This is a genomic window from Streptomyces sp. NPDC093598 (assembly GCF_044764825.1).
Lineage (GTDB): Bacteria > Actinomycetota > Actinomycetes > Streptomycetales > Streptomycetaceae > Streptomyces.
The window spans coordinates 1,182,406-1,238,271 of sequence record NZ_JBIWIV010000002.1 but is presented as its reverse complement, the minus strand read 5'-3'; the positions used below and the strand labels follow the sequence as shown (position 1 = coordinate 1,238,271).

General features: G+C 71.9%; 53 protein-coding genes, 1 pseudogene and 1 riboswitch (2 of these 55 cut by a window edge). Of the genes and pseudogenes, 25 read left to right on the top strand and 29 right to left on the bottom strand.

The genetic code is table 11. From position 1 onward, the window contains the following. Positions 1-532, bottom strand: the 5' end (the start) of a protein-coding gene (locus ACIRDU_RS11650; RefSeq protein WP_403577225.1) for an extracellular solute-binding protein. It extends 791 nt beyond the left edge of the window; 532 of the gene's 1,323 nt are visible here — the first part of the coding sequence; its start codon is at positions 530-532; its stop codon lies off the left edge, out of view. Positions 533-806: 274 nt separating this feature from the next. After that, on the bottom strand, positions 807-1,940 hold the full coding sequence (locus tag ACIRDU_RS11645) for an ROK family protein (protein ID WP_403577222.1): 1,134 nt from the start codon (positions 1,938-1,940) through the stop codon (positions 807-809). 263 nt (positions 1,941-2,203) lie between these two features. Here ACIRDU_RS11645 and ACIRDU_RS11640 point away from each other — a divergent pair, with 263 nt between their 5' ends. The 3 genes from ACIRDU_RS11640 (at position 2,204) to ACIRDU_RS11630 (ending at position 6,861) form a co-directional block, all read left to right on the top strand. After that, positions 2,204-3,103 (top strand): BadF/BadG/BcrA/BcrD ATPase family protein, encoded by a 900-nt coding sequence (locus ACIRDU_RS11640; RefSeq protein WP_403577220.1) that lies wholly within the window; start codon positions 2,204-2,206, stop codon positions 3,101-3,103. Between the two features lie 140 nt (positions 3,104-3,243). After that, on the top strand, positions 3,244-5,157 hold the full coding sequence (locus tag ACIRDU_RS11635; protein ID WP_403577217.1) for a phosphatase PAP2 family protein: 1,914 nt from the start codon (positions 3,244-3,246) through the stop codon (positions 5,155-5,157). A gap of 36 nt (positions 5,158-5,193) precedes the next feature. Further along, complete coding sequence (locus ACIRDU_RS11630; RefSeq protein WP_403577214.1) at positions 5,194-6,861, top strand: phospholipid carrier-dependent glycosyltransferase; 1,668 nt, start codon at positions 5,194-5,196, stop codon at positions 6,859-6,861. Between the two features lie 20 nt (positions 6,862-6,881). On the opposite strand, the gene ACIRDU_RS11625 is transcribed toward ACIRDU_RS11630, so the two are convergent. After that, the gene (locus ACIRDU_RS11625; protein WP_403577211.1) at positions 6,882-7,283 is read right to left on the bottom strand and encodes a DUF3662 domain-containing protein; all 402 of its coding nucleotides are present in this window, start codon (positions 7,281-7,283) and stop codon (positions 6,882-6,884) included. Between the two features lie 57 nt (positions 7,284-7,340). Next, complete coding sequence (locus tag ACIRDU_RS11620; protein WP_403577209.1) at positions 7,341-7,502, bottom strand: hypothetical protein; 162 nt, start codon at positions 7,500-7,502, stop codon at positions 7,341-7,343. Positions 7,503-7,657: 155 nt separating this feature from the next. Between ACIRDU_RS11620 and ACIRDU_RS11615 the strand changes: the two genes are divergently transcribed. The 4 genes from ACIRDU_RS11615 to ACIRDU_RS11600 all read left to right on the top strand — a co-directional run bounded on the left by ACIRDU_RS11615 (position 7,658) and on the right by ACIRDU_RS11600 (position 12,329). Next, complete coding sequence (locus ACIRDU_RS11615) at positions 7,658-8,575, top strand: MurR/RpiR family transcriptional regulator (RefSeq protein WP_403577207.1); 918 nt, start codon at positions 7,658-7,660, stop codon at positions 8,573-8,575. A 260-nt stretch (positions 8,576-8,835) separates the two neighbouring features. Continuing rightward, positions 8,836-9,216 carry a hypothetical protein gene (locus ACIRDU_RS11610; protein ID WP_031133768.1) on the top strand — a complete coding sequence of 127 codons (381 nt, stop codon included), beginning with the start codon at positions 8,836-8,838 and terminating at the stop codon, positions 9,214-9,216. A gap of 132 nt (positions 9,217-9,348) precedes the next feature. Beyond that, entirely contained in the window at positions 9,349-9,828 is a 480-nt protein-coding gene (locus ACIRDU_RS11605) for an antibiotic biosynthesis monooxygenase (RefSeq protein WP_403577205.1), read from the top strand. 104 nt (positions 9,829-9,932) lie between these two features. Further along, a complete protein-coding gene (locus ACIRDU_RS11600) occupies positions 9,933-12,329 on the top strand; it encodes a SpoIIE family protein phosphatase (RefSeq protein WP_403577202.1) in 2,397 nt (798 codons plus the stop codon). Positions 12,330-12,576: 247 nt separating this feature from the next. Here the strand turns inward: ACIRDU_RS11600 and ACIRDU_RS11595 are convergent, their stop codons facing one another. Both ACIRDU_RS11595 and ACIRDU_RS11590 read right to left on the bottom strand, forming a co-directional pair. Next, the gene (locus ACIRDU_RS11595; protein WP_403577200.1) at positions 12,577-13,065 is read right to left on the bottom strand and encodes a flavin reductase family protein; all 489 of its coding nucleotides are present in this window, start codon (positions 13,063-13,065) and stop codon (positions 12,577-12,579) included. A gap of 9 nt (positions 13,066-13,074) precedes the next feature. Further along, entirely contained in the window at positions 13,075-13,770 is a 696-nt protein-coding gene (locus ACIRDU_RS11590) for a peptidoglycan-binding protein (RefSeq protein WP_403577198.1), read from the bottom strand. 221 nt (positions 13,771-13,991) lie between these two features. Between ACIRDU_RS11590 and ACIRDU_RS11585 the strand changes: the two genes are divergently transcribed. After that, the gene (locus tag ACIRDU_RS11585) at positions 13,992-14,660 is read left to right on the top strand and encodes a TetR family transcriptional regulator (RefSeq protein WP_403577407.1); all 669 of its coding nucleotides are present in this window, start codon (positions 13,992-13,994) and stop codon (positions 14,658-14,660) included. 151 nt (positions 14,661-14,811) lie between these two features. Beyond that, positions 14,812-15,222 (top strand): Zn-ribbon domain-containing OB-fold protein, encoded by a 411-nt coding sequence (locus ACIRDU_RS11580; RefSeq protein ID WP_403577196.1) that lies wholly within the window; start codon positions 14,812-14,814, stop codon positions 15,220-15,222. 7 nt (positions 15,223-15,229) lie between these two features. Here the strand turns inward: ACIRDU_RS11580 and ACIRDU_RS11575 are convergent, their stop codons facing one another. From ACIRDU_RS11575 to ACIRDU_RS11565, 3 genes are all read right to left on the bottom strand, one after another. Then, the gene (locus tag ACIRDU_RS11575; protein ID WP_403577193.1) at positions 15,230-16,567 is read right to left on the bottom strand and encodes a Gfo/Idh/MocA family protein; all 1,338 of its coding nucleotides are present in this window, start codon (positions 16,565-16,567) and stop codon (positions 15,230-15,232) included. Positions 16,568-16,631: 64 nt separating this feature from the next. Next, positions 16,632-17,012 (bottom strand): PPOX class F420-dependent oxidoreductase, encoded by a 381-nt coding sequence (locus ACIRDU_RS11570; RefSeq protein ID WP_403577190.1) that lies wholly within the window; start codon positions 17,010-17,012, stop codon positions 16,632-16,634. 30 nt (positions 17,013-17,042) lie between these two features. Further along, positions 17,043-18,221 carry a MalY/PatB family protein gene (locus tag ACIRDU_RS11565; RefSeq protein WP_403577187.1) on the bottom strand — a complete coding sequence of 393 codons (1,179 nt, stop codon included), beginning with the start codon at positions 18,219-18,221 and terminating at the stop codon, positions 17,043-17,045. A gap of 24 nt (positions 18,222-18,245) precedes the next feature. On the opposite strand from ACIRDU_RS11565, the gene ACIRDU_RS11560 reads away from it, so the two are divergent. Both ACIRDU_RS11560 and ACIRDU_RS11555 read left to right on the top strand, forming a co-directional pair. Continuing rightward, positions 18,246-19,235 (top strand): hypothetical protein, encoded by a 990-nt coding sequence (locus ACIRDU_RS11560; protein WP_403577184.1) that lies wholly within the window; start codon positions 18,246-18,248, stop codon positions 19,233-19,235. A gap of 120 nt (positions 19,236-19,355) precedes the next feature. Beyond that, positions 19,356-20,702, top strand: a complete 1,347-nt coding sequence (locus ACIRDU_RS11555) for a S1 family peptidase (protein WP_403577182.1) — start codon at positions 19,356-19,358, stop codon at positions 20,700-20,702. Positions 20,703-20,734: 32 nt separating this feature from the next. Here the strand turns inward: ACIRDU_RS11555 and ACIRDU_RS11550 are convergent, their stop codons facing one another. The 3 genes from ACIRDU_RS11550 to ACIRDU_RS11540 all read right to left on the bottom strand — a co-directional run bounded on the left by ACIRDU_RS11550 (position 20,735) and on the right by ACIRDU_RS11540 (position 23,061). Beyond that, complete coding sequence (locus tag ACIRDU_RS11550) at positions 20,735-21,559, bottom strand: EamA family transporter (protein ID WP_403577180.1); 825 nt, start codon at positions 21,557-21,559, stop codon at positions 20,735-20,737. Positions 21,560-21,629: 70 nt separating this feature from the next. Beyond that, positions 21,630-21,788 (bottom strand): hypothetical protein, encoded by a 159-nt coding sequence (locus tag ACIRDU_RS11545; protein WP_162494364.1) that lies wholly within the window; start codon positions 21,786-21,788, stop codon positions 21,630-21,632. Positions 21,789-21,900: 112 nt separating this feature from the next. Then, a complete protein-coding gene (locus ACIRDU_RS11540) occupies positions 21,901-23,061 on the bottom strand; it encodes an ROK family protein (protein WP_403577177.1) in 1,161 nt (386 codons plus the stop codon). A 171-nt stretch (positions 23,062-23,232) separates the two neighbouring features. Between ACIRDU_RS11540 and ACIRDU_RS11535 the strand changes: the two genes are divergently transcribed. The 4 genes from ACIRDU_RS11535 to ACIRDU_RS11520 are packed head-to-tail and all read left to right on the top strand — an operon-like array spanning position 23,233 to position 27,714. Beyond that, positions 23,233-24,198 (top strand): carbohydrate ABC transporter permease, encoded by a 966-nt coding sequence (locus ACIRDU_RS11535; protein WP_403577173.1) that lies wholly within the window; start codon positions 23,233-23,235, stop codon positions 24,196-24,198. An 18-nt stretch (positions 24,199-24,216) separates the two neighbouring features. Further along, the gene (locus tag ACIRDU_RS11530) at positions 24,217-25,140 is read left to right on the top strand and encodes a carbohydrate ABC transporter permease (protein ID WP_403577171.1); all 924 of its coding nucleotides are present in this window, start codon (positions 24,217-24,219) and stop codon (positions 25,138-25,140) included. Between the two features lie 10 nt (positions 25,141-25,150). After that, the gene (locus ACIRDU_RS11525; protein ID WP_403577168.1) at positions 25,151-26,500 is read left to right on the top strand and encodes an ABC transporter substrate-binding protein; all 1,350 of its coding nucleotides are present in this window, start codon (positions 25,151-25,153) and stop codon (positions 26,498-26,500) included. A 14-nt stretch (positions 26,501-26,514) separates the two neighbouring features. After that, a complete protein-coding gene (locus ACIRDU_RS11520; RefSeq protein ID WP_403577405.1) occupies positions 26,515-27,714 on the top strand; it encodes a Gfo/Idh/MocA family protein in 1,200 nt (399 codons plus the stop codon). A 31-nt stretch (positions 27,715-27,745) separates the two neighbouring features. Here ACIRDU_RS11520 and ACIRDU_RS11515 read toward each other — a convergent pair whose 3' ends face one another. The 4 genes from ACIRDU_RS11515 to ACIRDU_RS11500 form a co-directional block, all read right to left on the bottom strand. Further along, positions 27,746-28,441 carry a L,D-transpeptidase family protein gene (locus tag ACIRDU_RS11515; RefSeq protein WP_403577165.1) on the bottom strand — a complete coding sequence of 232 codons (696 nt, stop codon included), beginning with the start codon at positions 28,439-28,441 and terminating at the stop codon, positions 27,746-27,748. 181 nt (positions 28,442-28,622) lie between these two features. Further along, a complete protein-coding gene (locus ACIRDU_RS11510; protein ID WP_403577162.1) occupies positions 28,623-29,537 on the bottom strand; it encodes an SDR family oxidoreductase in 915 nt (304 codons plus the stop codon). A gap of 90 nt (positions 29,538-29,627) precedes the next feature. Further along, positions 29,628-30,257, bottom strand: coding sequence for an MBL fold metallo-hydrolase (locus ACIRDU_RS11505; RefSeq protein ID WP_403577159.1), 630 nt, complete (start codon positions 30,255-30,257; stop codon positions 29,628-29,630). Further along, the gene (locus ACIRDU_RS11500; protein WP_403577157.1) at positions 30,257-31,345 is read right to left on the bottom strand and encodes an S-(hydroxymethyl)mycothiol dehydrogenase; all 1,089 of its coding nucleotides are present in this window, start codon (positions 31,343-31,345) and stop codon (positions 30,257-30,259) included. The genes ACIRDU_RS11505 and ACIRDU_RS11500 overlap by 1 nt, the downstream gene beginning before the upstream one ends. A gap of 170 nt (positions 31,346-31,515) precedes the next feature. On the opposite strand from ACIRDU_RS11500, the gene ACIRDU_RS11495 reads away from it, so the two are divergent. From ACIRDU_RS11495 to ACIRDU_RS11485, 3 genes and pseudogenes are all read left to right on the top strand, one after another. Beyond that, entirely contained in the window at positions 31,516-33,270 is a 1,755-nt protein-coding gene (locus tag ACIRDU_RS11495; RefSeq protein WP_403577154.1) for an ABC transporter ATP-binding protein, read from the top strand. A 307-nt stretch (positions 33,271-33,577) separates the two neighbouring features. Next, positions 33,578-33,943, top strand: coding sequence for a nuclear transport factor 2 family protein (locus ACIRDU_RS11490; protein ID WP_403577151.1), 366 nt, complete (start codon positions 33,578-33,580; stop codon positions 33,941-33,943). A 29-nt stretch (positions 33,944-33,972) separates the two neighbouring features. Beyond that, positions 33,973-34,057, top strand: a riboswitch (ZMP/ZTP riboswitch). Between the two features lie 8 nt (positions 34,058-34,065). Beyond that, positions 34,066-34,278, top strand: a pseudogene (locus tag ACIRDU_RS11485) (bifunctional 5,10-methylene-tetrahydrofolate dehydrogenase/5,10-methylene-tetrahydrofolate cyclohydrolase); the annotation flags it as partial. Between the two features lie 60 nt (positions 34,279-34,338). Here the strand turns inward: ACIRDU_RS11485 and ACIRDU_RS11480 are convergent. After that, positions 34,339-34,998: a TetR/AcrR family transcriptional regulator gene (locus ACIRDU_RS11480; protein ID WP_403577148.1), complete on the bottom strand. Its 660-nt coding sequence runs from the start codon at positions 34,996-34,998 to the stop codon at positions 34,339-34,341. Between the two features lie 193 nt (positions 34,999-35,191). Between ACIRDU_RS11480 and ACIRDU_RS11475 the strand changes: the two genes are divergently transcribed. Then, a complete protein-coding gene (locus ACIRDU_RS11475) occupies positions 35,192-36,448 on the top strand; it encodes a YncE family protein (protein WP_403577145.1) in 1,257 nt (418 codons plus the stop codon). Here the strand turns inward: ACIRDU_RS11475 and ACIRDU_RS11470 are convergent. Continuing rightward, the gene (locus ACIRDU_RS11470) at positions 36,429-38,300 is read right to left on the bottom strand and encodes a cellulase family glycosylhydrolase (RefSeq protein WP_403577142.1); all 1,872 of its coding nucleotides are present in this window, start codon (positions 38,298-38,300) and stop codon (positions 36,429-36,431) included. The genes ACIRDU_RS11475 and ACIRDU_RS11470 overlap by 20 nt on opposite strands. Before the next feature lie 82 nt (positions 38,301-38,382). Then, positions 38,383-40,365 (bottom strand): GTP-binding protein, encoded by a 1,983-nt coding sequence (locus tag ACIRDU_RS11465; protein ID WP_403577139.1) that lies wholly within the window; start codon positions 40,363-40,365, stop codon positions 38,383-38,385. Positions 40,366-40,555: 190 nt separating this feature from the next. Here ACIRDU_RS11465 and ACIRDU_RS11460 point away from each other — a divergent pair, with 190 nt between their 5' ends. The 3 genes from ACIRDU_RS11460 (at position 40,556) to ACIRDU_RS11450 (ending at position 42,759) form a co-directional block, all read left to right on the top strand. Next, positions 40,556-41,662, top strand: coding sequence for an XdhC family protein (locus ACIRDU_RS11460; protein ID WP_403577137.1), 1,107 nt, complete (start codon positions 40,556-40,558; stop codon positions 41,660-41,662). 92 nt (positions 41,663-41,754) lie between these two features. After that, complete coding sequence (locus tag ACIRDU_RS11455) at positions 41,755-42,087, top strand: putative quinol monooxygenase (protein WP_403577135.1); 333 nt, start codon at positions 41,755-41,757, stop codon at positions 42,085-42,087. Positions 42,088-42,222: 135 nt separating this feature from the next. Next, the gene (locus ACIRDU_RS11450; RefSeq protein ID WP_403577132.1) at positions 42,223-42,759 is read left to right on the top strand and encodes a carboxymuconolactone decarboxylase family protein; all 537 of its coding nucleotides are present in this window, start codon (positions 42,223-42,225) and stop codon (positions 42,757-42,759) included. A 13-nt stretch (positions 42,760-42,772) separates the two neighbouring features. On the opposite strand, the gene ACIRDU_RS11445 is transcribed toward ACIRDU_RS11450, so the two are convergent. Together ACIRDU_RS11445 and ACIRDU_RS11440 are read right to left on the bottom strand one after the other, a co-directional pair. Further along, entirely contained in the window at positions 42,773-43,585 is an 813-nt protein-coding gene (locus ACIRDU_RS11445) for a methyltransferase domain-containing protein (protein WP_403577129.1), read from the bottom strand. 33 nt (positions 43,586-43,618) lie between these two features. Next, a complete protein-coding gene (locus tag ACIRDU_RS11440; RefSeq protein WP_403577127.1) occupies positions 43,619-44,128 on the bottom strand; it encodes a metallophosphoesterase family protein in 510 nt (169 codons plus the stop codon). 209 nt (positions 44,129-44,337) lie between these two features. Between ACIRDU_RS11440 and ACIRDU_RS11435 the strand changes: the two genes are divergently transcribed. Together ACIRDU_RS11435 and rfbC are read left to right on the top strand one after the other, a co-directional pair. Then, the gene (locus ACIRDU_RS11435; protein WP_403577124.1) at positions 44,338-46,281 is read left to right on the top strand and encodes a glycosyltransferase; all 1,944 of its coding nucleotides are present in this window, start codon (positions 44,338-44,340) and stop codon (positions 46,279-46,281) included. 3 nt (positions 46,282-46,284) lie between these two features. Then, positions 46,285-46,899, top strand: coding sequence for a dTDP-4-dehydrorhamnose 3,5-epimerase (gene rfbC / locus ACIRDU_RS11430; protein WP_403577122.1), 615 nt, complete (start codon positions 46,285-46,287; stop codon positions 46,897-46,899). A 229-nt stretch (positions 46,900-47,128) separates the two neighbouring features. On the opposite strand, the gene ACIRDU_RS11425 is transcribed toward rfbC, so the two are convergent. From ACIRDU_RS11425 to ACIRDU_RS11395, 7 genes are all read right to left on the bottom strand, one after another. Next, complete coding sequence (locus ACIRDU_RS11425; RefSeq protein ID WP_403577120.1) at positions 47,129-47,932, bottom strand: class I SAM-dependent methyltransferase; 804 nt, start codon at positions 47,930-47,932, stop codon at positions 47,129-47,131. Beyond that, positions 47,919-48,806, bottom strand: coding sequence for a dTDP-4-dehydrorhamnose reductase (gene rfbD / locus ACIRDU_RS11420; protein WP_403577117.1), 888 nt, complete (start codon positions 48,804-48,806; stop codon positions 47,919-47,921). Before rfbD ends, ACIRDU_RS11425 begins: the two co-directional genes overlap by 14 nt. After that, positions 48,803-49,783: a dTDP-glucose 4,6-dehydratase gene (gene rfbB, locus ACIRDU_RS11415; RefSeq protein WP_403577114.1), complete on the bottom strand. Its 981-nt coding sequence runs from the start codon at positions 49,781-49,783 to the stop codon at positions 48,803-48,805. Before rfbB ends, rfbD begins: the two co-directional genes overlap by 4 nt. Beyond that, on the bottom strand, positions 49,780-50,847 hold the full coding sequence (locus tag ACIRDU_RS11410) for a glucose-1-phosphate thymidylyltransferase (RefSeq protein WP_403577112.1): 1,068 nt from the start codon (positions 50,845-50,847) through the stop codon (positions 49,780-49,782). The genes rfbB and ACIRDU_RS11410 overlap by 4 nt, the downstream gene beginning before the upstream one ends. A 104-nt stretch (positions 50,848-50,951) precedes the next feature. Further along, complete coding sequence (locus tag ACIRDU_RS11405) at positions 50,952-51,134, bottom strand: hypothetical protein (RefSeq protein WP_184566024.1); 183 nt, start codon at positions 51,132-51,134, stop codon at positions 50,952-50,954. 182 nt (positions 51,135-51,316) lie between these two features. Further along, on the bottom strand, positions 51,317-51,736 hold the full coding sequence (locus ACIRDU_RS11400; RefSeq protein ID WP_403577109.1) for a CBS domain-containing protein: 420 nt from the start codon (positions 51,734-51,736) through the stop codon (positions 51,317-51,319). Between the two features lie 74 nt (positions 51,737-51,810). Next, positions 51,811-52,746 (bottom strand): LysR family transcriptional regulator, encoded by a 936-nt coding sequence (locus ACIRDU_RS11395; protein ID WP_403577106.1) that lies wholly within the window; start codon positions 52,744-52,746, stop codon positions 51,811-51,813. A 155-nt stretch (positions 52,747-52,901) separates the two neighbouring features. Here ACIRDU_RS11395 and ACIRDU_RS11390 point away from each other — a divergent pair, with 155 nt between their 5' ends. After that, on the top strand, positions 52,902-53,597 hold the full coding sequence (locus ACIRDU_RS11390; RefSeq protein ID WP_403577104.1) for a type 1 glutamine amidotransferase domain-containing protein: 696 nt from the start codon (positions 52,902-52,904) through the stop codon (positions 53,595-53,597). Between the two features lie 37 nt (positions 53,598-53,634). Here the strand turns inward: ACIRDU_RS11390 and ACIRDU_RS11385 are convergent, their stop codons facing one another. Then, positions 53,635-55,866: the 3' portion of a SpoIIE family protein phosphatase gene (locus tag ACIRDU_RS11385; RefSeq protein ID WP_403577102.1), read on the bottom strand. Its footprint extends 216 nt past the window's final position; the window shows 2,232 of its 2,448 coding nt (coding positions 217-2,448); its start codon lies beyond the right edge, outside the window; the stop codon is at positions 53,635-53,637.

Here is a 55,866-nt window from a genome sequence, read left to right as displayed (position 1 = left end):
TCTGGGGCGAGGCCGGGAAGGAGACGCCGGCCTTCTCGAACAGCGACTTGTTGATGAACAGGCCGGACGCGGTGACGTCCGAGGGGATGGACAGCACCTTCCCCGACGAGTCCTTGGCGACGAAGTTGCCGTTGATCTTGTTGCTCTTCTTGTTGGCGATGGAGCTGAGGTCGATCAGCTTGTTCGCCCAGATCGGGTCCAGCTTCGGCACCGCCGCCACGTCGGGCAGGGAGTTCGCCTGCGCGGCGTTGCGCAGCTTCGCGTCGTAGCCGTCGTAGGGAATGTTGACGAGCTTGACCGCGACGCCGGTTTCCTTCTTGTACTGCGCCACCATCTTCTTCCAGCCCGCGTCCTGCCCGGGAACCGTGGAGATCCAGAACGTCAGCGACTTGGAGGTCCCGCCCGAGCCGGAGTCCGACCCGCAGGCGGAGAGCAGAAGAGCACCTGCCGTGGCCACGGCAGCGAGGGGAACAACGCGGCGTATGCCACCGCGGCCGAGCCGGCGGGAGCGCCGCACACCCAGACTGGTCATCTTCAATCCCTTTTCCTCGTAGCGGAAGAAGCACGGCGCCAGCCGAGGCGGCACGGGTGCATTTTGCAGGAGATTCCGCTTTCCGGGGGCACGGCCTCGCCCGGCCGCGTCGCCTTGACGGGTGGGGTCCCCGGCCATGACGGCCGGCGTCGCACAAGCACGCCCTCGTGCGGCTGCCGTACTTCGCGTACGGGCGGGAGGCTCACCCGGAGTCGGCGTCCCGGCCGACTCAGAAAGCGCTTGTCCGGACATTGGCAGATCGAGTCGGAAGCCGTCAATCCTTCGTCCCCGCGGACTCGGTCACGGTTTGGACTCCTCGGGAGACCGCGAGCCGGGCGGCACCCACGACGGTGCCGAGATCGCCGACCGTGCTGCTGACGACTTCGGTGGGCCAGCTCAGCCGGGCGAGCTCGGCCCGGACACCGTGCAGGAGCTGGGGGTACGCGCCGGTGCTGCCCCCCAGCACGACCAGCCCCGGGTCCAGTACCGCGGTCACGGCGGCGGCCAGCCGGCCCACGTCCACGGCATGGCGGTCGACGGCGGCGCGGGCGGCGGCACGGCCCTGTCCGGCGAGGGCGAAGAGCTGCTCGACGGTGCCGGGGCACGGCCCGTCGGCGTCCGGCCAGGCCTCGGCCACGCGCCGCAGCAGGGAGCGTGCGCCGATGTACTCCTCCAGGGCCTCGTGGCGGGGTTCGCGGCCGTCGTCCCACGGGTAGGGCAGCCGGGCCAGCTCACCGGCGGCGCCGTTCGCTCCGCGCAGCACCTGGCCGCCGACGACGATGCCGAGGCCGATACCGACGCCGATGCGCAGGTAGCCGAAGGTGTTCCGGCCCCGGGCGGCACCTTCGTGCAGCTCGGCGAGGGCGGCACAGTTGACGTTGTTCTCGAGGTGGACGGGGACGCCCGGCGGCAGCGCGACGGCCACGGCGTCGAAGACGGGACCGGCCTTGGCGGTCGCCGGACGCATACCGGCGCCCTCCTTGTGCGGCGCCGTGACGTCACCGACGGCGACCACGATGGTCCGCAGCGGGGCGTCGGCAGGCAGCGCGTCGAGCGCCTCGCGCACGACGTCGGCGGCGCCCGCCCGGGAGCCGGTGGCCTCGGCGAGCAGCGTGCCGTCCAGGGCGCAGCCGCGGACCCGGGTGAGGGCGGGGCCGAGGTCGACGGCGAGCACGGCCCCTGCGGCCGGCCCGAGACGGTAGACGGCGGCGTTGCGTCCCGTGCCGCTGGAGGCCGTACCGGAGTGGGCGGCGAGCCGGACGCCCTCCAGTTCCGCGACGGCGGAGGACACGGTCGGCTTGGACAGGCCCGCGAGGCTCGCGAGCTGCGGCCGGGTCGCCCGGCCGGCCCCGGCCAGCACGGCGAACACCGCACCCGCGCTCTCGGTCAGGCGGGGGGCTCTTGCCACGTCAGGTTCCAACAGTTCCCCCACACGGGTGACGGGCCGCGCTCTGGGGTCGATCGTCTCGGATCGTCTTCACGGGACGCGGCGAAGGGAATTCCTCTTGACGCACTCTACTTCGTTAGTTAACTTCCTAACGAATGTCACGGTACTCGCCTGCCGTGCTCCGCCAGAAGCCCGTCCCGGGGCTTCCCTAGTCGTTCAACTGCCCGTCCCGCAGGCACGGTTCGCCCGCCGTCGCAGCTCAGCGCAACGACGAAAGAGGTTCCGTGCAGGACTTCGCGCCCCTCGTGGTCGGTATCGACGTGGGCGGCACCAAGACGCATCTCCGCGCGCTCGCGGGCGACGCCCCCGTGGCCGACCACGTCCGTGCGAGCGGCGGCTGGCGGCCGCACGACCCGGCGGCCGCCGCCCGGTGGCTGGCCGCGCTGATCGCCGACGTGCTTCCGGCGGGCGCACGCCCGTCCGCCGTGGCCGTCGGCGGGCACGCCTGCGAGACCCCCCGCCAGTGCGCGCGGATACGCGCCGCGCTCCGACGGTGCTTCGACGCGCCGGCACTGGTCGTGGGCGACGCGCAGCTCCTCGTCCCCGCAGCCGGACTGGACAAGGGTGTCGGCCTGGTGGCCGGCACCGGTTCGGTGGCGGTGGGGCGGCTGCCCGACGGCACCGCCGTCCAGGTGGGCGGCTGGGGCGCGGTCCTCGGCGACGAGGGCGGCGCCGCCGGTCTCGTCCGGGAGGCGGCACGGGCCGTGTGGGCCGCCCACGACCGCGGGGAGCGGCCCGACGCGCTCGCGCTCGGGCTCATCGCGGCGCTGGATGTGCCCGAAGTACCCGCGCTCGGCGCGGCCTTGGAGAGGGCCACGGATGTCTCCGCCGAGTGGGGCCGGCACGCTCCCGTCGTCTTCGCGGCAGCCGCCGACGGCTCCGCGCTCGCCCGGACCGTGATCGACGAGGCGGGCGGGGCGCTCGCCGCGCTGGTCACCCGGCTCGCCGCCCGAGGGGTCGCGGTCGACGACGTGGTCGTGGCGGGCGGCACGGTGCTGTCCCAGCCCGAGCTGTACGACGCCTTCACCGTCGCCCTGGCCGAAGCGGTGCCCACGGCCCGCGCCAGGCCCCTGCGAGTGCCACCGGTCGAGGGCGCGGTGGCGCTGGCGCGGTCGCTCCTGTGAGCCGGGGCCGCGCATTCACCCGCGGGACACGTCCCGGCCGCGGAACCCTCGTCGACGGGACACCACGCGGCCTTCGAATCAGGCACGATCGCACGACCTCACCCGGCCGCACGGCCGCAGAACTGAAGAGAGGCACACCCATGCCGTCATCCGCCGGGCACCACTCCCCCACCCTGAACCGGAGGGGTTTCCTCAGAACCTCCCTGGGCGGCTCGGCCGCGCTGGTCGCCGCCCCGGCCTTCGTCGGGTGGCTCGGCGCCGCGGACGCGAAGGCCGCCACGGGCTTCGCCGCGTTCGTCGACGACTACAAGTCGAACGTCGTCACGAACCTGACCCCGGAGACCAACGCCGTCGTCCGGATCCTGGGCGGCATGTCGCAGGTGTGGAAGACCGGCGACGCCTGGAACACCGGCCGTGTCCTGGACCGCGAGGTGCTGCGCGCCAACATGCGCTACTGCGCCCGTATCACGCGGGCACGCACCGAGGCGCAGGCGAAGGAGGCCTTCCTCTACGACCGCCGGCACCAGAGCTACGCCATGATCGCCGGTCTCGGCCCGCTCGCCGGGCTGTACAAGGCGGGCGCCAAGGCCGTCACCTCGATCACGGTCGCCCCGGACGGCACGCCCCCCGGGAAGATCAACGACACCCTGCCCGCCGACGCCCCGGCCGGGTCCGCGCTCGGGGCGGGCTCGTACGACTCGGACCTCGGCCGGGTGGCCAAGCTGGTCGACACCGTGCGCGGGCCGTTCGCCTCGGGCAACCCGGGCAAGTTCGCCTTCCAGTACCCGCGCCCGTGGCGGATGAACGAGGACAGCGAGGTCGTCGACACCGGGGAGAAGGACGCCCTCGGCTACCCGGTGTACGACTCGGACGTGGTCGTCGCCCCGCAGCTGCTGCGCCAGCGCTCCGAGAACGCGGCGGAGGACGGCGGTTTCCCCAGCGGTCACACCAACGCCTTCCATCTGGCCGGTCTGGCCTTGGCGTACGCGGTGCCCGAGCGGTTCCAGGAGCTGGTGACGCGGGCGTTCGAGCTCAGCCACACCCGGATCATGTCGGGCATGCACTCCCCCGTCGACGTCATCGGCGGCCGGATCATGGCCACCGCCCTGACCGCCGCGACGCTGGCCGACCCGGCGAACGCGGAGCTCAAGGCCGCGGCCCGCGCCCAGGCCCTCGCCTACTTCACGCAGCGCACCGGCACGACGGCGGACACGCTGTACGACTACGCCCACCCGGGCGCCGGGGACGCCTACGCCGACCGCGAGGCCAACGCCCGTGCGGTCGGGCACCGGTTGACGTACGTCCTGCCGCGCCGCGGCCGCAAGGAGCCGCTCACCGTGCCGAAGGGCGCGGAGGTGCTGCTGGAGACGCGGCTGCCGTACCTGACCGCGGACCAGCGGCGCGAGGTGCTGCGGACGACCGCGCTGCCCTCCGGGTACGTGCTGCTGGACGGCTTCGAGCAGTGGGGCCGGCTGAACCTGTTCGCCGCGGCGGACGGTTACGGCGCCTTCGACCGGGACGTCACCGTGACGCTCGACGCGACGGCCGGTGGCTTCCACGCGGCCGACAGCTGGCGCAACGACATCGAGGGTGACGGCGGGCTGACCAAGCGGGGCTCGGGCACGCTCACCCTGACGGGCCACAACCGCTACCACGGCGGGACCGTGCTGGAGGCCGGCACGCTGGTGGCCGCGTCGCCTGGCGCCCTGGGCGAGGGCGACGTCCGGGTCACGGGCGGCACGCTGCGCGCGGACAAGGTGCTGCGGGTGCGCGGCTCGTACGTCCAGGAGGGCGAGTCGACGCTGGAGCTGGAGCTGCGCCGGAACCACGGGCCGGCCCTCGCGGTGCGCCGTCGGGTTCTGCTGGGCCGGGGCAGTGTGCTGTCGCTGCGGCTCGACGCCGAGCGGCCGCCGGTCGCGGGGACGACCGTTCCGGTCCTGTCCGCTCCGCAGCTGCGCGGCCGGTTCGACCGTGTCGAGCTGGACTCGAAGACGCTGCGGGCCGTGCCCGTCCACACGGCTGACGGACTGTCGGTGCGACTCGTGAGGCGGTAGCGCTTTCCACGGCGGGGGCTGATGCAGAGTGGGTCCATGAGGGACCTGTGGATCGCTCCCGCCGTTCCGCGGCCCGTGTCGCTCTCGCCTCCGGCACCGGCCGACGCCGCACGCCGGACCGGCAGACGGTGGCCGGTGCCGCTCCTCGTGGCCGTGCTGCTCGCCCAGATGGCCTTCGCGATGGTCACGACCGCCGTGCGGCAGACCCCGACGATCGACGAACCGGTGTACGTGGGCGCGGCCGCGCAGTACGTGCACGAGCACCGGCTGCGGCACAACCCCGAGCATCCGCCGCTCGGCAAGCTGGTCATCGGGGCGGGGGTCGCCCTCGCCGACCCGCACATGGACCCCGCTTTCTCCGGGGACCAGGGGCAGTCGGGCCGGCATCTGCTGTACGAGTCGGGCAACGATCCCTGGCGGCTGATGCTGTGGGCCCGCCTTCCGGTGATCGCTCTGACCCTGTCGTTCGGGCTGGTGGTGTTCGCCTTCGCCCGTGAACTGGCCGGGTCGGCAGCGGGGTTGGCCGCACTGGCGCTGTACTGCTTCTCCCCCGATGTCATCGCCCACGGTTCGCTCGCCACGCTCGACGTACCGGCCGCCGGGTTCGTGCTGACGTCGGCATGGCTGGTGTGGCGGGCGCGCCGCAGCCCGCGGCTGCACGTGCCGCTCGCGGGAGTGGCGCTGGGCGCCGCGCTGGCCACGAAGATGAGCACGTTGCCCGCTGTGCCGGTGCTGATGGTGCTGGCCGGGGCGTCGGTGTGGCGGACGTCCACGGGGGGCCGGCGCCTGCTGCGTGCGGTCGCCGGCGCGGGCATGGCGGCCTCGGCGGCGATCGCGCTGGTGTGGGCCGCGTATCTGATGGTCGACCCGTGGCTGCGCTGGACTCCCGAGCAGCATGTGCCCGTGGTGCACGGGCTGCGGGGGCTGCTGGTGCGGCTCCTGCCCTTCCCTGAGGCGTACCGGGACGGGATGCGGGTGCAGTTCGGGCTGGAGAACCGGCCGTGGCAGGGGTTCTTGTTCGGGCGACTCTACGACGGCTCGCTCTGGTACTACCTGCCGGCCGCGCTGCTGGTGAAGACGCCGCTGGGGATGCTCGCGCTGTGGGCCGGGGGTGTGGTGGCCGTTGCGGTGGTCCGGCGGCTGCGGCCTGTCGCACCGTATGTGCTGGCCGTTCCCCTGGTGCTGCTGGCGGCGGCCATGCAGGGGGCACGTGATTTCGGGACCCGGTACGCCGTGTTCCTGCCGCTGTTCCTCGCGGTGGCGGCGGGCTGCGTGCTCGTGGTGCGGCGGCGGGTGTCCGTGGGGGTGGCCGCACTGGTGGCATGCGCCGCCGTCAGTTCGGTGCGGGCGTACCCCTACTATCTGCCGTACTCCAACGAGGCGTTCGGGGGGCCGGGCAGGACCCGGGAGTGGTTGCACGACTCGAACGTGGACTGGGGGCAGGATCTCGGGCGGCTCGCGGACCGGCTGAGAGAGCGGTATCCGGGCGAGCGGGTCTGGCTCGTGTACAAGGGCAGCGGGGTGCCCTCCTTCTACGGCATCAAGGCCTCGGATCCGCGGCGGGTACCGGTCCGTGAGGTGCGGGGGCTGCTGGTCGTGTCGGATTCCGCGGCCGCGAAGGCCACGGGGCGGCTGGCCGCGCTGATCCGCGGCAGCCGCCCCGTCGATGACGTCGGGCACTCGATCACGGTGTATCGCCGTTGAGGGCCTGAAAGGGCGCGTCGTCAGTGGGTCGCGTAGAAGAACCCGTCCGCGCTCACGTGCCGCATGACCCGGCAGGCCACCCGGTACCGGCCGTTGGGCACGTCGGGGCACCTCGCCACGTGGACCGCCAGCGGGCCGGCGAATTCGTAACCGCGGCGTTCCGCGTGGCGGGACAGGCTGTCGGTGAGCGCCTCGCCCACGTCCGTGCCGGTGCGGGTCAGATGGTCGTGCACGTCGTCGGGCAGTTCCACGTCGTAGGCGTTGGGGACCATGACGCGGCCCTCACGGCACACGACGGCGTTGGCGTCGCACTCGCGTCGCAAGGCGTCGAGGACCTCGACCGGTTCCTTGTCCAGGAGCCGCGCCCACAGCGCGTCCCATCGGTTCTCCAGGGTCTGTTCCAGCGCACTCAGCGCGCCCATGCCGTCTCACCTGCCGGAAGCGTCGTCGGTTCGGTCGGGGGGATGCCGGGGATGGCCCTACCGGTCGTCGTAGTCGTCGGGGCGCACCTCGGCCTCCTCCAAGGCCTCGCGCATCGTGCGGCCGCTCGCGCCCGGCGGCCGCGAGCGGTTCTCGTCCTGGCGTTCCAGCAGCTCGTCGGTGGTCTGCGTCTTCGGCCGGTTCTCCTCGGGGACGGTCATGCAGGTGGCTCCTCTCGGGGTCGTGTGCGGCGGCGGGTTCCCGCCCGGCGTACGGGTAACCCCGTGCGGGGCAGCTCATGCTGTCCGGAGAAACCCTGGTCACCACGGTGCGTGAGCTATGTTGAACGTCCGTGGGAGACGAAGGAGGCGCACCGGTGCCATCGCCGCAGCAGGCACGCGCACAGGCATCCGCGATCACTTCGGGGAAGGGCGCCCCTGAAGCGGAGGTCTCCCCGTCCGCCCAGCTCAGGGCACTCTTCGACCGGCCCAGGCTGTCCCCGGGGCAGCGGCGCATCGCGCAGTACCTGATCGAGCACATCACCGAGGCTGCGTTCCTGTCGATCACGGACCTGGCGGACCGGGTCGGCGTCAGCCAGCCCTCCGTGACGCGGTTCGCCTCGGCGGTCGGCTTCAGCGGTTACCCGTCGCTGCGGGAGAAGCTCCAGTCGATCGCACTGGGCACCCTCGCCGTCGGCCCGGCCGAGGAGATGCGGGGCAACGAACTGCAGGCGGCGGTCGATGCCGAGATCGAGAACCTGGAGAACCTGCGGCGGGACCTCGCCGATCCGAACGTGGTCATCGACGTCGGCCGCAAGCTCTCGTCGTCCGCCCCCCTGACGGTGCTCGGCCTGCGCATCTCCGTCTCGCTGGCGGAGTACTTCGCCTACGCCGCCCGCCGGATCCACCCGGACGTGCGGCTGGTGACGCGGGGCGGCAGCGTCGCCTACGACGCGCTGCTTCAGTCGCGTGAGGCCGGTGGTACGTGGGTGCTGGCGTTCTCCATGCCCCGGCACGCCCAGGAGACCCTGACGGCCGTGCGGGTCGCGCGGGGCGCGGGGCTCAAGGTCGCTCTGATCACCGACCTGGCGCTCGGTCCGCTCGCGGACGAGGCGGACGTCGTCTTCGCCCTCGGTACCGGTTCGCGACTGGTCTTCGACTCCTACGCGGCTCCGGGCGTGATGTGCTCGGCGCTGTTGCAGGCCATGACGGACGCGGATCCGGAGCGGACGCAGGCGCGGCTGGAGGAGTACGAGCAGGTCGCCGACCAGCACCAGTTCTTCCTCAGGGACTGAGCGGCAGGCGGCCGACCCCACATGGGGACCTTCCACAACAAAGCACGCATGAATGTTTTCATGCTTCTTGCAAACCAGATGGCATATATAAATACTGCTCACGGATCGCGACCCGGCTGTTTCCGGATCCGTTCCGCACCCGTGGAGCCGGGTCCTACCCACTCCGGCGTCCCGGGTGTTCGAGGCGGCCCCGGTCATCCCCTAGGCCGGGGCCGCCCCGACCCGTCGTCCACCCACACGACGCCGCACACCCGGAAGCGATGATCATGCCCCTGACGACCACGCGCATCAGCCCGGACTGGCCCTGCCAGGTCAAGACCCCCGGGAGCTACGACTGGGAGCGCTCCGCGGCCAAGTGGCTGCGCGAGCTGGTGCCCACGCGCTACGCCGGATACCCCGTGTTCATCCGCCACCCGGTCCTCCTCGCGCGACATGCCCAGATCCAGGTCCAGAACGAGATCCGGGTCGCCCGCACCGCCCTGCAGACCGCCCGCGCCGACCTGCCCGGCCTCGGCCTGCACGAGGGGGTCATCGAGCACACGATCAAGCTGTACGCGGCCGAGGTCATGCAGCTCCAGCACATCGCGCGCAGCGTCCGGGCGGTCACCCAGGCGCTGGTGGAGGCGAACCGCCAGCCGTGAGCGGGCGGGCATGACCCACGCCGAGCGTGGCACCCGCGGAGGAATGAGCACCACGGACGTCCGGCACGGTGAGCCGGTTACCACGGTCCTGACCTGGCAGGTGCGCCCCGGCCGGGAGCAGCGGTTCGAGGAGTGGGCGCACGGCATCACCCGCTGCGCCGGACACAGTTCCCCGGCAACGAGGGCGTCTCCTGGCTGGCGCCCGAGGACGGCCACCGCTACCACGCGGTGCTGCGCTGGTCCGACCAGCACCGGCTCGCCGCCTGGCTGGAGTCCGAGGAGCGCGCGCACTGGCACCGGCGCATCGAGGACATCGCCACCGAGGTCAGCAGCGAACGCCAGTCGACGACCGGGATGGAGACCTGGTTCAGCCTGCCCGGCACCACCGTGCAGGCTCCGCCCCGGTGGAAGATGGTCCTCACGACCTTCCTCGGCGCCTACCCCTTCACCCTGCTCGTCCAGTGGCTCGTGACGCCCCACACCACCGGCTGGCCGCTGCCCCTGCGGGCCGCCGTCTTCCCGCTGGTGCTGCTGCCGGTGCTGACGTACCTGGTGATGCCACGGCTCAGCCGGCTGCTACGGCTGTGGCTGTATCCGTACGACGGCCACTGACGTCCCCGCGAGGATGACGTGACCGATGGGGCGCCTGGGGCGGTCGAGCAGTCCGTGAGCACACGGCGGTCTTCGAATCGGGCCAGGTGTGCAATGCTCAACGCGTGACGAGCGAGCCTGTGACGCCGGCGCAGCCCGGTGCCGCACCGGACCTGGTCGAACTGGCCAAGATCGTCGCCCGGCAGCGCGCCGAGCTGGACCGGCTGCGCGACCAGGCGGCCACCTCGGCTGTCGTGGAACGGGCCAAGGGCGCCGTGATGGCGCTGAGCGGGTGTACCGCCGACGCGGCGGGCGAGCAGCTGCTCCAGCGGGCCAAGGCCGCCCGTCACACCCTGCTGGAGGAGTGCTGGATCACCCTGGGCGGCCTCGCTCCGGCGCCGGACGGCCCGGGCGGGGCGAGCGAGTCCGCCGTCTTCGGGGCTCCCGACGGCGGGGCGGACGCTCTGGAGCAGTCGGCCGCGCCGGACGACGTCACCGCCGCCCTGGCCCGACTCGGCCAGGCCCTCGTTCGGGTGATGACACCGCACGACCTCGCCCGGTGCCTGCTGGAGCATCTCGGGCCCGACATGTCGGCGGACGCGGTCCTGATCTACGCACGCAGGCCCGACGGCGGCCTCGGGCTGGTCGGGCACGCGGGCATCGAGGACCAACTCGCGGCCCAGTGGTGCCAGGTGCCGCCGCTGAGCGGCATGGCGGCGCAGGACGCGCTGCGGGCGGGCGAGCCGCGCTGGCTGGAGGACTTCGCCGCGGACGAACGGCAGTACCTGCTCATCGGTGACCCTCCCGAACGGTGGCGCTCGCGCGCCTGGCTGCCGGTGCTCACGGCGGGCTCGGCAGAGGTCTGCATCGGCGTGCTGCGCGGCCGTGCCGGAGCCTTCACCGGGCGTGACCGCGCCCATCTGCGGGGCGTCGCCAGGCTGTGCGCCGGCCGGCTGCGGGCCTTCGACGCCCCGCCCGAGCGGGACGCCGACGCCGCCACGGACGCGGTGCAGGCGCTGTTCGAGGCGCTGCCGGTCGCGGCGATGCTGCTCACGCCGCTGCGGTCCGCGACGGGCGAGACCGAGGACTTCCGGGTGGAGGCCGCGACCGCCCAGGTGGGCGACCTGCTGGGCCGGACCGGTGAGGAACCGGCCGGGCGGCGGCTGATGGAGCTGCGGCCGGCCCTGGCGGCCGAGCCGCTGTGGCAGTGCTGTCTGCAGGTGCTGACCACCGGGCAGGCCTGCGAGTGCGAGCCGTTCGCACACGAGGAGGTCGTGGCGGGCGTCGCCGAGCTGTCCGTGTACACGGCCCGGGTGGCGCCGCTGGGCGACGCCCTCGTCGTCTCGTGGATCCGGCACGGCTCCTCCGACCGGCAGGAGCAGCGGCTGGCGGACCTGCAACGGCTGGGCAATCTCGGCTGGGCGAACTGGAACCTGGTCACGCAGGAGGCCTCCTGGTCGACGCAGGTGTTCTCCCTCGTCGGCCGCGATCCCGCGCACGGCCCGGTGCGCCTGTCCGAGGTGCCGGAGCTCGCCCTGCCCGAGGACACGCCCGCGCTGACGCGCGCCGTCGGTGAACTCGTCCACGGGGGGCGGCCGTTCGACGTGCCGTTCCGGATCCGGACGAGCGGCGTCATCCGGCATCTGCGGCTGGTGGCCGAAGCGGTGGCCGACCGGCACGGCACGCCCGTCGAGGTGCACGGCTTCGTGCAGGACATGACCGCCCGGCGGCGGGCGGAGCTGGCCCTGGTCGAGAGCGAGCGGGCGATCCTGACGCAGCACGACGTCCTCCAGGCCGAGCGGACCCTGGCCTCCCGGCTCCAGCACGCGCTGCTGCCGATGGCCAACCGTCCCGTGCACCTCGCCGGGCTGCGCGTCGAGGTCGCCTATCTGCCGGCCCAGTCGGGGGTGCACGTCGGCGGTGACTGGTTCAGCGCCATCGAGCTGCCCGACGGGGACGCGCTGCTGGTGGTCGGCGATGTCGCCGGGCACGGGGTCGACGCCGTGGCCACGATGGCCCAGCTCCGGTTCACCGCGAAGGGCATGGTCATCACGGGCTCGTCGCTGACCGGGGCGCTCGCCCGGCTGAACACACTGCTGCTGCACTCCCGCGACTCCCACGCGACCGCCACGATGGTGCTGGCCCGCTACGAGCCCCGACGCCGGCGCCTGGTCTGGGCGCAGGCGGGGCATCCCCCGCCGCTGCTGCTGCGTGACGGCGAGGCGCGGTATCTGCGCCGCCCCGGCGGCATGCTGCTCGGGGCGACCGCCTCACCGGTCTACCAGGAGGCGGAATTCCGTCTCGACCCGGGCGACCGGCTCATCCTGTACACCGACGGCCTGGTCGAGCACCCTCCGGACAGCATCGACCGGGGTCTGGAGCAGCTGGCCGAGGCGGTGGCGGCTCCGCACGGCGACGGGCCCGGGTCGCTGGGGCCGTTGCTCGCGCGGATGCTGCCGGACGAGCGGCGGGACGACGTGTGCGTGGTGGACGTCCGGGTTCCCGGGGTTCAGGACCGGTAGGCGTCACGTCCGCCTCACGAGTCCCCGCGGTGACGCCAGTACCACCACAGGCCCACGAGCAGGGCCACCAGGAAGAGAGTGGGCAGCACCAGGCCCGGGATGCGGGAGCCGTTCATGGGCGTGGCCTTCGTTTCGCGGCGGTTCGGGCGCTTCGTGCGTCGCCCCGGCCCAGGGTGACGCCTGGTGGTCCTGCCGTACCGCTGCTTTCCCCAGCCCTTGCCCGGTGTTCGACATACGGGGAGCCGCGTCAGTCGACCGGGTGGCCGGGGTCGATGGTGAGGGCGTCGGAAAGGCGCAGCAACGGCCCGTCGTAGCCCTCGTGCCCGCCCCACTCGACCGGGTCGAGGACGAAGCCGATGTGGTCGCCGCCGCCCGCGCGCGTCACGATCCGGCCGACGAACCAGGCCGGCGCGTCCTCCAGGACGAGGGCTCCGCCGTACGCCTCGCGCAGGCGGACGTCCCGGAACTTGTCCGTCCGATCGCCGGTGTGTCCGCCGAACAGCTCGGCGAGGCCGTGCTGTTCGCGGCCCAGCAGGTGCACGGCGAGGACCTCGGCGTTCCGGGCCACCCGGAAGGTGTGGTTGAGCTCGGACAGCCACACCACGAACCGCACGGGCCGCAGCGAGCACTGCGAGGCGAATCCGACGAGGCAGCCCGCCCGTTCACCGCCCGCGGCGGCCGTGACCACGTACATGTCGGGGTTCAGCCGGTCGATGAACTCGTCCATGCCGGCCATGGTCACACATCAGCTCGGGCCCGCCGGGGTGCGGGACTCCAGTGCGGCCCGGGTGTCGTTGCCGTAGACACCCGTCTCGTCGCCGCGGATGCCGTACCAGAGCTGGAAGCGGGCGACCGCGGCGGTGAGGGCCGGGTCGTAGCGGCCGCTGGTGGAGCCGTCCCGGTAGACGTCCGGGATGCGCAGGAGGCGCTGCTGGAGTTCGGTCACCTCGGGGCCGGTGGCTCCCTCGCGCAGGGTGCCGACACCGTCGGGGTCCACGGGTGCCGTGGCGGGCGGGGTGGGCGGGGCGGGTGCGGGGTCGGGAGTGGAGGCGGCGGACCCGGGCGGGCGGGGCGCGGGCGCCGCGCTGTCGTCCGGGTGTTCGCCGCGGAGCAGGAGCGCACCGCCGAAGCCGATCACCGCGGCCGCGAGGACGGCCACCGCGACGGCGGCGCGGCGCAGCCCGGCTCCCGGGGGCACGGCGTCCGTGCGCCGGCGCCTCTCGCGGGCGACGGGCGGGAGTTCCTGGGTGAGGGCCTCCGATCCGGCCGGCGGCTTCCCCGGCAGCGCGACGGACTCGTGGCCGCCGGGCTCCTGGCCGGTGTCCTGGTGGAACTCCCGCATCAGTTCCGCGAGCGCGTCGGTGCGGCGGGGCCGCAGGACGCGGATGGGTTCGAGGGCCGGGCCGTCGTGCGGCGGCCGGGGCTCGGACGGTGTCGACACGCTGCTCTCCTTCGTCCGGCCCGGGGGCGCCCGACTTCGAGGATCGTCTCCTGCCGTTGGATACGCGGCCGCCGTGCCCGCGGTTCAGAAGGCCGATCGGCCCGGCGGGCAGAGCACTCAGTACCTCGCCGAGTGCACTGAGTGCCATGAGGGCTCTCCCGGGTGCTACGTTCGCGCTCATGAGCTCCGAGAAAGCCGAGGCCGGCCCCGGAAAGCCGCCCATGCGGGACGCCCTGGTGGCGGCGGCCTTCCAGCTGTTCCTGGAGCGGGGGTACGAGCAGACCACCGTCGACGACATCGTGGCGCTCGCGGGTGTCGGACGGCGCTCGTTCTTCCGCTACTTCCCGTCCAAGGAGGACGTGGTCTTCCCGGACCACGAGCGGTGCCTGGCCGACATGACGGCCTTCCTGGCGGACGGCTCCGACGGCGACGAACCCGTGGGGCGGGTCTGCGAGGCGGCCCGGCTGGTGCTGCGGATGTACGCCGAGAACCCGACGTTCTCCGTGCAGCGCTACCGCCTCACCAAGCAGGTGCCGGGGCTGCGTGCCTACGAGCTGTCGGTGGTGTGGCGCTACGAGCGGGCCCTCGCCGAGTATCTGCGCAGGCGCTTCGCCGCCCGCCGGGACGGCACCCTTCAGGCCGACGTGATCGCGGCGGCGGTGGTCGCGGCGCACAACAACGCGCTGCGCTCCTGGCTGCGTTCGGACGGTCAGGGCGAGGCGAGCACCACGGTCGACCACGCACTGGCCTATGTGCGGTCGGCGTTCGGCGGCGCGCCGGTGCCGCCGGCCGTGGAGCAGCCCGAGGACGTGGTGGTCGTCGTGTCGCGGCGCGGGGCGCCGCTGTGGCGGGTCGTGCAGGAGATCGAATCGACGCTGGGGCGGGGCTGAGCCCCCGCACATTGAGGGTACGGAGTGCCTTTACGAGTGGCACTGAGTGCCATACTCTGTGCTGCGTGCACGGTGGCACGGCGAACCGCGCACACGTGTGCGCGGGTGATCGCGTGCGCGGATTCCGGCCGAGTGCAGGGAGTTGACCAGCGTGTACCACTCAGGAAGCGTCGCTCAGCAGGCAGCCGGCTCCGCGACGGGTCTGCTCGACCCGAGGGGCCAGAACGCCGAGGCCATCCTCTTCCAGCGCTGCACCTGGTGCGGCACCGCCATGTACCACCGGCTGCTGTGTCCGGTCTGCCGGGGCAGCGAGCTGCGCACGGAGCGCGCCGAGGGCACGGGCACCGTCCGCCACTCCACGGTGGTGCACCGCAACACCCCCGCGGCACGCAACGTGTCACAGATAGAGATGTCCGAGGGGTTCGTGGTGCGCGGCCGGGTGATGGGCCCGCCGATCGGCATCCACAGCGGGGACCGGGTACGGCTGTCCACGGCCAAGGACCCGGTAAGGGGCGAGCCGGTCTTCCAGCTGCTGGACGAGCCGTACCGGGCCTGGACCTGACACTCCCTCAGCCGGTGATCAGCTCGTCGGTGCGCACCGGCCGCCCCGTCTCGAAGCTCCGGTTGGCCGCCAGCCCGACCGCAAGGGCCAGCGCTCCGTCGCGTTCGGTGGCCGCCGGACGGGTGCCGGCGGCGGTGTCCGCCGGGCGGGTGGGGTCGGCGGGGCCGAACAGCGCGTCGAGCATGCGCGGGTCACCGCCGCCGTGGGCTTCGTGGGCGACCGTGAGCGGTACGTCCACCGGGGGCCGCCACAGCGGGCGCAGGGTCAGACGGGCGCCGCCCGCGGGCGCGGCCGCCGTGTCCCCGTGCACGGCGCCGGCCGCCGACGCGATCCGGGTCCGCGGCGACTGCCAGCGGCTCTCCTCGACCTCCAGCTCCAGCCGGCCCGCGCTGCCGTTGAACATCACCCGGTAGCCCTCCCACGGCGAGTAGGCGGTCAGGTGGTACGTCATGGTCGCGCCCCGCGCGTAGCGCACGAGCACGGACATGTCGTCCTCGATGGTGACCGGCCCGTCGAAGACGTTCCGGTCGCGCAGGTAGCCGTCGTCGCGTTCGGCGTCGAGGTAGAGGGCGCGCAGGGTGTCGTCGGCCGCGAGGTCCAGGGCGAAGGGGTCGTCGGCGGCCTGCTCGGCTCCGTGGGCGCGCTCGTAGTCCCGGCGCAGTCCGTGCCGCTCCCCCGCCTCGCGGCCGTAGAAGCCGAGCCGCCCGTAGCCGAAGGCCTCCCGGGGCTCGTCGGCGAGCCACCAGTTCACCAGGTCGAAGTGGTGCGAGGACTTGTGCACCATCAGGCCGCCGCTGTGGCGCTTCTCGCGGTGCCAGCGGCGGAAGTAGTCGGCTCCGTGCCGTACGTCGAGCAGCCACTCGAAGTGGATCGACAGCACCTCGCCGACCGCGCCGTCGGCGAGCAGGGCGCGGACCTTCTCGTGCACGGGGTTGAAGCGGTAGTTGAAGGCGACGGTCAGGGAGTTGCCGGTCTCGCGGACGGTGTCGAGGATGCGGCCGCAGCGCCCGGCGTCGACGGTCATCGGCTTCTCGGTGACGACCCGGCAGCCCGCCTTCAGGGCGGGGACGATGTAGCGGTCGTGCTCGGCGTCGACGGTGGTGACGACGACCTCGTCGATGCCCTCCTCGGCGAGCAGGTCGGTGAAGCGGTCGGGCTGCCACGGGGTGGCGGCCGGTGCGCCGGTCTCGGCCAGCAGCCGGTTGTGGAAGGCCATCCGGGTCGGGCTGGGGTCGCACAGCGCGGCCACGACATGGCCGGGGCGTTCGGCGAGGCCGCGGGTGAACAGCCGGGCCCGGTGGCCGGTGCCGACGACGGCTGCGCGCAGGACGGGAGTTCGGCTCATGGCAGGTGCCCTTTCCCGCGCACGGGGCGCCTACTCCCCCGTGGTCGAAAGCGCTTGCCGGAGGTCAGATGACGATGCGGATGCCCACGGTGCCGTCCAGGCCCCGGCGCAGCCGGCTGCCGAGCAGGGTCAGCCGGCCCGTCAGGCCGTACTTGCGGGCGATCAGCTTCCGGTAGCGGGCGGTGGTGGCCGGGTCGCAGATCTCCGCCGTCGCGGGCACCTGGTCGCCGGTGGGGTTGCCGCGCAGGTCGCAGGGGCCGACCAGCACGTCGGCGCGATTGCGGATCCGCTTCACCTTCCAGGATTCGGTGGGCGTCCAGGCGCCGAGCGCGTCCCCGTCACGTACCACCCAGACCGGGGTGGCGACCGGCGTGCCGTTCCTGCGGTAGCTGGTGATGAGCAGGTACTTGCCCGCGCCGAGTGCGTCCAGCGTCCTGTCGTCCATGGCGGGAAGTGTACGAGCGCGTCCCCGGGTTCAGCGCAGCGCCGCCGCCATTCTCCGCACCGCCTCCGTGAGCACCTCCGCCGAGGCCGCCAGGTTGAGGCGGGCGTGTCCGGTGCCGCCGGTGCCGAAGGGGAGGCCGGAGCTGAGGGCGACGCGGCCGCGGTGCAGGAAGACGTCGGCCGGGTCGTCGCCGAGCCCGAGGGCGCGGCAGTCGAGCCAGGCCAGGTAGGTGGCGTCGCCCGGCCGGTAGGCGATCGCGGGCAGGTGCTCGGCCAGCAGGTCCGCGAGCAGCCGCCGGTTGCTGTCGAGGCCGGCCAGCAGGGCGTCCAGCCAGGTGACGCCGTCGCGCAGGGCGGCGGTGTGGGCGATCACGGCGACGTGGCCGGGACCGTGCCCCACCTCCTCGGGCATCCGGTCCAGGTCGGCGGCGGCCCCCGGCCCGGCGATCGCGAGGGCGGCCTTGAGGCCGGGCAGGTTCCAGCCCTTCGAGGCCGACATCAGGGAGAGGCCGCGCTCGGCGCCCGGCACGCTCAGATACGGCACGAAGCCGGCGGCGCCGAGCACGAGCGGGGCGTGGATCTCGTCGGCGACGACGCGCACGCCGTACCGCTCGGCGAGCCCGGCGACGGCGGACAGCTCCTCGGCCGTGTGCACGGTGCCGGTCGGGTTGTGGGGGCTGCACAGCAGGTGGGCGGCCCGCCGCCCGCCCGCCACCGCCTGCCGGAAGGCCTCCTCCAGGACATCGAGGTCGATGCGCCCGTCCGCGCCGAGCGGGGCCTCGGCCACCCGCCGGTCCATGTGCTGCACGAACAGGTAGAACGGCGGGTACACGGGCGGGTTCACGATCACGGTGTCGCCGGGGCCGGTGACCAGTTTGAGCATCTCGACGACACCCAGCATGACGTCGGGCACGATCGCGGTGCGCTCCACGGCGAGCCCGTCCCAGCCCCACCGTTTCCCGGCGAAGGCGGCCAGGGCCTGCGCGTAGGCGGTGCCGGCCGGGTAGCCGGTGTCACCGAGGTGGAGCGCGTCGGTGACGGCCCGCACGACGGGCTCGGCGAGCGGAACATCCATCTCGGCGACCCACAGCGGCAGCACGTCCTCGGGGTAGGTGCGCCACTTCATGCTGGTGCGTCGGCGGAGGCGGTCGAGCGTGAGGGCTTGCAGGGGATTCGGTTCACCGGACGTCTCGTGCGGGATCCTGGTCATGGGCACACGATAGGGGGCTGTGCGGTGAGCGGGAATCTTGCGGACGGGGCGCGGGGCGGGGCGGCGGGCGCGTTCCTGGAGATCGCCTGCGACGAGTCGGGGTCGGACGGTGAGAACCTCACCGGCGGGAACACGGACGTGTTCGCGCACGCCGGCGTCTCGCTGTCCGTGGCGTCGGCCGCGGCGGCGGTGGGAGAGATCCGGGACCGAATCCGGTCACCGGCCGAGGAGTACAAGGCGAACCACCTGTTGCGGGAGAAGCACCGCGCGGTGCTGGAGTGGCTGCTCGCGCCGGAAGGGCCGATCCACGGGCACGCGCGGGTGCACCTCATGGAGAAGACCTTCTTCGTGGTGGAGCGGACCGTCAGCCTGCTGCTGGACGATCCGGCCGAGGCGGCCGCCCTGTTCCGCGTGGGGCGCCCGGCCTTCGGCGAGGACGGCTGGCGGGCGTTCCTCGAGGCGGCCAACCGACTGCTGCGGGTGCGCCACGACGGGGACCCGGTGGACGCCTTCTACGGCACGGTCGACACCCTGCGCCACGCGCATCCGCGGACGGACGCGGCAAGGATCCTGGAGCGGCTCGCCGCGACCCGGCCCCGTGCGGTGTCCTACCGGGACGGGTTCCTGGCCGGGCCGCCCCTGATCCCGCCGCTCAACCCGCTGCTCCCGGCGATCGTACGGACGGCCGCGCTCTGGAACGGGCACGGGCGGCCGGTCCACCTCGTGCACGACCGGCAGAACATGCTGACGCCGGACCGCATCGCGTGGATCGAGGGGACGGCCCGGCGGGCCGGCATCGGCCTGGCCGGGCTGCGGCTCGTCGTCGCGCGCGACGACGCGCGCGTGCAGGTGGCGGACTTCCTCGCCGGGATCGCCCGCAAGATCGCCTCCGACGAGCTGAACGGCCGTGGGGACCCGGCGCTCACCGCCCTGCTGCGGCCCTACGTCGATCCGGACTCGGTATGGGGCGACGCGCGCAGCGGGGCCCTGCTCGCGGCCCCGGCCGCCGGGTGACGCCGAAGAGATCACCGGTGCGCTGAACACGGCACGGCTCCCTCCCGTATGGATGAAGGGCACTCAACTCAATGGGGGTCCCGCGGTGTTGACCGTGATGTTCGGGTTCGGGAGCCATGCATGAGGCACGCACGACGACGGGTCGTCCGGCGAGTGACACGGCTGGCGGCCGTCGGCGGACTCCTCCTCGGAGGAGCGATGGTCACCAACGCCGTGGCGAGCGAGCCACCGGCCCCGTCCATCGGTGTCCCGTTCACCGCGCCGCCGAGGACCGGCGAGGGCACCGACCTCGTGTCCCGGCTCGGGAACTCCCGCACGGCCGGCAGCTGGATCGACAAGGCCGGGCGGCCGGTCGTCGCGGTCACCGACGCGAAGGCGGCCGCCGAGGTGAAGCGCGCCGGCGCGCAGGCCAAGATGGTCGAGCACAGCATGAGCGACCTCAAGTCCGCTGCGGCGACGTTGCGTTCGGCCCCCAGGGTCTCCGGAACCTCGTGGGCCCTGGACTACAAGAGCAACCAGGTGGTGGTGCGGGGCGACAGCACCGTCTCCGCCTCCGACTGGTCCCGGATGACCGACGTCGCCGAGGGCATCGGATCCTTCGTGCGCATGGAGCGCACCGAGGGCACGTTCACCACCCGGATCAACGGCGCCCAGCCCATCCTGTCGACCGCCGGGCGCTGTTCGGCGGGGTTCAACGTGACTGACGGAAAGAGCGACTTCATCCTCACGGCCGGGCACTGCGGGCCCGACGGTTCCGTCTGGTTCGCCGACGACCAGGGCCGGGACCAGGTCGGTACCTCGCTCGAGGGCAGCTTCCCCGGCGACGACTACTCCCTGGTGAAGTACGACGGTGGCCGTGCGGGCAAGGACGCGGACGTGGTGGCGGTCGGTGAGGGCAAGGGCGTGCGGATCACGGGCGTCGCCGACGCGGAGGTCGGGCAGAGGATCTTCCGCAGCGGCAGCACCAGCGGACTGCGCGAGGGAGAGGTGACCGCGCTCAACGCGACGGTCAACTACCCCGAGGGCACGGTCACCGGACTCATCGAGACGAACGTGTGCGCCGAACCCGGCGACAGCGGAGGCCCGATGTTCGCCGACGGCGTCGCGCTCGGCGTGACGTCGGGCGGCAGCGGGGACTGCACGGCGGGCGGTACGACGTTCTTCCAGCCGGTGACGAAGGCGCTGACCGAGCTGGGGGTCAAGCTGATCGTGGCGAAGTCGGCCGGCGGCGCGGGCGCAGCGCCGGCGCCGTCGGCGTCGCCGGGGGCCGCCTCACCGGGCTCGTCGGCGCCGATCACGGGCACCGATGTGTCCACGCTGCTGAGCCGCCTCACCGACCCGCGCAATGTGGGTCCCGGCATGCTCGTCATCGCGGGCAGTCTCATCGCCCTGGTCGCGACCCGGTGGATCCGAGCGGAGCAGGACCGCAAGGCGTATCGGCAGTACTACTCGGCCACTTGGGGATGAGGCCGGTGGCGGGCCGTCGCGGGGCCTGCCTCTCAGCCCAGGGTGAGCAGCACGGTCGCGATGCCCGCCCCCAGCAGCCCCACCGCCTGACGGCGGCTGATCCGCTCGTGCAGCAGGGCGAGGCCCAGCACCACGGGAAGGGCCGGGTAGAGGGAGGCCAGGACCACGGCCACGGCCAGCAACTGCCGTTGGGCCGCGAGCAGATACAGCACGAGGCCGAGAGCCGCCCCGGCCCCGATGAGCACGGCCTGGACGCAGCGGACCGGCGGCAGCTTCAGCCGGCGGGCGTGACGTGCGGTGTCCGGCAGGAGGACGAGGACCGCGGCGACCCGGCCCGCGGCGACGGGCCACAGGCCGCTGCCGGAACCGGCCTGGCCGAGGGCGAGGTACTGCACGGCCACACCCACGCTGGCGATCAGTCCGTCCGCCGCCCCCCTTCCCGCACCGCCCCGGCCGCCGGAGACGAACCACAGTGCGGGCACCGTGACGGCGATGCCCAGCCAGGCGACGGCGCCCGGACGGTCGCCGAGGACCAGCACCCCGCACAGCACCGACAGCGCGACCCCGGTGACGGCGCTCACGGGCACCACGACGCTCATGTCCCCTCGGCTCAGCCCGCGGTTGAGGAACCACATGGCGGTGCCGCTGCCGACGCCGGACAGCGCGCCCCACAGCAGGTCGGCTGAGTGGACGGCGTCGGCGGGCAGGAGGAGAGCGGCGGTGCAGGCGAGCAGCAGCCCGCCGAGCTGGCCGAGGAAGGTGACGGCGGCGTGATGCACGCGCCGGGACAGCAGGCCGCCCGCGAAGTCGACGATGCCGTAGACGACCGCCGAGGACAGTGCGAGAAGGGCACCCATTGGATCAGGGGTGCCCCATGACGAGATTCCGATGCGTCAGCGGGCCCGGATGGTGCCAGGCCGCCGGTGCCTACTGCGGGGCCGCGGCGGCCCACTCCAGGACGAGCCGCTGGTACTCCTCGCGCTGCTCGACGCTCAGTGTCCCGCCCGACCGGCGCCACAGCGCGCGGATCTCCTCGTTGACCTCGTCAGCCGATCGCTCGGATGAGGTTTCAACAGTGGTGGACATGCTGTGAAGCATACGTCGCCCGACGTGAAGGCGATGTGAGTCATCACGAGCTAAAGGGGCATTCCGGACAGTGTTACTGATCACGTCCATCTCCCGGTAAACGTGAGGCTGTTCACACTTCGGCCGACCCCAGGACCAACACCTTGATGGCCAACACGGCCGCGCCGCGCGCCCAGTCGTGAAAATCGGACACCTTCGTCTCCAGGTCGACCGGGGCGGCCAGCGGGTGCCGGTGCTCGCGAACCCGCTCCTCGACCGTCTCGCGGGCCACGTCCATCAGCCCCACCCCCTCCCCCGCGAGCAGGATCTTCTGCGGCATGACGAAGTTGGAGATCTGAGCGACGAGCGTGCCCAGGGCCCGCGCGGCCTCGTCGACGACCCGTGCGGACATCGGATCCCCGGCCGCGGCCAGGGCGAGGATCTCCTCATAGGTCCGGTCGCTTCCGGTCGCGGCCCGGATCTGACAGCGGATGCTGGGGATGGTCAGCAGTGAGACGGCGCTGCCGCGGCTGCCGTCCGGGGTGAGCGGCCCGTTGGGGTCGACGATCCAGTGCCTCCCGAACCCGCGGTCCTCCTCCGCGAAGGGCACCCGCTTGCCGCCCAGGACGAGCCCGTAGCCGAGGCCGGCGCCGATGGTGAGGACGACGAAGCGGTCCAGGCCGCGCCCGGCGCCGAACCAGGTCTCGGCCTCGACCAGGGCGGCGACGTCGTTCTCGACCACCACCGGCAGCCCGGTGCGCTCCTCGACCAGGTCGGCCAGCGGGACGTCCCGCCACAGCAGGAAGGGGGACTCGCCGACCACGGCACGGTCCTGGACGAAGCCGCCGACCCCGATGCCGATACCGGCGAGCCGGGGGTGACCCTTGGCCAGTTCGGCGGTCATCCCGGCCAGCACGTCGGCGACTTCGGCGGGGTCATGGGTGGTGAGCGGGCGGTCGTGGCGGGCGACGATGTGGCTGCGCAGGGTGGTGACGACGCCGTAGACCATGTCCTCGGTGATCTTGAAGCCGAGGAAGAAGTCCGAGTCGGTGACGACGTCAAGGGGCTGGGAGGGGCGGCCCTGGCGCGTCTCCGCGGGCACTCCCGCCTCGGGCACCTCGACCAGCAGGCCGGATTCGATCAGCGGCTTGGTCAGCCGGGTGAGGCTCCCGGCCGACAGACCCAGCCTGCGGGCGAGTTCCGTGCGCGACAGCGGGCCGTGGACGAGCACTTCGATCGCCACGGAGCGCTCCCCGTGGCTCAGCGGCAGCCAGGCGGCGGTGCCTTCGGTCATGAACGTCCGACTCCCCTCACCCATTTTTTTCGCACTGAAACCAACATGACCACTCTACGGCGATGGTGGTTCCTGGGAAAAGATGTTTGCAGGCCTCTTGACGCAGCAATTGTTTCGCACCAAAAGTAAGTCTCGCCAGAGGACGAGCCGCCGCAGCGAGGGAGTCTCCCGATGACCATCGCCTCCAGCAGTCCTCCGTCGCGTCTGCCCACGGGCGACGCGGCGGAGGCACGCAGCAGGACCGGGACGCGACAGGGGGTGTCCGGCGAGGACCGGGGGGACGGGCGGCTGGCCGCGCTCTTCATCGCGCCGGCGCTGCTCGGCTTCCTGGTCTTCCTGCTCTGGCCGACCCTGCGGGGCATCTACCTGAGCTTCACCCGCTACAACCTGCTGACACCGGCGGAGTGGGTGGGCCTGGACAACTACGTCCGCATGGTCAACGACCCCATCTTCTGGGACTCCCTGTGGGTCACCGTCGAGTACGTCGTCATCAACATCGGCGTCCAGACGGTGGCGGCGCTCGCCATCGCCGTGCTCCTCCAGCGGCTGACCCGGTCGGCGATGCTGCGCGGGATCGTGCTGACGCCGTACCTGATGTCGAACGTCGTCGCCGGTCTCGTATGGCTGTGGATCCTCGACACCCAGCTCGGCATCGGCAACGAGATCATCAGCGGCCTCGGTATGGACCGCATCCCGTTCCTCGCCGACGAGACCTGGGCGATCCCGACGATCGCGCTCATCAACGTGTGGCGGCACGTGGGTTACACCGCCCTGCTGCTGTTCGCCGGCCTCCAGGCCATCCCGGGCGACATGTACGAGGCTGCCCGGGTGGACGGCGCGAGCGAGTGGCGGATGTTCTGGCGGATCACCATGCCGCTGCTGCGACCGGTGCTCGCGGTCGTGCTGATCATGACCGTGATCGGGTCGTTCCAGGTGTTCGACACCGTCGCCGTGACCACCGCGGGCGGACCGGCCAACGCGACCAACGTGCTGCAGTACTACATCTACGGCTCTGCCTTCGGCCGCTTCCAGTTCGGCTACGCCTCGGCCATGTCCGTCGCCCTGCTGGTCGTGCTGAGCGCGATCACCATCCTCCAGTACCGGCTCACCCGAGCCGGCCGGACCGACCTCGGCTGACGGAAGGGAGACACCGCCATGGCTGCCGTGACGACCACGACACCGACGACCCTGCGGCCGGTCCGGCGCAGGTTCCCCTTCGGGCGGGCCGCCGCCTGGACCGTGATGGGACTGATCGTCCTCATCACCCTGCTGCCGTTCTACTGGATCCTGCGCACCGCGCTCTCCACCAACGCGGGCCTGAGTGCCGACCCCACCCATCCCCTGCCGGTGGACCTCACCACCAGCGGCTTCGAACGGGCCCTGGGCCTGCAGTCGTCCGAGGAGGCGATCGCGCAGGGCGGTGCGGGCGGCGGGCTGGACTTCTGGCGCTACCTGCTCAACTCGGTGCTGGTCTCGACCCTGATCACCGGTTGTCAGATCTTCTTCTCCGCGATGGCCGCATACGCCTTCTCGCGGTTGCGCTGGCGCGGCCGGGACAAGGTGTTCGGGCTGTTCCTGGCCGGGATGATGGTGCCGACCATCTTCACCCTGCTGCCGAACTTCGTGCTCATCAAGCAGCTGCACCTGGTGGACACGCTCCTCGGCATCGCGCTGCCCAGCCTGTTCATGACCCCGTTCGCGGTGTTCTTCCTGCGGCAGTTCTTCATGAACATCCCCAAGGAGGTCGAGGAGGCCGCGCTGCTCGACGGCGCCGGAAAGGTCAAGATCTTCTTCCGGGTGGTCCTGCCGATGGCGTCCACGCCGATCATCACGCTGGCCGTGCTGACGTACATCACCTCCTGGAACGACTACTTCTGGCCGCTGATGGTCTCCTACAGCGACAGCTCACGCGTGCTGACCGTGGCGCTCGCGGTCTTCCGGGCGCAGACCCCCGCGACCGGCGTCGACTGGTCCGGGCTCATGGCCGCGACGCTGATCGCCGCACTGCCGATGCTGGTGCTGTTCGCCTGCTTCGCCCGCCGCATCGTCAGCTCCATCGGCTTCACCGGGATCAAGTAAGGGGACTGTGATGCGAATTCGACTTCGTCCGCTCGTCGCGGCGACCGGAGCGCTGGCGCTGTCCCTGGTCAGCGGCTGCGCGCAAGGAGGTGCCGCCGGATCCTCCGCGAACACCGTCACGTACTGGCTGTGGGACGCCAACCAGCTGCCCGCCTACCAGGCCTGCGCCAAGGGGTTCGAGAAGGAGAACCCCGGACTCAAGGTGAAGATCACGCAGCTGGGCTGGTCCGACTACTGGACCAAGCTCACCGCCGGCTTCATCGCGGGCACCCAGCCGGACGTGTTCACCGATCACATCCAGAACTTCGGCCAGTTCGCCGACCTCAAGGTCCTCGAACCGCTCGACGACCTCGGCATCGAGGACTCCGACTACCAGCCGGGCCTCGCCGCCAACTGGATCGGCCAGGACGGCCACCGCTACGGCGCTCCGAAGGACTGGGACACGGTCGCGCTCTTCTACAACGAGAAGATGACCCAGGAGGCCGGGCTCACCCGAGAGCAGCTGAACGACCTCTCCTGGAACCCGAAGGACGGCGGCACCTTCGAGAAGGCCATCGCGCATCTCACGGTCGACAGGAACGGCAAGCGGGGTGACGAGCCGGGCTTCGACAAGAACAACGTCAAGGTGTACGGCATGGCCAGCAACGGCGGCGGGTTCGGCGACGGCCAGACCCAGTGGAGCAACTTCGCCGCCTCCGCCGGGTGGAGCTACCTCGACAAGCCGCGCTGGGGCACGAAGTACCAGTACGACAGCAAGACCTTCCAGTCGGTCATCCAGTGGTACTTCGGCCTGGCGAAGAAGGGCTACATGCCGCCGCTGTCCGACTACAACGTCCAGTCCAACCAGGCGAACACCCAGGTCGCGGCGGGCAAGGCGGCCACCGCCTTCGACGGCGCCTGGATGATCTCCACGTACGCGGGCTTCAAGGGCAAGGACATCAAGACCGCCCTGACGCCGGAAGGCCCGACCGGCAAGCGCGCCACGATGATGAACGGCCTCGCCGACTCCATCACGAAGGCCGCCAAGAACAAGGCGGGCGCCCGCAAGTGGGTGGCCTACCTGGCCTCGGACCGGTGCCAGACCGTCGTCGGCAGGTCCGGGGTGGTCTTCCCCGCCACCACGGCCGGGACCGAGGCCGCCGTCGCCGCGTACCGGAAGAAGGGCATCGACGTCTCGGCGTTCACCGAACCCCTGACCGACAAGAGGCGCTTCCGGACCTTCTCCTATCCCATCGCCAGCTACTCCGCGGACATGACCGCACTGATGTCGCCCGCGATGGAGGACATCTACGGCAACGGAAAGCCCGTGAGCAGCCTCGACCGGACCAACGACCAGATCAACCTCATCCTCTCCCAGTGAAGGGCACGCGCTCCATGACCTTCTCCCTCGGCATCGTCGGCGCCGGACAGTTCTCGGGCCAGTTCGCCACCCTGTTCCAGGCCCACCCCGGCGTCAGCGACGTCTATGTCACCGACCTGCTGCCCGAGAGGGCCGCGCACCTCGCCTCCGCCCAGGGGCTGGCGGGCACCTTCCCGTCGTACCAGGCCATGCTGGAGTCGGAGGACGTCGACGCCGTTGCGATCTTCACCCAGCGCTGGACGCACGGGCCGCTGGTGCTCCAGGGCCTCAACGCCGGCAAGCACGTGTACTCGGCGGTCCCCATGGCGATCAGCACGGAGGAGATCGCGGCGATCATCGACACGGTCAAGGCCACCGGGCTGACCTACATGATGGGTGAGACCAGCGAGTACAACCCGGCCACGGTCCACGCCCGCAACCAGATCGCCGAGGGCGCCTTCGGGCGGCTCTTCTACGCCGAGGGCGACTACGTCCACGACATGGACCTGGGGTTCTACGAGGCCTACCAGTACAGCGGCGGCGAGAACTGGAAGGCGACCGCCAGCTATCCCCCGCTGCTGTACCCGACGCACGCGGTCGGCGGGGTGCTGGGCGCCTGGAAGACGCACGCGGTGAGTGTGTCGGCGATCGGTGTCGTCGACGACCGGGGCGACGGCGTCTTCGACAAGGACGTCAGCCAGTTCGGCAACGACGTCTCCAACGCCACCGCGCTGTTCGAGGTGGCGGGCGGCGGTTCGTTCCGTACGAACGAGTTCCGGCGGGTCGGCTACCCCTCGCACATACGGGAGTCACGCTTCCGCTTCTTCGGCACCGAGGCGAGCATGGAGCAGCTGGCCACGGTCGCCCTGTGGCAGGACAAGCAGGGGGTGAAGGACATCAGCGAACTGCTGGAGCCCAAGCCCACCATGGCGCCCGACGACCCCTCCCTCCAGCACATCGCGCCGGAGCTGCGGGCCGCCTTCACCTCCGGGTCGGCGCCGGTGCACGACCGGGCGCGACTGCCGCGGGAGTTCGACCACCTCCACAACGGCCACGAGGGCAGCCACCACTTCCTGGTGGACGACTTCGTGACCGCCGTCAACGACCGCACGCTGCCGTCGGTGAACGCCTGGGTGGCCGCCCGCTACACCCTGCCGGGCATCATCGCGCACGAGTCCGCGCGGCAGGGCGGTGTCAGGCTGGAGATCCCGGACTTCGGGGACGCACCCCAGTAGGGGACGTCGGGAGCGAGCCGGGTGCCTGGGATCAGGTGCCCGGCTTGCGGCCGTAGACGAAGACGTCGTCGCCCTTCTTCAGCAGCGACCAGTACTTCTTGGCGTCGGTCTTCGTCATGTTGGTGCAGCCGTGCGAGCCCGGCGGGTTCCACATGCTCACGCCGACGGAGTGGAAGGCCTGGCCGCCGTCGAAGAACTGGGCGTAGGGCATCGGCACGTCGTAGATGGACGAGACGTGGTCGATGTTGCGCCAGTAGATCTTCTTCAGGCCGGTGCGGGTCTCGTACCCGTCGCGGCCCGTGCGGACCGGGACGGGGCCGTAGACGAGCTTCTTGCCGTCCTGGATCCAGCTCAGCTGGAGCGTGAGGTTCACACAGGCGATCCGGCCCTTGTTCACCGGGCACTTGCCGTCCTTGTTGGGGTTCGTCCCGACGGCCTTCTGCTTCTGCATCAAGTCCATCACGCCCCAGGTGACGGATCCGGCGTAACCGACGTTCGGGGAGATGCCGTGCTTGGTCTGGAAGGCCTTGATGGCCTTGCAGTCGGCGGCGGACTGCTTTCCGTCGACCGGACGGCCGAGGAACTTCTCCACCTGCTTCTGGTACGGGCCGGTCTGCGTGGTGCAGCTCGCGGCCTGCGCCGGCGTGGCGCCGAGCGCGAGTGTGAGCGGTGCCACCAGTCCGGTGATCCCCAGTGCGACGGCACTCCGTCTGCGTACGTCCCCCATGGCTGGTCAGCCCTTTCGCGGAAGTGGGTCTGCGATGTCTGACAGCTAGACGGACGGAGGCGGGTTCCGGTTGTGCGATCGGCCGCGCTGCGACGGAACAGTGACATACCCCACCGGCACGGGGCGGGTATTTCGGTGCATAGCGGTTGATTGCAGAGATCAGGTTTCCCGGCCGTCCGGGTCAGCGGTAGCCGGTGGTGTCCGCCGGCTTGCCCGCGTCCTGAACCTCCACGAGGTAGCGCCAGGCGTCCGGGCGGCTGCCGTCGAGGTCGGTGAAGCCGTACTCCTGGGCGAGCCCGCCACTGGAGAGGGACCGGCCGTTCCAGCGCGCCACGTCCGCGTCGGCGGCGAGCGCGGCCACGGCCCGGCCCACGTAGTGCGGGGTCTCGGAGATGGCGAAATGGGGGACGCGCTCCAGGGCGTCGCGCCAGTTCTCCTCCCGTACCCCGAAGGCGTCCAGCATGATCTCCGAGCGCATCCAGCCCGGGGTGAGGGCGACGGCGGTGGCGCCGCGCGGGCCGAGTTCGTGACCGAGGGAGAAGGCCATGCGGAGCACGGACGCCTTGGCGAGGTCGTAGAAGAAGCTGTTGCGGTAGGTCTCGGCGTTGTAGTCGGCGGTGCCGTCGGTGATCTCGACGACCAGGCCGCCGGGGTTGCGCAGCAGCAGGGGCAGGGCGTGGTGGCTGGTGACGGCGTGCGTCTCGATCGCGAGCCGGAGCAGGCGCAGGCCGTTGTCGAGGTCGTGCTCCCAGAGCGGGGTGTCCCACTCGAAGAGCTTCTCGCCGCCCCAGATGTCGTTGACGAGGACGTCGAGACGGCCCTGTTCGTCCGCGATCCGGTCCACGAGGGCACGGACCTGCGCCGGGTCGAGGTGGTCGGTGGGGACGGCGACCCCGCGGCCACCGGCCGCGGTGACCAGGTCGGCGGTGTCCTCGATCGTCTCGGGCCGGTCGTACTCCGAGCGGCGCTCGCGGGTGGTGCGGCCGGTGACGTAGACCGTGGCGCCGGCCGCGCCGAGTTCGACGGCAATCCCCCGTCCGGCGCCCCGGGTCGCCCCGGCGACCAGTGCGACCTTGCCCTGCAACGGAGCTGACATGTCCGACCTCCCGTGACCGTGGCTGCTTGTCGCCTTCACTGTGACGGGTAAGCCGGACATCTTGTGTCGCCTTTTACAGGCGACACGCGGTCAGTGGCCCCGGGCGATCCATTCCTCCAGCTGCGGGGCCTCCGCGCCGATGGTCGTGGAGTCGCCGTGGCCGGTGCGGACCGTCGTCCCGGGCGGCAGGGTGAGCAGCCGGTCGCGGATCGAGTCGATGATCGTCGGGAAGTGCGAGAAGGAACGGCCGGTGGCGCCGGGCCCGCCCTGGAAGAGGGTGTCGCCGGTGAAGACGGTGCCCAGCCCCGGGTCGTAGAGGCAGACCGCGCCGGGCGCGTGCCCCGGGGTGTGCATCACCCGCAGGTCGGCGCCGCCGGCCTCGATGACCTGGCCGTCGACCAGCCAGGCGTCGGGCTCGCGGTCCGGGTGGGTCTGCTTCCACAGCGGCAGGTCGTCGTGGTGCAGCCAGATGGTGGCGCCGGTGCGCTCGGCGAGGGCGGGGGCGGCGTCGATGTGGTCGTTGTGAGCGTGCGTGCACACGATGGCCGTGAGGCGGCGGTCCCCGACGGCCTCGGCGATGGCGTCGGCGTCGTGGGCGGCGTCGATGACGATCGCCTCGTGGTCGTCGCCGACGATCCACACGTTGTTGTCGACGTCCCAGGTGCCGCCGTCGAGGCTGAACTGGCCGGAGATGACGAGGAGTTCGACGCGCGTCGTCATCACAGCACCACCACCGAGCGCAGCACGTCGCCCTGGTGCATCCGCTCGAACGCCTTCTCCACCTCGTCCAGCTGGATGGTCTCGGTGACGAACGCGCCCAGGTCCAGGCGTCCTTGCAGGTGCAGGTCGATCAGCATGGGGAAATCGCGGGAGGGCAGGCAGTCGCCGTACCAGGACGACTTCAGGGCTCCGCCGCGGCCGAAGACGTCGAGCAGGGGCAGTTCGAGCTTCATCTCGGGCGTGGGGACGCCGACGAGGACGACCGTGCCGGCCAGGTCGCGGGCGTAGAAGGCCTGCTTGTACGTCTCCGGGCGGCCGACTGCCTCGATGACGACGTCGGCGCCGAAGCCGCCGGTGAGCTCGCGGATCGCCTCGACCGGGTCGTTCTCGCGCGAGTTGACCGTGTGGGTGGCGCCCATGGACCGGGCGGTCTCCAGCTTGCGGTCGTCGATGTCGACGGCGATGATCGTCGCCGCTCCGGCCAGCTGCGATCCGGCGATGGCCGCGTCGCCGACACCGCCGCAGCCGATGACGGCGACCGAGTCGCCCCGGCCCACGTTGCCGGTGTTGATCGCGGCGCCGATGCCGGCCATCACACCGCAGCCCAGCAGCCCGGCCACCTGCGGGGCGACGCCCGGGTCGACCTTGGTGCACTGCCCGGCCGCGACCAGCGTCTTCTCCGCGAAGGCGCCGATGCCGAGGGCCGGGGACAGCTCCTGGCCGGTCGAGGCGAGGGTCATCTTCTGCCGCGCGTTGTGGGTGTCGAAGCAGTACCAGGGCCGCCCGCGCAGACAGGCCCGGCACTTCCCGCACACCGCACGCCAGTTGAGGATCACGAAGTCCCCGGGCTCGACGTCGGTGACGCCGGCGCCGACCGACTCGACCACGCCCGCGGCCTCGTGGCCCAGCAGGAACGGGAACTCGTCGTTGATGCCGCCCTGCTTGTAGTGCAGGTCGGTGTGGCACACCCCGCAGGCCTGCACCCGCACCACGGCCTCGCCCGGGCCCGGGTCGGGCACCACGACCGTCTCGATCCGCACCGGCTCGTCCTTTCCGGGTGCGATCACGCCGCGTACTTCCTGGGCCATGGTGCTGACTCCTTCGTCGGCCGGGTCCGTTCCTTTCGACCCTACGCGCGACTGATCGGTAACGGGCACGGATCGGCCACCCTCCTCTCCGCGGAAAGGGGCGGAAAGGGCAGGCCGCGGGGGTCGGCGGCGACGTAGCCTGAACGCTCCGCCGACGCCGAGGGAGCGCCGTGAGCATCGCAGAGACCGAGACCGCCACACCCGCGTGGCGGCAGCTCGTCGGGTACGTGCGGCCGCACCGCTGGTCCCTGCTCGCGGGGGCGCTGCTCTCGCTGGTCACCGGGGCGACCGGACTGCTGCTGCCGCTGGTGGCGCGGGGCCTGATCGACGACCTGTCACACGACCGGGCCATCACCGGCGCCCTGCTGGCGATGTCGGCCCTGGTCGTGGCCAACGCGGCGGTGGGCGCGCTGGGTTCGTACGTGCTGACCCGCACCGCCGAGTCGGTGGTGCTCGGCGCGCGGCGCGCCCTGTCGTCGTATCTGCTGCGGCTGCGGATCACGGCCGTGGACCGCAGCGAACCCGGGGACCTGATGGCCCGCATCACCTCCGACACCACCCTGCTGCGCGCGGTCACCACGGACTCGCTGGTCGGCCTGGGTACGGGCGGCCTCACCCTCGTCGCCACGGTGGTGATGATGGGCCTGGTGGACGCCGTGCTGCTGGGCGTCACCCTGGCCGTGATCCTGGGCGCGGGGGTGGTCCTCGGGGTGATCGTGCCGCGCATCAACAAGGCGAGCCGGCAGGCGCAGAACGCGGTGGGGGTCATGGGGGCCTCGCTGGAGCGGATCCTCGGCGCCCTGCGCACGGTGAAGGCGTCCGGCGCGGAGCACCGGGAGGAGCGGACGCTGCACGAGGCGGCGCAGGAGTCGTGGCGGCAGAGTGTGCGGGCCGCCAAGTGGGCGGCGGCCGCGGGCAACACGGCGGGGCTCGCCATGCAGGTCGCCTTCATCACGGTGCTCGCCGTGGGCGGCGCACGGGTGGCGACCGGCGCGGTCGACGTGGGCACGCTGGTGGCGTTCCTGCTGTTCGTCTTCTACCTGATGTCGCCGATACAGCAGGTCGTCGGCGCCCTCACGCAGTACCAGACGGGCGCCGCGGCCCTCACCCGTATCGAGGAGGCGCTGCGGCTGCCCGCCGAGCCGGCCGCCGAGGCCGCGCCGCTGCCCTCCCCCGGCGCACAGCCCGCCGCCCTCGCCTTCGCCGACGTGCGCTTCCGCTACGCCGACGACCTGCCCTACGTCCACCACGGAGTGACGTTCACCGTGCCCGCCCAGGGCATGACGGCGTTCGTCGGCCCGTCGGGCGCCGGCAAGACCACCGTCTTCTCCCTGATCGAGCGGTTCTACGACCCCGAGTCGGGCGTGATCACGCTCGACGGGCGGGACCTGAACGACTGGGAGCTGCCCCGGCTGCGCGCCGCGATCGGCTACGTGGAGCAGGACGCGCCAATTCTGTCCGGCTCCCTGCGGGACAACCTGCTGCTGGGCAATCCGGAGGCGGACGAGGACGCCCTCGCGCGGGTGCTGAAGACGACCCGTCTCGACGACCTGGTCTCCCGGCTGCCCGGGGGCCTCGACACGCTGGTCGGGCACCGCGGCACCAAGCTGTCGGGCGGTGAGCGGCAGCGCGTCGCCATCGCCCGCGCGCTGCTGCGCCGCCCCCGGCTGCTGCTGCTCGACGAGGCGACCTCGCAGCTGGACGCGGTGAACGAGGCGGCGCTGCGCGACACCGTCGCGGACGTGGCCCGGACGACCACGGTCCTCGTCGTGGCGCACCGGCTGTCCACGGTGACGATGGCCGACCGGATCGTGGTGATGGACGCGGGGCGGGTCCGGGCCGTCGGCACGCACCGTGAGCTCGTGACGGCCGATCCGCTCTACGCGGAGCTGGCGGCGACGCAGTTCCTGGCCACGGCGGACTGAGCCCGGCCGGCTGCGAGGAGGGCCGCGGATCTCGTCCGTGTGCTCGGGGTGGGGACGGCTCTTCGCTTCGGCGTCGGCCGCGTTCGCCATCGTCGCGGCCCGGCCGGTGGGGGCGGCGAGCCCAACGGCGGCGATGACACGTCGTGTTGAGCAACATGCCGGTCGCAACACGGCGGGCGGTGCCGCTCACCCGCCAGGCCCGGTGCCCGGCTGCGCTTGCCGTGCCCGCCGGGCGGGAGGACGCTCGACAGGAGAGGCCGCTCGCGGCCCGCTCCCGCCGGGTCGCGGCCCTTCGAAGGAGGTCATCATGGGAACCGCGGCAGACCCCGCCTTCGACCGAGAGACCCTGCGCCGGGGCGTGGAAGGACAGACCCCGGACATCCTGCTCTCCCTGTACGCCGACGACGCGGAGTTCCGCATCGTGGACCGCACCACCCAGCCCAGCCATCCCAAGGTCCTGCGCGGCCGGGACGAGATCGGCAGGATGCTGGAGGACGTCTACAGCCGTGACATGTCGCACAAGCTGGAGCGGTGTGTCATCCAGGGCGACGAGGCGGCCTACAGCGAGAGCTGCGAGTACGCGGACGGGGTGCGTGTCCTGTCCGAGTCCATGATCGCGCTGCGCGGCGGCAAGATCGCCGAGCAGACCCTGGTCCAGGCCTGGGACGAGTAGCAGGTGCCTCACCGGGCTCGGTCAGGGTGGGACCGGGCCGTGACTGGCGCTGAGGTGGAGCACCACCGGGGAGCGGCCCCGCGGAAGTCGATGCCGTGCGCCTGGGCGAAGCAGCACACCAGCCCAGGAAGGGCCAGGACATCAAGCCCCGCGCGGTGGTGATCGACGCCGGGTGCAACGCCGGGAACGTCGGCGACGTCGACTTCGACTCCGCCGTGGAGCGGGCCTCGCTGATCACACCGGTGCCGGGCGGTGTCGGCTCGATGACCATCGCCACGCTGCTGGCGCAGACGGTGGAGGCCGCCGCCCGGCAACTCGGCGCGGCCGGGGTGTGATCAACGGGCAGGCGCACCACGGGGCCGGGGCCGTGGGGTGAGGGCGACCGGCAACCGCCGTCATCCTTCGGGCTTCCACCCCGGCGGCCACAGGATCCCCAGCAACTGCCGGACCAGTTCGTCGACGACCTCGTCGAGTGTCGCGTCGACCCAGCCGGCGCTCCAGTCGTGCAGCAGGCCGTTGACGCTGCCGATGAAGCCCGTCGCGGCGAGGCGGTAGTCGCGGGGCGCGGCCTCTCCGCGTGCGGCGGCCGCGTCGGCCTCGGCGCAGATGAGCTCGACCCAGCCGGCCCGGCGGGCGAGCCGCTGCTCCTCCAGGCGCGGGCTGACGCCGATGATCTCGACGAAGGTGATGCGGATCCTGCGCGGATCGGCGGCGACGTTCCCGGCGTAGGCGCGGAAGATCGCGGTGGCGCGTTCGACGAGCGGCAGGTCCGCCGCGCCCGCTGCCGCCTCCAGCACCGCCGCCTCGGCCCAGCCGTTGACCTTCAGGTGCAGCTCGGCGAGCACGTCCTCGAGGGTGCGGAACTCCTCGTAGAACTGACGCGTGGACAGCCCGGCCGTCTCGCTGAGCGCCGCGACCGTCGTGGCGCGAAAGCCCGGGGTGTCGCCGAACAGCTGGAGCGCGGCGTCGAGGAACCGCCGGCGCCGCTCCGCCTGCCGCTCCTCGGCGGTCTTGCCGCCGTAGCGGCCGGTCGGCGCTCTGAGTCTGCCCGGCACCCGGCTCTCCCTTCGTCGTTCGAACGCTGATTTTGTCGTGCACGCGGTCTTGTGGAGAAGGCCGCCCCTTCCTTACTTTGCAGTAAGTTCACTCTGAAAGCGCGTGTGTTCAGTTTCCGCGCCCAGCTTTGGCATGTCCCACTCACAACGCTCACCCCACAGCAGCAACCCCACAGCAGAGAGGGGAGCAGTCATGCCCGTCATCCGACGCCGGCACCTGTGCTCCGTAGCCGCAGCCCTCGCCCTGACCGCCACTGCTCCCGCGACCGTCGCCACCGCGGCCGCCCCGGGCTCCTCCGCCGCGCTGCGCGAGGTGCTGTTCGTGGGCAACAACTGGGACGGCACCGCCGACGTCATCCGCTCCTCCGGTGACTTCGCGAAGATCGGCCGGATCAACGTCATCCCCGACAAGGACGAGCGGATGGCGGCGATCAACGCCGATCCGATCAAGTGGATCTACTTCATGGCGATCCGCAACAGCGTCGGCGAGGGCCACGACCAGTTCGTCGACGACATGTACTCCACCCCGGACGGGACCTCGGTGGTCGTCTCCCGGCCGAGCTTCGCCGACGTCGTCTCGATCGACCTCGCCTCCGGGCGGCTCAACTGGCGCTTCCCCGTGTCCGGTTACCGCTCCGACCACATGGCGGTCTCCCCCGACGGCAAGCGGGTCGCGGTGTCGGCCTCGACCTCCAACACCGTCCATGTGCTGGACATCGTCTCCGGCAAGGAGCTGGGCAAGTTCGGCACCGGCGACAAGCCGCACGAGAACATCTTCACGCAGGACGGCAAGTACATCTACAACATGGCGATCGGCGACGTGAACACGCAGACCGACGCCCCGTGGCTGGACTGGACGAAGGGCGACCGGCGCATCACCGTCGTCGACGCCACCACGTACAAGCAGGTCAAGATCATCGACATGCGCCCGCAGCTGGACGCGCTCGGCCTGAAGGACCACTCCGACGCGGTCCGCCCGGCCGTCTTCTCGCCGGACGAGTCGAAGCTGTACTTCCAGGTCTCCTTCTTCAACGGCTTCTTCGAGTACGACATCGCCGCCGACAAGATCACCCGCACCAAGACACTGCCGAAGAACCCGGCGACCAGCGACGACCGCACGACCTTCGTCAACGACTCGCGTCACCACGGCATCTCGATGAGCCCGGACGGGCGCAAGCTGTGTGTCGCGGGCACCATGGACGACTACGCCACCGTCGTCGACCGCGCCACCCTCCAGGAGGGCCCGCTCGTCACCGCCTCCAAGCCCTACTGGGCCACGGTCAGCGGTGACGGCAGGTCCTGCGTGGTCTCCGAGAGCGGCACCGACCAGGTCACGGCCATCGACTTCGCCACCGGGAAGAAGGTCGTGTCCGTGCCGGTCGGCGACCACCCGCAGCGCGTCCGGCTCGGCCATGTGGCGGCCGACTGGACTAGCCCTTCCGCTGGTTGACCTCCTTCGCAGCCCACGCCGTCAGTTCGGAGCGGGCCTTGGCGAGCAGCTCCGCCGAGGGAGCCGTCGCCCCGTTGGTCACCAGCGCGTAGTGCAGGACGCCCGAGTCCGGCGCGGTGAGCAGCAGGCGGCGGCTTCCCGTTCCGCCGGGCTCCTGCGCCACCGCCACCGGGGTGTCCGAGGTGTACGCCGGCGGGGCGTGGGCCGCGCCCAGGTCGGAGACGACCGTGGTGGACGCGGTCGGGAAGCTCGCCGGCAGATGCAGTTCGGTGGGTGCCGAGCCGCCGTCGGAGCGCCACAGCAGCAGTCCGTACTGCCCGGACCCCACGAGCCGTTGCACGTTCGGCAGGGAGCCGGGCACCGGGTTCCAGGTCAGGGTCGTCGAGCCGTCCCGTGAGCGGTCCTCGTAGGTGAAGCCGACGGTCTCACCGGCCGTGGCGCTCGGGTAGAGGCGGTCCACGAGTCGGGCGTCCTGGCGCAGCACCGGCTTGCCCGCGTCGTCGAGGCGTACGGCGGACAGGTCCTCGTCGTTCCAGGCGTCGCCCGTGGTGAGCACCTTGTCGGGGTTGCCGTTCATCAGCTCGCGGTGGCGGCCGTTGTAGATGTCCCACTGCCACTGGGAACCGGAGAGCACGGGTCCCGAGGCTGCCGGGTCGGACCACCAGTCGGCGCCCTTCACACGGGAGTCGAGGGCCTGGTACATCGCCTTGAGGACGGTCGGCGCCTTGTCGGAGACGTTGCCCGCCAGGGGGTGTCCGAACTCGCTGACCACGGCGGCCGTCCGCGCGGCGGCGGCCCGGTCCCGGACGGTACGGAAGTCGCCCGTGTACTGGCCGTCGGCCGCCTTGCCCCACATGAAAACGCCGGAGATGGCCTTCTGGTCGTAGAAGTGGGTGTTGAAGACGTAGCGCGGCCCGAGTGTCCCGGCGTCGAGCAGGCCGCCCTCCTGCTTCTGGAAGTCGAGGTTGGCGTTCCAGAAGAGGTTGGGCTCCACGAAGGCGGGCTTGTCGCGCCAGCCGGCCATGTCCATGCGGCTCCGGAACCTCTCGTAGAACGGCCAGAGCACGTCCTTCTCCCAGGCACGGCTGGTCTGCCCCGAGTCGTAGACGCCCGCGTGCGGCTCGTTGTAGGGGTCGAAGCCGACGACGGCCTCGAACTGGTCCGCGCTCAGATGCTGTCGCACGTACGCCATGGTCTTCTCAGCGGTGGCGAGGAAGGCGTCCTGCACGCCGTGCGCGTTGTGCCAGAAGTCGTGCGAGGCCCGCTTCACGGCCTCGTTCTGGGTGATGTTCTGCCCCCAGAAGAGGCAGATCCCGCAGGACTCGTCCGGGTAGTTCCCGGCGTCCACCGCCCACTTGGGCGCGCCGTCGCCGGTGTACCAGCTGTCGTCGTCGAAGAGGTACCGGGAGTAGAGGTCCTGGTGGAAGTCGGGGTAGACGCGGATGCCGGCGTCGAGGAAGGCCTTCATCTGGTCGGTGGCGGCGGCCAGGTAGGCCGTGTCCACCTGGCCGCGCTCGGGCTCGGCGTACGCCCAGGAGAGCAGGAAGCGGATGGTGTTGCCCCCGCCGAGGGCGCGCAGCGCGGTCGCCGATGTGCGGGCGTCGGCGACCGAGGCGAAGGGCAGGCCCTTGTTCTCGGCGAGCTTGGTCTCACCGGAGACGTTGTAGCCGCGCAGCACGATCTCGCGGCCGTGCGCGTCGGTGAAGCGGCCGTTCTGCACCGTGACGGCCGGGTCGTCGAACCAGAGGGAGCCGGGAGGAGGCGCGGCGGTGGCCGGCGGGACGCCCGCCACCGACACGGAGCCGAAGAGGACAACCAGGACGACCAGGAGACGCGCTCGGATAGTCGGCATGTCCACTACAGTCCGGCGATATCAGGACACCGTCAACACCCCTGACTCCGGAGTAAGTTCCCTCTCGGCCAGCCCGCACACGTCAGCCGCCCACCCTTCGTGTCACGTTCAACAAGTACTCCTTCCTGTTCAGAGGGTTGTGGTCGGTGCGCGGGCGCTCGGGGACCGTGCCGTGCGTGACTGGCGCATAGTGGGCGAAGGAGCTTTCCAGCTCGCCTTCGCCCCGGGTGAGTCCCGGCAGCCGCTGTTCGAGGGCGTGCACCCGGGCGGCAGGTACCGTGCCTTCGAGGACGCAGATGTCGTCCCGGTTCCGCGTCGTCTCGGGCACGGCCGCGAGCTGGGCGAGGACGGGCAGCAGGGCGCCGAGGGTGTCGGCCGGGGCCTCGACGCGGAAGCGGTGCATCGGCTCGTGGACCCGCGTCCCGGCCCGCCGCAGTGCCTCGATCAGCACCAGGGGGGTCACCCCGCGGAAGTCGGCGCCCGTGCTCGACATGCTCTTGTCGAAGCCCTGGTGGGCGTGGCTCTGGCGCGGTGAGTAGCCGCTGTGGGTCATCGTGACGGTGCAGTCGGGAATCTGCCAGCCGTGCAGCCCCTGGTGGAGTGTCTCGCGCACGGTGTCCTCGACGGCCTTGAAGAACGCGTACGGCATGGAGCCGAGCTCCACCTCCAGCCGGAAGACGACACCCGAGCCGGCCGGCGCGGGCTCGACGCGCAGGCCGACCGTTGCGAGGAACGGATTCGGGTCCTTCTTGTTGTACTCGACGGCCTGCCCGGTCCCCACGAGCCGTTCGACGCACAGCGGGGTGGTCTCGCGGAAGGTGACGTCGAGGCCGTACTCGTCGGCGAGGGTGGCCTGGATGACCTCCTTCTGCACCTCGCCGTAGAGGGAGACGGAGGTCTCCTGGCGGCGTTCGTCGTGGCGCAGGCCGATCAGCGGGTCCTGTCTGGCGAGTTGGGTGAGCGCGAGGTGGAGCGCTCCCCGGTGCGCGTCCGGGCCGGGGACGACGACCGTCTCCAGGGTGGGCGGGGCGAAGAAGTGCTCGTACGCCTTGCGGGGTTCGCCGATCGCGTCGCCGATCCGGATGTCGCCGAGCCCGGTGAGCCGGGCGATCCGGCCGGCGGCGACGGAGTCCCGGCGGGTGTCCGTACCGTCGCCGAAGACGCTGATCCCGGTGACCCGGCCCTCTGCGCCGTCCGCTCCGAAGGGGACCCGGTCGCGGATGCGCAGGGTCCCGGAGAACATCCGGGCGTAGGCGACCTTCTCCCCCGCCGGGCCCCGGTCGACCTTGAACACGGTGGCGGAGACCGGCCCGTCCGCGTCCCCGTCGGCCGCCGGCAACAGCTCTTCGATGCCGGACATGAGCGCTTCCACACCCGCGCCCGTGGCCGCGGAACCGAAGTAGACCGGGTGGACGAGCGCCCCCCGGGTCTGCGTGACGAGGGACCGGTGCAGGAGGGCGTCCGTGACGGTGTTTCCGACGTACGCGGACAGCAGGGCGTCGTCGTGGCCGGCGAGAACGTCGAGAGCGGCGAGGGCGGCGGCCGGCCCGGGGCGGGGGACGAAGCGGGCCGCCCGGGTGCCGAGGCCGGTGGCGGTCCCCATCGGCACGATCGCGGGTGTCAGACGGGCCGAGATCTCCCGCAGCACCTCCTCGTGGCGTGCTCCGCTCCGGTCGATCTTGTTCACGAAGAGCAGGGTCGGGATGCGCAGCCGCTGGAGCGTCCGCATCAGCACCCGTGTCTGTGCCTGCACCCCTTCGACGGCGGAGATCACGAGAACGACGCCGTCCAGCACGCCGAGCACCCGCTCCACCTCGGCGATGAAGTCCGGGTGACCGGGGGTGTCGATGAGGTTGACTTCCACGCCGTCGAGCGGGAACGAGACGACGGCGGACTTGATGGTGATGCCGCGCTGCCGCTCCAGGGCGAGGGTGTCGGTGCGGGTGTTCCCGTCGTCGACGCTGCCGATCTCGTCGATCACCCCGGCCGAATGGAGCAGCCGCTCGGTCAGGCTGGTCTTACCCGCGTCGACATGGGCGAGGATTCCAAGGTTGAGCATGTGCACGAAGCGTCATGTCCTTCGCAGAGAGGTCCGTTCCTGGCTGGGGGGACATGAACGCTGTGCGCATCTGGGGCTCCTCCGGACTCGATGACGCCGCTGACCTGAGCAGTGCAGCAGACCGGCACCGAGCTCACAACGGAATAAATCGCTGCCGGGGTACCCGGCGGGGCGCGTGGAAGGAGAGGAGCGGCTCGTGCGTGACGTTCTCCCGGTGCTGGGCCGCTGGTACGCGGCCGGGGTCCCGTTCGGTCTCGCGACGGTCGTCGAGGTCAGCCGCAGCGCGCCGCGCGAGCCGGGCGCGGCGATGGCGGTGGGCCCGGACGAGGAGGTCGTGGGAAGTGTGTCCGGGGGCTGTGTCGAGGGCGCGGTGTTCGAGCTGGCGCAGGAGGTCGCGGCGGGCGGTGAGGCCCGTCTCGAGACCTTCGGCTACAACGACGAGGACGCCTTCGCGGTCGGTCTGACCTGCGGCGGCGAGATCACCTTGCTGGTGCGCGCGGTCACGCCCGAGCGGGATCCCGGCTTCGGCGCGGTCGCGGAATCGGTCGCGGCGGGCGAGCCGGTCACCGTGGCGACCGTGACCGACGGCCCGGCGCCGCGCGGGGCAGCCCTCTGCGTCTGGCCGGACCGGACCCTCGGCACGCTCGGCGCCGGCGGCCTGGACGCGGCCGTGACCGCCGACGCCCGCGGCGAACTCGCTCTCGGCGCCACCGGCCTGCGCCACTACGGGCCCCAGGGGCAGCGCCGCGAGGACTCCGTCAGCGTGTTCCTGCAGTCCTTCGCGCCGCCGCCGCGCATGCTGGTCTTCGGCGCGATCGACTACGCCGCGGCGGTGGCCCGCATCGGGGACTTCCTCGGCTACCGCGTCACCGTATGCGACGCCCGCCCGGTCTTCGCCACGCCCCGGCGCTTCCCCGAGGGCGTCGAGGTGGTCGCACAGTGGCCGCACCGCTACCTGCGCGACACGGACACCGACGAGCGCACGGTCGTCTGCGTCCTGACACACGACCCCAAGTTCGACGTGCCGCTTCTGACCGAGGCGCTGCGCCGCCCGGCCGCCTACATCGGGGCGATGGGCAGCCGCCGCACCCACACCGACCGGGCGCGGCGGCTGGCCGAGGCCGGGCTCACGGAACGCGAGCTGTCCCGGCTGCGCTCGCCGGTCGGCCTCGACCTCGGGGCCCGGACGCCCGAGGAGGTGGCGGTGTCCGTCGCCGCCGAGATCGTGGCACTGCGCTGGGGCGGCACCGGCGCGCCGCTCACCGCGACGGAGGGGGCGGTGCATCCGCACCCACCCTCCTGATCACCGAGGCCGCTCCCGTCACGTCGCCATCGAGCCGGATTCGTACGATCGTGTCGCCATCAGCGCATCAGCACACCACCGAAGGGAAGCCCATGATCTTCATCACGGCAAAGTTCCGAATCCGCCCCGAGCACGCCGACCGCTGGCCCGAGATCGCCGCTGATTTCACCCGGGCGACGCGCGCCGAGCCCGGCTGCCTGTGGTTCGACTGGTCGCGCAGCGTGGACGAGCCGGCGGAGTACGTCCTCGTCGAGGCCTTCCGCGACGACGAGGCCGCAGCCGCACACGTACAGTCCGCGCACTTCAAGGCCGCACAGCAGACGCTGCCTCCGCATCTGGCCGAGACGCCGCGCATCGTGAACGCGACCGTCCCGCAGGACGACTGGTCGCTCCTCGGAGAGATGGCGGTGCCGGGACAGGAATAGCCCGCTGCCCCGGACCGGCCGCCCGCATGAGCCGTACGACCGCCGGCTGCGGGCCGGACGCCGTGGTGAAGGCCGTGGGTTCCGACGCCACCATCGAACTCGACCTCGAGGCCGTCCGGCAGGCCGGCCGGGTCGGTGCCGCTCCGACGGCGTCCGCAAGATCCTTCTCGACCCGACCGGCTGACCACTCCGGGCCTTTCACTCGCTGAGCGTTCGCCGGTCTCCTGGCGTGAGTCCCTCGGAGACTGGAGGCCGCCATGCCACAGCGCCACGAAGCGACTGCCGGGAGAGCTGCGCGAGTTGCTGATCCTGCGCACCGCGTGGAACACCGGCGCGCGGTACGAGTGGGGGCGGCACCTCCCGCTGGCCAGGGCCGCGGGCGTCACGGACGCGGACGTCGACCGCGTCAGCGCAGGGCCGGAGGCACCCGGCTGGACGGACCTCCGGAGGCACCTGATCCGCGCGGCGGACGAGCTGCACGGCGATGCCACGATGTCCGACGCGACCTGGGCGCGGCCGGCCGAGCACTTCGGCGACGCCGAACTGATCGAGATCGCCATGCTGGTGGGGCAATACCACATGCTGGCCTTCTTCCTGAATGCCACCGGCGTGGAACTGGAGCCCGGTTTCGACAGCACCGGCTTCGCGGAGGGGGAAAGGAACGACAGGTGAGGGGCACGATGAGTCACTGCGAGCCGTCGCCTGTCGGCCTGCGGCCCCAGGCCGAGATCATCGGCGAGGTGGCGAGGTCCAGGCGTCCCGCTCCGACGGCGGTGAGATGCCCGTCGATCTCCTCGTCCGTGGCCAGGCCCGCGGCGACGAGCCTGTCGCGCACCTGGCGGACGGTGGCCGCCTCCAGGACGGCGCAGGCGGGCGAGGTGACCGGAAAGTAGGCGTCGGCCTCGACGTCCACCAGGCCCGCCTCGCGCAGCAGCCGGGGCAGTCTGCGTCCGTAGGAGAGATCGGCACCGCGCTGCCGCAGCAGCTCCCGGAATCCGGCACGGAGCCGGTTGGCCCGCTCCTGCTCGGGGCCGTGTTCGTCGGGGCAGATCAGTGGCTGCAGCGCGGGATCGGCGTCCTCGACCAGCAGCAGCCCGCCGGGGCGCAGCGCCTGGACCATGGCGCGCAGCGCGGCGTCGCGTTCGGTGACGTGGACCAGGACGAGACGGGCGTGCACCAGGTCGAAGGGGCCGGGCGGAGGGGCGTCGCGGCCGACGTCGTGCCGGAGCACCTCGACCCCCTCGGTGGCGGCCGTCCCGGTCCAGGACAGGTCGATGTCGGTGGCGAGTACGCGTCCGGCGGGCCCGACGCGCTCGCGCAGCCATGCCGCCACGCTCGGCCCACCGGCCCCGACCTCCCAGCACCGCCAGCCCTCGGCGATCCCGGCCGTCTCGAAGTGGCGGAACGTCGAGGCGTCGAAGAGGGCCGACAGTGCGTCGAAGCGCGTCCCGGCCTCGGCCTGCCGGTTGTCCAGGAGGTACCCCTCGTCCTGACCCATGTGGCGATCATGCCACGAGCACGGCCGGGCGGTTCAGCGCGGTGGGCGGGGCGGCAGCCGGTGCAGTTCCACGTCCGTGAGCAGCCCCTCGGCGACCGTGGCGGTCATGTACGTGCAATGGGGCCGGCGGCGGCGGTCCGTCGGCGAGCCCGGGTTCAGCAGGCGCAGGCCGGTGGGTGCGGTGGTGTCCCAGGGGATGTGGCTGTGGCCGAAGACCAGCACGTCCAGGTCGGGGAAGCGAGCGGCGCACCGCTGCTCCCGGCCCTGCTTGGCGCCCGTCTCGTGGATCACGCCGAACCGCACACCGCCCAGTTCCGCGTACGCCACCTCGGGCAGCCGGGCGCGCAGATCCGGCCCGTCGTTGTTGCCGTACACCCCGACGAGCCTGCGGCAGCGGGCCTCCAGCAGATCGAGGGTGTCCGTGTCGACCCAGTCCCCCGCGTGGAACACGACGTCGGCGTGGGGGAGTTCGGCGAGCAGGGGGGCGGGGAGTTCCCTGGCCCGCTTGGGCAGGTGAGTATCGGACATGAAAAGCAGGCGCACGTCCTCAGCCTAGGGGCTGCCGGCTGCTCCCGCCCGGAACCCGCTTGACCGCGAACAGACAGACAGCGCAGCTCAGTTGCCCCGCGGGCAGAGATGATCACGGCGAGGTCTCGAAAGGTGAGAGGGCCTGGCCGAGCGGGTTAGCATCGGGCAACACGCAGTACAACAGGACGTCTACGGCAAGCGACCCGAAGGGGCCCGGAAACCCGATGCCGGTCAAGGTCAGCGTCATCATCCCCGTGTACAACCCGGGGGTCTACATCGAGGACTGCATCTCCTCGCTGCAGCGGCAGTCGCTGCCTCCCGACGAGTTCGAGGTGATCTTCGTCGACGACGGCTCGACCGACGAGACCCCGGCCCGGCTCGACGCGCTCGCCGCCGAGGACCCCCGGATGAAGGTCATCCACCAGGAGAACTCCGGCTGGTCGGGCAAGCCCCGCAACGTCGGCATCGAGGCCTCCCGGGGCGAGTTCGTGATGTTCGTCGACAACGACGACTACCTGGGCGACGAAGCCCTGGAGCGGATGTACGACTACGGTGTGGCCAACGGCGCCGATGTCGTCGTGGGCAAGATGGCCGGCAAGGGGCGCGGGGTGCCGGTGGAACTGTTCCGCCGCAACCACCCGCGTGCCACCGTCGAGAACGCCCCGCTCATCGACAGCCTCACCCCGCACAAGATGGTCCGCCGGGCCTTCCTGGACCGCATCGGCCTGCGTTTCCCCGAGGGCAGGCGGCGCCTGGAGGACCACGTCTTCATCGCCGAGGCGTATCTGCGCGCGGACAACGTCTCCGTGCTCAGCGACTACGTCTGCTACTACCACCTCCGGCGGGACGACGGTTCCAACGCCGGCTTCGAGCGCTTCGACCCGGTCGGCTACTTCAAGAACCTCCGCGAGGCTCTCGACGTCGTCGAGCGGTACACGGAGCCCGGTCCGGTGCGCGACCGGCTGTTCCGGCGCTGGCTGCGCGTGGAGATGGTCGAACGGCTGCGGGCGCGGCGCTTGCTGAACCTGCCGGACGACTACCGCAGGGAGCTGTTCGGGGAGATCCACGAGGTCGTCGTGGAGCGCTTCGGGCCCGGTGTCGCGGCCGGTCTGCAGCCGACGCAGCAGGTCGTCGCCGCGCTGACGGCGGCCGACCGGTACGACGACGTGGTGGCCTTCGCGGAGTGGGAGGCGGGCGTCGCCCCCACGGCGACGCCCGGGGACATCGAGTGGCGCGACGGCTCCCTCACCATCGGCTTCACGGCCGAGTACCTGTCGGGTGGCGAACCGATGCTGTTCCCCGCCGCCGCCGAGGCCACGCCGCTGACCGACGTGCCCAAGGACGTGCCCGAGGCGGTGCGGTGGGTGGCCTCGGAGACCGCCGCGCGGTTCGGACAGGCCACGGCCGATCTGCTGCTGCGGGAGCGCTCCAGCGCCGCGCAGTACTTCCAGCCGGTGGAGTTCACTCGCGAGACCGTGCCGGTCGGGGACGGCGGGGAGGTCCGGCTGGTGCTGCGGGCCACCGCCACCGTCGACCCGGCCGAGCTGCCGCGTGACGGCGCCTGGGACGCGCTCGTCCGGGTGCGGACGGGCGGCTGGACCAAGGAGTGCCGGCTGGGCCCGGTGCCGCGCGAGGACCGGCCCACGCCGGAGGCGGGAGTCGTCGGCGACCGCCCGGTGCTGCCGTACTGGACCACGCCGCACGGCAACCTCTCCCTGGAGGTCGGCGCGCGCGGCAAGCGGCTCGGGCTGGGCCGCGTGCAACTGGGGGACGTCGCCGTCTCCGAGGGGCACTTCCGTGTCCTGCTCCCCGTGCACGTCCCGAGCGACACCCGGGTGCGGCTGAGGTTCGTCTCCTCCAGCCGGATCCTGGAGACGCCCGGCACCCTCTCCCCCGACGCGGACCGGCCGGGCTCGGTGCTCGCGGCGGACCTGCCCGCCGAGGACCTCTCGGGCGACACCTGGAGGGTGGCCGTGTGCCTGAACCCGGGCGCGGACCAGGCTCGCTTCACCGGCCTGCCGTTCGCGCTGCGGGCCGGAGGCGGGAGCGTGCTGGTGACGCCGCCGCCGGGGCCCGGTGTCGCGCTGCGGCTGGCCCGGCGCGCGCGTCGGGTGCTCGGTGCCGCGCGCCGGAAGGTGAATTCCCGTATCAGGACCGGAGGGCGGTGACGTATGCGACCCCTGGGAATAGAGGGCGCCTGGGTTCTGGAGCCCAAGATCTTCCCGGACGACCGGGGCAGCTTCCACGAGTGGTACCGCGGTGCGGAGTTCCGCCAGGCGACGGGCCATGACCTGTCCCTGGCCCAGGCCAACTGCTCGGTTTCCAAGCGGGGTGTGCTGCGGGGTGTGCACTTCGCCGATGTGCCGCCCAGCCAGGCCAAGTACGTCACGTGTGTACGCGGTGCCGTCCTGGACGTGGTGATCGACATCCGTGTGGGCTCCCCCACCTACGGGAAGTGGGAGGCCGTACGCCTCGACGACGACACGCGGCACGCGGTGTTCCTCGCGGAGGGGCTGGGCCACGCCTTCATGGCCCTCACGGACGACGCGACGGTGGTCTACCTGTGCTCGGAGGGCTACGCCCCGGACCGCGAACACGGCATCCACCCGCTGGACCCGGCCCTGGGCATCGAGTGGCCCGAGGGCATCACCCCGCTCCTCTCCCCCAAGGACGAACAGGCCCCGACCCTCGCGGAGGCGGAGCGGCAGGGACTGCTGCCGTCGTACGAGGCCTGCCTGGCGTACTACGAGGAACTGCGGGGCGGGCCGGGGACGACTGAGGCCTGAGGGAGACGAAGAGACGTGGGTCCGGCCCGTCCGCGTCGAGGGCCGGGGCCTGCCGCGGCCCGCGACGCGAGGCGGGCCGCTTGTACCGCGTCCGCCGCGTCCCGAGCCCCTCAACCGAGCCCCCGGACACACCGCAGGCCCGGACGCGTGCGGCGTCCGGGCCTGTGCTCCGTCGATCCGGGAAGGACGTCGGCGCCGGCCGCCCCCGGGCGGTGGCCGGCGCCGTCGCTCAGCGGCTCACGCCGACCTGCTGCAGGGCCTTGCGCAGGGGCTCCCAGCCGACGGCGCGGGGCAGGCCGCGGTTGCGGGCCTGGGTGAGGGGACGCCAGAAGCCCGCTCCCAGGAGGGCCTCGGGGCGGACCGCGCCGGCCCGTTCCAGGATCGCCTCCGGGACCTTCTGCGGGTCGGGAATCTTGTACTCGGCCATGATCTCGTCGTACTTGTCGTGCAGGACCCGGTTGTTCGGGTCGGCGCCGAAGACGACCAGCTGGCCGGTGGGGGCGGTGTCCACCTGCACCGTGACCAGGTCGGGACGGTAGCGCGCCAGCACCTCGGTGATCTTGTAGACGTCACCGGTCCAGGCGTTGGTGTGCCGGTCCCGGGCGGCCTCGTCGATGCTGCGCGGCAGCATGTCGTCGAGGACGATCACACTGCCCCAGTCCGAGTACTTCTCGACGTTCATGAAGTCGCGCAGCGCGAACTCGAACAGGTGCATGCCGTCGATGAACGACAGGTCCAGCGTCGTGCGGCGCCAGTAGCCGATCGGGCTGCGGCCGCGGCGCAGGTTGCGCAGCGGGTGACGGCCGCCCTTGAGGTGCTGGAGCGGATTGTCCCGCGCGAAGAAGTCGTCGCTGGTGGCCTTCACCAGGTGGACGTCGCACCTGAGCTCCGAGACGACCTTGAAGGCGGGGTCGATCGCGATGCTGGGGACGCGGGACAGCGTCAGGCTGCGCCCGTCGTTGACGCCGATCTCCAGGTAGTTGCGATTGGCGCTGACCTTGTGCAGTTCCCGGAGGAACTCATGGCGTTTCACGAGGAAGACCTTCCTTGCGGATACGGGGCAGTGCTTCGTGCAGGGCGGAGCGCCAGTCGCGCGGCAGCGGCAGGCCGATCTCCTGCCAGCGGCGGTGCGCGAGGGCGCTGTACGCCGGGCGGGGCGCGGGCCGGGGGAAGGCCGCGCTGCTGGTGGGGCGCACCCGGTCCGGGTCGGCGCCGATGAGGGAGAACACCTCGCGGGCGAGGTCGTACCAGGTGGCCTCGCCGGAGTTGGTCGCGTGGAAGACGCCGTGCGCGTCGGGGCCGAGCCGGGGGCCGAGGTCGGCGATGCGCTCGGCGACGTCGGCGCTCCAGGTGGGCTGGCCGCGCTGGTCGTCGACGACGTCGAGGGTGTCACGGCGGGCTTCCAGTCCGATCATGGTCCGGACGAAGCTGGAGCCGTGGACGCCGTAGAGCCACGCCGTGCGCAGCACCGCGCTCGCCCCCGGGAGCTCCTCCAGTACGGCCCGCTCCCCGGCCAGTTTGGTGCGGCCGTAGGCGGTGCGCGGGCCCGTCGGATGGTCCTCCGGGTAGGGGGTGGTGCGGGCCTCGCCGGAGAAGACGTAGTCCGTGGAGACGTGGAGCAGGCGGGCCTCGTGCGCGGCGCAGGCCCGGGCCAGCAGGCGTGGGCCGGCGCCGTTGATCTCCAGGGCGCGGGCCTCGTCGGTCTCGGCGTCGTCGACGGCCGTGTAGGCGGCGCAGTTCACGACGAGGTCGGGGCGGTGCTCCCGCACGGCGGCGTCGACGGCCGCGGGGTTCGTGATGTCCAGGGCGGCGCGGTCGAGGCCCACGACGCTCTCGCCGCGGCCCGTGAGTGCCTCGACGACGTCACGGCCGAGCATTCCGCCCGCACCGGTGATCAGCCACCTCATGCCCGCTCCTGGGCGACGCGCCGCTTCAGGGGCTCCCACCAGGCCCGGTTGTCGCGGTACCAGGCGACGGTCTCGGCGAGGCCGGTGGTGAAGTCGTGGCGGGGGCGGTAGCCGAGTTCGTCGCGGGCCTTGGACCAGTCGACGGAGTAGCGCAGGTCGTGGCCCTTGCGGTCCTCGACGTACTCCACCCGGCCCCAGTCCGCTCCGCAGGCGGCCAGGAGCAGGCCGGTGAGTTCCTTGTTGGTGAGCTCGGTGCCGCCGCCGATGTTGTAGACCTCGCCGGGCCGGCCCTGGGTGCGGGCGAGGTCGACGCCCTGGCAGTGGTCGTCGACGTGCAGCCAGTCGCGGATGTTGCGGCCCTCGCCGTACAGCGGCACCTTGTGGCCGTCGAGGAGGTTGGTGACGAACAGCGGGACGACCTTCTCGGGGAACTGGTGCGGGCCGTAGTTGTTGGAGCAGCGCGTGACGCGCACGTCCAGGCCGTGGGTGCGGTGGTAGGCCAGCGCGAGCAGGTCGGAGGAGGCCTTGGAGGCCGAGTACGGCGAGTTCGGCTGCAGCGGGTGGTCCTCCGGCCACGAGCCCGACTCGATGGAGCCGTAGACCTCGTCGGTGGAGACGTGCACGAACGGGCCCACGTCGTAGCGCAGGGCGGCGTCCAGCAGGGTCTGGGTGCCGAGGACGTTGGTGCGGACGAAGTCGGCGGCGCCGGTGATGGAGCGGTCCACGTGGGACTCGGCGGCGAAGTGCACGACCTGGTCGGCGTCGGCCATCAGCTTGTCGACCAGCTCGGCGTCGCAGATGTCGCCCTGCACGAACTCCAGCCGGGGGTGGGTCAGTTCGAGGTTGTCGAGGGTGCCGGCGTAGGTGAGCTTGTCCAGCACGGTGATGCGCGGCGCGTCGGGCGCGTCCGAGGCGAGCAGTGCGCGTACGTAACGGGAGCCGATGAACCCGGCGGCGCCGGTGACGAGGAGGTTCATGAAGTGATCTGCACCTTGCTGTGATCTCCGAGGACGAGGCGGTGGGCGCTGGGCACGCTGGGGGCGGGGGTCACCTCGACGTGCCGGCCGATCAGCGAGGCCTCGATCCGGCCGACGCCTTGGATCGAGGAGTCCCGCAGCACGATGGAGAACTCCAGCTCGCTGTCGGTGATGCGGCAGTTCTCGGCGACGGAGGTGAAGGGGCCGACGTAGGAGTTGCTGACGACGGTGCCCGAGCCGATGACGACGGGTCCGACGACACGGGAGTTGACGATCCGCGCGCCCTCTTCGAGGACGACGCGCCCGATGGTCTCCGAGGCGTCGTCCACCTCGCCGTCGATGCGGCGCTCCATGGCTTCGAGGACCGTGCGGTTCACCTCGAGCATGTCGCCGACGTTACCGGTGTCCTTCCAGTAGCCCTTGATGACCGTGGAGCGCACGTCGGCGCGGGTGTCGATCAGGCGCTGGATGGCATGGGTGATCTCCAGTTCGCCGCGCCAGGACGGTTCGATGGCGCGGACCGCCTCGTGAATGAGGGGTGTGAACATGTAGACGCCGACCAGCGCGAGATCGCTCTTGGGCTGGTCGGGCTTCTCCTCCAGCCCGATCACCTGCCCGGACGGGTCGAGTTCGGCGACTCCGAAGGCGCGGGGGTCGGCCACTCGTGTGAGGAGGATCTGGGCGTCGGGGCGGTGGCTGCGGAACTCGTCGACGAGGCCGGTGATGCCGCCGACGATGAAGTTGTCGCCGAGGTACATCACGAAGTCGTCGTCGCCCAGGTAGTCCCGGGCGATCAGTACCGCGTGGGCCAGCCCGAGGGGCCGCTCCTGGGGGATGTAGGTGACCTTGAGGCCGAACGCCGACCCGTCCCCCACCGCTTCCTCGATCTCCACGGCCGTCTCCCCGACGATCATGCCCACGTCGGTGATGCCGGCTTCGGCGATCGACTCCAACCCGTAGAAGAGCACGGCCTTGTTGGCCACGGGCACCAGTTGCTTGGCCGACGTATGGGTGATCGGCCTCAGCCGTGTTCCTGCACCGCCGGACAGCACGAGAGCCTTCATTCGGTTCACCTTAGTCGCGAACCGGCGGATGTGAACATCACTTCTTTTGGTTGTCGACGCGCGGAGTTCCTCGGAGCGTCACCGCGCGGTCTTCCGGGGAGGGGTCAGTCCTCACCCCGGACGATGTTCCACTCCGCGCCGGAGCGCACGGCCCCGGGGGTGCCCCGGTCCTCGACGGCGGGAAGGCAGGTTCGCAGCGCGGCCTTTCCGCGCAGGCGCCTTGCCTTCGACCAGCCGGTCTCGTGCTGACGGACGACGGGCTTCTCACTGGTGTCCATGGACTCCACGACTCATCATCTTCCTTCTGCTTCCGCTGCTGTTCGAGTCCCCAGCGAAAAACCGAACAAACACGGGCCGGGGCGCCTGTGGCGCGTCGCCCAACTCCCCCGCTCCTGCCCGGTGTCCGGAAGACGCACGACGGTCCCGCGCACGGCGGGGTGCGCGGGACCGTCCGGTGGGTCGCTGTCCGTCATGCGTTGGGGCGCGCGGCGCTGATGTCGCCGAGCGCCGACTCCGGGTCACGCTCCATGGCCATGTCTCCGAGGGAGACGATGCCCACGGGGTGCCCGTGGTCGACGACCGGGATACGGCGCACGGAGTGCTCGCGCATCAGCTCCACCGCGTGCCCCAGGTCCTCGTCGGGGCCGACGGTGACCAGGTCGTCGCTGCACGCCCCGGCCACGGTGGTCTGCTCCGGGTCACCGCCCCGGCTGATCGACCGGACCACGAGGTCACGGTCGGTGACCAGGCCGCGCAGATCGTCGCCGTCCGTCACCAGGACGACTCCGAGGTCCTCGTCGCGCATGATGCGCGCCACCTCGGCGACGGAGGTCTGCGGCTCGACGGTGACCGGGTCTCCGGTCATGATGTCGCGGACATGCTGAGCCATGACGTCCCTCTTCCTTCCACTCGTGGTGGTTACTTCGTCCTGCACCGCGCCGGGTACCCGGTCGGCCCGCCGCGTCACCAGGTACGGCCGGCCTCCAGCAGACGATCGCGGACGAGGGTGACGTGCGGGTTGTCCTCGGCGCCCGGCCGCTGCACGAGGAAGCCGGTGTTGATCGGCGCGTCCTCGGGAGTGTCGAGGAGGACCAGAGCCCCGGACGCCAGTTCCCCGGCGCACAGGTAGCGCGGCAGCACGCTGAAGCCGGCACCGGCCGTGACCAGCGCCAGGACGGCCCTCAGGTCCGGCACGGAGACGGCGGCGCGGCAGTTCAGGCGACGGCCGAAGACGTGCCGCCAGTAGCGGCGCACGATGGGCAGGTCCTCGGCGTACGTGATCAGCGGTACGTCGTGCAGCGCGGCGGGGCCGTCGGCGTCCGGTCGCCCCGCGACCCGGTCGGCCCAGGCGGGGGCGGCGACCAGGACGAACTCCTCGTCCGTCAGCGGCACCGCGGACAGGGTGCGGCCGCGCGGCCGGCTTGTGGCGATGACCAGGTCGTGGCGGCCGGCGCGCAGTTCGTCGAGCAGGGGCTCGGTCAGTCCCATGGTGACGCGCAGCCGTACGCCCTCGGTGACGAGGGGGGCGAGGGCGGGCAGGGCCCGGGAGGAGAGCAGCTCGGCGGGCCCGGCCAGGTGAACCGGCTCGGCGCGTGACTCTTCCCGGGGGCCGTGACCGGTGGCCTCCGCGAGCGCGTCGAGGGGGGCCGCCACACGAGCCGCGAGTTCGTCGGCCACGGCGGTCGGGGCGACGCCGCGCGGCAGCCGTTCGAACAGCTCCCGGCGGGTCTGCCGCTCCAGCGAGCGGATCTGCGTGGTGACCGTCGGCTGGGACAGGCCCAGCAGCTGCGCGGCGGCCGTGAAGGAGCCGGACCGGTAGACGGCCAGGAAGGTACGCAGCAGGTTGAGGTCGGGCTGCGCCGGCGTGCCGGTCGCGCCGAGCGGGTCGATGGGCCTCACACGATCCGACCCTACCGCGCTGGGCCATTGGACATCCTATGGCTGCTATTGAATCCGCCATTGGAAAACCGGCGGTCCGGGCGCCTACGGTCGTCATCGTCCGAGTCATCGCCGCACTGTCCGACCGCGGCCCGTCTCATGGAGATGCCCCCACCATGTCGAAGATCCTCTTCGTCGTCACCGGCGCCGACACCTGGACCCTGGCCGACGGCACCGAGCACCCCACCGGCTTCTGGGCCGAGGAGGCCGTCGCCCCCTACGAGGCGTTCCGGGCCGCCGGCCACGAGGTCGTCGTGGCCACGCCCGGCGGTGTCGAGCCCACCGTCGACCGGGCCTCCCTGGCACCCGAGGTGAACGGGGGGCAGGAGAACGCCGACCGGATCGCGAAGGCGCTGGAGTCCTTCACCGAGCTGCGGCGTCCCGTCCGTCTCGAGGACGTCCGGCTGGACGACTACGCGGCCGTCTTCTACCCCGGCGGCCACGGCCCGATGGAGGACCTCGCCGTGAACGCCGACTCCGGCCGGCTGCTCGCCCGGGCCCTGGAGTCGGGCCGGCCGCTCGGTGTCGTCTGCCACGGGCCGGCCGCGCTGCTGGCCGCTGTCGGGGCCGACGGCCGGAACGTCTTCGCCGGTTACGAGGTCGCGGCGTTCACCAACGCCGAGGAGATCCAGGGCGGCCTCGCCGACCGCGCCGAATGGCTGCTCCAGGACCGCCTCACCGAGGCCGGGGTGACCGTGCGGGCCGGTGAGCCGTGGGCGCCGCACGTGGTCACCGACCGCAACCTGATCACGGGCCAGAACCCCGCGTCGTCGGCCCCGCTGGCGGAGGAACTGCTGAAGCGGCTGGGCTGAGCAGGGGGCACCGCCGGGCCGGTGCCGGTCAGGTCGCTCAGCGGCCGAGCGTCAGCTCCGCCCACACCTGCTTGCCGCCGCTGACCGGCAGGGTGCCCCAGGTCGCCGAGAGGGCCTCGACGAGGAGGATGCCCCGGCCCCCGGTGGCCTCCCAGCCGATGCTGGCCGGTCTGACCGGTGAACGGGGGGAGGCGTCGGCGATGGCGACGCGCAGCCGGTTGTTGACCAGGGTGAGGTCCATGCGGACCTTGCCGTCGGTGTGGACCAGGGCGTTGGTGACGAGTTCGGAGACGACGAGGAGCGCGGCGTCGTAGTCCACGGTGACGCCCCAGGAACGCAGGGTGCGCCGGGCGAAGCGCCGGGCGTGCCCGACGGCCTGCGGCACCCGCCAGACCGTCCAGCTCTCCCGGAGCGGGCGCAGTTCCATGCCGTCGTAACGCAGGAGGAGCAGGGCGACGTCGTCGCTGCGCGGGGCGTTGCCCAGGAGGGCGTCGGCGACGAGCCCCAGGTCTGCGGGGGCGGCGTCGGCGAGCCGCTCGGCGAGGTGGTCCATGCCTTCGTCGATGTCGGAGTCGGGCGTCTCGACCAGCCCGTCGGTGATGAGGGTGATCACGGTGCCCGGCGGGAGCCGGAGCGGGCTCATGGGGAAGTCGGCCCGGGTGACCACTCCGAGGGGCGGTCCGCCCTCCGCCTCCGCGATATCGGTCCGGCCGTCCGCGTAGCGCAGCACCGGCGGCAGATGCCCGGCGCGCACGCACCAGGCGGCGCCCTCCTCCAAGTCGACGTCGACGTAGCAACACGTCGCGAAGAGGTCGCTCTCCAAGTCCATGAGGAGCCGGTTGGCGTGCGCGACCACCACGTCCGGCGGGTGCCCTTCGACGGCGTAGGCGCGCAGGGCGGTGCGCATCTGGCCCATGAGGGTGGCGGCGCCGGCGCTGTGGCCCTGGACGTCGCCGATGACGAGGGCGACGTGGTTGTCGGGGAGCGGGATGACGTCGTACCAGTCGCCGCCGAGTTCGAGCCCGGCCGTGCTGGGCAGATAGCGGGCGACGGCCACCGCGCCCGGCAGCCGGGGCAGGCTGCGCGGCAGCAGCTGGCGCTGGAGCATGCCGACGAGTTCGTGCTCGGCGTCGAAGGCCCGGGCGCGCACCAGGGCCTGTCCGGCGAGGCCGGCGCAGGCGGTGAGCAGGGCGCGTTCGTCGGTGCCGAAGTCGTGCGGGGCGTCCCAGCCGATCAGGCAGGCACCGGCCATGCGGTTCCCGGCCGGCAGCGGCAGTACGGCGAGGCCGCCGGGGCCGACCTCGGCCAAGGCGCGTTCCAGGGGGCTGCCTGCGGGCCAGATGCGGGCCCGGCCCTCGCGCAGCGCGGCGGCGAGGGTGGGCATGGCGCGCACGGGTGCGTCGGGCCACTCGGTGCGCCATTCCGACCGCCACAGGTCGGGCCAGGCCTCGGGTTCGGGCGGGTCGAGGACGGTGACGACGAGCCGTTCGCTCTCCAGCTCGGCGAGCGCGATCCGATCGGCCCGCAACGGCCGGCGCAGCGCCGCGACCACGGCCTTGCCGACGTCGCGGACGGTGACGGCGGTGGCCAGCGCGGCGGCCAGGCGCTGGACGCGGGCCACGTCGGTGACGTCGGAGCGCAGGGTGGAGACGTCGACGACCGTGCCCACGAGCCGGGCCGGGCGGCCCTCGCCGCCGGGCAGGAGGCGCCCGCGCAGCCGGAGCCACTTCGGCGGCCCGGCGGGCTGGAGCACCCGGAACTCCAGCTCCCGGTCACCGATGGACATGTGGTCGGCCTCCACCACGGACATCAGCGAGGGCAGGTCCTCGGGGACGGTCAGGCTGAGCAGCGTCTCGATCCGGCCGTCGAACTCCACGGGGTCCAGGCCGAACAGGTCCAGCAGGTCGTCGCCGACCCGGACGCGGCCGGTGTCCATGGCGAGGCTGAAGGCGCCCGGCGGCAGGTCACCGGCCTCGGCGGGTGCGGCCGGGGCGGTGAAGGCGACCGCCTCGGAGATGCGTTCCAGGCATCCGAGGTCGTCGGCGGTGAACCCGTCGGGGCGCTCGCTGACGGCCAGCAGGCAGCCGCCGTCCCCCTGCACGGGCAGGGCCGTCAGGGAGAACTCCCCGGACGGCACGCGCCGCGCCTGGGCGCGCCCGGCGAGTTCCGCCCGGCCCAGCGACACGGGTCGTCCGGCGCGGTGTGCCTCGGCGACCGGGGACCGGCCGGCGCGCGGGTAGCTGTCGCGCAGTCCGTAGAGCGTCCTCGG

Bases quoted from the DNA above. Each gene is read 5' to 3' on its own strand.
- ACIRDU_RS11635 (WP_403577217.1), top strand. From the start codon at position 3,244: ATGCCGTCATCCGCCGGGCACCACTCCCCCACCCTGAACCGGAGGGGT.
- ACIRDU_RS11630 (WP_403577214.1), top strand. From the start codon at position 5,194: ATGAGGGACCTGTGGATCGCTCCCGCCGTTCCGCGGCCCGTGTCGCTC.
- ACIRDU_RS11625 (WP_403577211.1), bottom strand. From the start codon at position 7,283: ATGGGCGCGCTGAGTGCGCTGGAACAGACCCTGGAGAACCGATGGGAC.
- ACIRDU_RS11620 (WP_403577209.1), bottom strand. From the start codon at position 7,502: ATGACCGTCCCCGAGGAGAACCGGCCGAAGACGCAGACCACCGACGAG.
- ACIRDU_RS11610 (WP_031133768.1), top strand. From the start codon at position 8,836: ATGATCATGCCCCTGACGACCACGCGCATCAGCCCGGACTGGCCCTGC.
- ACIRDU_RS11595 (WP_403577200.1), bottom strand. From the start codon at position 13,065: ATGGCCGGCATGGACGAGTTCATCGACCGGCTGAACCCCGACATGTAC.
- ACIRDU_RS11585 (WP_403577407.1), top strand. From the start codon at position 13,992: ATGCGGGACGCCCTGGTGGCGGCGGCCTTCCAGCTGTTCCTGGAGCGG.
- ACIRDU_RS11575 (WP_403577193.1), bottom strand. From the start codon at position 16,567: ATGAGCCGAACTCCCGTCCTGCGCGCAGCCGTCGTCGGCACCGGCCAC.
- ACIRDU_RS11570 (WP_403577190.1), bottom strand. From the start codon at position 17,012: ATGGACGACAGGACGCTGGACGCACTCGGCGCGGGCAAGTACCTGCTC.
- ACIRDU_RS11565 (WP_403577187.1), bottom strand. From the start codon at position 18,221: ATGACCAGGATCCCGCACGAGACGTCCGGTGAACCGAATCCCCTGCAA.
- ACIRDU_RS11555 (WP_403577182.1), top strand. From the start codon at position 19,356: ATGAGGCACGCACGACGACGGGTCGTCCGGCGAGTGACACGGCTGGCG.
- ACIRDU_RS11550 (WP_403577180.1), bottom strand. From the start codon at position 21,559: ATGGGTGCCCTTCTCGCACTGTCCTCGGCGGTCGTCTACGGCATCGTC.
- ACIRDU_RS11545 (WP_162494364.1), bottom strand. From the start codon at position 21,788: ATGTCCACCACTGTTGAAACCTCATCCGAGCGATCGGCTGACGAGGTC.
- ACIRDU_RS11540 (WP_403577177.1), bottom strand. From the start codon at position 23,061: ATGACCGAAGGCACCGCCGCCTGGCTGCCGCTGAGCCACGGGGAGCGC.
- ACIRDU_RS11535 (WP_403577173.1), top strand. From the start codon at position 23,233: ATGACCATCGCCTCCAGCAGTCCTCCGTCGCGTCTGCCCACGGGCGAC.
- ACIRDU_RS11530 (WP_403577171.1), top strand. From the start codon at position 24,217: ATGGCTGCCGTGACGACCACGACACCGACGACCCTGCGGCCGGTCCGG.
- ACIRDU_RS11525 (WP_403577168.1), top strand. From the start codon at position 25,151: ATGCGAATTCGACTTCGTCCGCTCGTCGCGGCGACCGGAGCGCTGGCG.
- ACIRDU_RS11520 (WP_403577405.1), top strand. From the start codon at position 26,515: ATGACCTTCTCCCTCGGCATCGTCGGCGCCGGACAGTTCTCGGGCCAG.
- ACIRDU_RS11515 (WP_403577165.1), bottom strand. From the start codon at position 28,441: ATGGGGGACGTACGCAGACGGAGTGCCGTCGCACTGGGGATCACCGGA.
- ACIRDU_RS11510 (WP_403577162.1), bottom strand. From the start codon at position 29,537: ATGTCAGCTCCGTTGCAGGGCAAGGTCGCACTGGTCGCCGGGGCGACC.
- ACIRDU_RS11505 (WP_403577159.1), bottom strand. From the start codon at position 30,257: ATGACGACGCGCGTCGAACTCCTCGTCATCTCCGGCCAGTTCAGCCTC.
- ACIRDU_RS11500 (WP_403577157.1), bottom strand. From the start codon at position 31,345: ATGGCCCAGGAAGTACGCGGCGTGATCGCACCCGGAAAGGACGAGCCG.
- ACIRDU_RS11490 (WP_403577151.1), top strand. From the start codon at position 33,578: ATGGGAACCGCGGCAGACCCCGCCTTCGACCGAGAGACCCTGCGCCGG.
- ACIRDU_RS11475 (WP_403577145.1), top strand. From the start codon at position 35,192: ATGCCCGTCATCCGACGCCGGCACCTGTGCTCCGTAGCCGCAGCCCTC.
- ACIRDU_RS11470 (WP_403577142.1), bottom strand. From the start codon at position 38,300: ATGCCGACTATCCGAGCGCGTCTCCTGGTCGTCCTGGTTGTCCTCTTC.
- ACIRDU_RS11455 (WP_403577135.1), top strand. From the start codon at position 41,755: ATGATCTTCATCACGGCAAAGTTCCGAATCCGCCCCGAGCACGCCGAC.
- ACIRDU_RS11445 (WP_403577129.1), bottom strand. From the start codon at position 43,585: ATGGGTCAGGACGAGGGGTACCTCCTGGACAACCGGCAGGCCGAGGCC.
- ACIRDU_RS11435 (WP_403577124.1), top strand. From the start codon at position 44,338: ATGCCGGTCAAGGTCAGCGTCATCATCCCCGTGTACAACCCGGGGGTC.
- rfbC (WP_403577122.1), top strand. From the start codon at position 46,285: ATGCGACCCCTGGGAATAGAGGGCGCCTGGGTTCTGGAGCCCAAGATC.
- rfbD (WP_403577117.1), bottom strand. From the start codon at position 48,806: ATGAGGTGGCTGATCACCGGTGCGGGCGGAATGCTCGGCCGTGACGTC.
- rfbB (WP_403577114.1), bottom strand. From the start codon at position 49,783: ATGAACCTCCTCGTCACCGGCGCCGCCGGGTTCATCGGCTCCCGTTAC.
- ACIRDU_RS11410 (WP_403577112.1), bottom strand. From the start codon at position 50,847: ATGAAGGCTCTCGTGCTGTCCGGCGGTGCAGGAACACGGCTGAGGCCG.
- ACIRDU_RS11400 (WP_403577109.1), bottom strand. From the start codon at position 51,736: ATGGCTCAGCATGTCCGCGACATCATGACCGGAGACCCGGTCACCGTC.
- ACIRDU_RS11390 (WP_403577104.1), top strand. From the start codon at position 52,902: ATGTCGAAGATCCTCTTCGTCGTCACCGGCGCCGACACCTGGACCCTG.